The 54,521-nt window shown below is 72.7% G+C and carries 48 protein-coding genes and 2 pseudogenes; 30 read left to right on the top strand and 20 right to left on the bottom strand.

Annotation, left to right across the window (positions count from 1 at the left end):
* A partial coding sequence (locus ABZ117_RS31280; RefSeq protein ID WP_356825717.1) for a PH domain-containing protein occupies positions 1-937 on the bottom strand: 937 nt, incomplete at its 3' end.
* 122 nt (positions 938-1,059) lie between these two features.
* Positions 1,060-1,563, bottom strand: coding sequence for a PH domain-containing protein (locus tag ABZ117_RS31285; RefSeq protein WP_356825630.1), 504 nt, complete (start codon positions 1,561-1,563; stop codon positions 1,060-1,062).
* Between the two features lie 31 nt (positions 1,564-1,594).
* On the opposite strand from ABZ117_RS31285, the gene ABZ117_RS31290 reads away from it, so the two are divergent.
* The gene (locus ABZ117_RS31290) at positions 1,595-2,746 is read left to right on the top strand and encodes an NADH-quinone oxidoreductase subunit D (protein ID WP_356825632.1); all 1,152 of its coding nucleotides are present in this window, start codon (positions 1,595-1,597) and stop codon (positions 2,744-2,746) included.
* Positions 2,747-2,765: 19 nt separating this feature from the next.
* Here ABZ117_RS31290 and ABZ117_RS31295 read toward each other — a convergent pair whose 3' ends face one another.
* Positions 2,766-3,875: an SAM-dependent methyltransferase gene (locus tag ABZ117_RS31295; RefSeq protein ID WP_356825634.1), complete on the bottom strand. Its 1,110-nt coding sequence runs from the start codon at positions 3,873-3,875 to the stop codon at positions 2,766-2,768.
* A gap of 118 nt (positions 3,876-3,993) precedes the next feature.
* Between ABZ117_RS31295 and ABZ117_RS31300 the strand changes: the two genes are divergently transcribed.
* Together ABZ117_RS31300 and ABZ117_RS31305 are read left to right on the top strand one after the other, a co-directional pair.
* Positions 3,994-5,199, top strand: a complete 1,206-nt coding sequence (locus ABZ117_RS31300) for a sensor histidine kinase (protein WP_356825636.1) — start codon at positions 3,994-3,996, stop codon at positions 5,197-5,199.
* A gap of 19 nt (positions 5,200-5,218) precedes the next feature.
* Complete coding sequence (locus ABZ117_RS31305) at positions 5,219-5,890, top strand: response regulator transcription factor (protein WP_356825638.1); 672 nt, start codon at positions 5,219-5,221, stop codon at positions 5,888-5,890.
* Between the two features lie 22 nt (positions 5,891-5,912).
* Here ABZ117_RS31305 and ABZ117_RS31310 read toward each other — a convergent pair whose 3' ends face one another.
* Positions 5,913-7,055, bottom strand: a complete 1,143-nt coding sequence (locus tag ABZ117_RS31310; RefSeq protein ID WP_356825640.1) for a DUF5937 family protein — start codon at positions 7,053-7,055, stop codon at positions 5,913-5,915.
* Between the two features lie 213 nt (positions 7,056-7,268).
* Between ABZ117_RS31310 and ABZ117_RS31315 the strand changes: the two genes are divergently transcribed.
* Positions 7,269-7,475, top strand: coding sequence for a hypothetical protein (locus tag ABZ117_RS31315; protein ID WP_356825642.1), 207 nt, complete (start codon positions 7,269-7,271; stop codon positions 7,473-7,475).
* 30 nt (positions 7,476-7,505) lie between these two features.
* Here the strand turns inward: ABZ117_RS31315 and ABZ117_RS31320 are convergent, their stop codons facing one another.
* A complete protein-coding gene (locus ABZ117_RS31320) occupies positions 7,506-8,654 on the bottom strand; it encodes a beta-eliminating lyase-related protein (RefSeq protein WP_356825644.1) in 1,149 nt (382 codons plus the stop codon).
* A 181-nt stretch (positions 8,655-8,835) separates the two neighbouring features.
* Between ABZ117_RS31320 and ABZ117_RS31325 the strand changes: the two genes are divergently transcribed.
* The 10 genes from ABZ117_RS31325 to ABZ117_RS31370 all read left to right on the top strand — a co-directional run bounded on the left by ABZ117_RS31325 (position 8,836) and on the right by ABZ117_RS31370 (position 17,371).
* Positions 8,836-10,035 (top strand): DUF2520 domain-containing protein, encoded by a 1,200-nt coding sequence (locus ABZ117_RS31325; protein WP_356825646.1) that lies wholly within the window; start codon positions 8,836-8,838, stop codon positions 10,033-10,035.
* On the top strand, positions 10,032-11,024 hold the full coding sequence (gene panC / locus ABZ117_RS31330; protein WP_356825648.1) for a pantoate--beta-alanine ligase: 993 nt from the start codon (positions 10,032-10,034) through the stop codon (positions 11,022-11,024). Before ABZ117_RS31325 ends, panC begins: the two co-directional genes overlap by 4 nt.
* A complete protein-coding gene (locus tag ABZ117_RS31335; RefSeq protein WP_356825650.1) occupies positions 11,021-12,742 on the top strand; it encodes an L-aspartate oxidase in 1,722 nt (573 codons plus the stop codon). The genes panC and ABZ117_RS31335 overlap by 4 nt, the downstream gene beginning before the upstream one ends.
* Before the next feature lie 5 nt (positions 12,743-12,747).
* Entirely contained in the window at positions 12,748-13,725 is a 978-nt protein-coding gene (gene nadC / locus ABZ117_RS31340) for a carboxylating nicotinate-nucleotide diphosphorylase (RefSeq protein ID WP_356825652.1), read from the top strand.
* A gap of 5 nt (positions 13,726-13,730) precedes the next feature.
* Positions 13,731-14,528: a type III pantothenate kinase gene (locus ABZ117_RS31345; RefSeq protein WP_356825654.1), complete on the top strand. Its 798-nt coding sequence runs from the start codon at positions 13,731-13,733 to the stop codon at positions 14,526-14,528.
* Between the two features lie 158 nt (positions 14,529-14,686).
* Positions 14,687-15,355: a hypothetical protein gene (locus ABZ117_RS31350; protein WP_356825719.1), complete on the top strand. Its 669-nt coding sequence runs from the start codon at positions 14,687-14,689 to the stop codon at positions 15,353-15,355.
* A gap of 94 nt (positions 15,356-15,449) precedes the next feature.
* Positions 15,450-15,629 carry a hypothetical protein gene (locus tag ABZ117_RS31355; protein ID WP_356825656.1) on the top strand — a complete coding sequence of 60 codons (180 nt, stop codon included), beginning with the start codon at positions 15,450-15,452 and terminating at the stop codon, positions 15,627-15,629.
* A 238-nt stretch (positions 15,630-15,867) separates the two neighbouring features.
* Positions 15,868-16,290, top strand: a complete 423-nt coding sequence (locus tag ABZ117_RS31360) for a BlaI/MecI/CopY family transcriptional regulator (protein WP_356825658.1) — start codon at positions 15,868-15,870, stop codon at positions 16,288-16,290.
* Positions 16,291-16,299: 9 nt separating this feature from the next.
* Positions 16,300-16,833: an amino-acid N-acetyltransferase gene (locus tag ABZ117_RS31365; protein ID WP_356825660.1), complete on the top strand. Its 534-nt coding sequence runs from the start codon at positions 16,300-16,302 to the stop codon at positions 16,831-16,833.
* A gap of 202 nt (positions 16,834-17,035) precedes the next feature.
* The gene (locus ABZ117_RS31370; RefSeq protein WP_030751806.1) at positions 17,036-17,371 is read left to right on the top strand and encodes an Lsr2 family protein; all 336 of its coding nucleotides are present in this window, start codon (positions 17,036-17,038) and stop codon (positions 17,369-17,371) included.
* Here ABZ117_RS31370 and ABZ117_RS31375 read toward each other — a convergent pair.
* Positions 17,350-18,029, bottom strand: a pseudogene (locus ABZ117_RS31375) (SCO3374 family protein). The gene ABZ117_RS31370 and the pseudogene ABZ117_RS31375 sit on opposite strands and share 22 nt — an antisense overlap.
* A gap of 376 nt (positions 18,030-18,405) precedes the next feature.
* Here ABZ117_RS31375 and ABZ117_RS31380 point away from each other — a divergent pair.
* The gene (locus ABZ117_RS31380; RefSeq protein WP_356825662.1) at positions 18,406-20,931 is read left to right on the top strand and encodes an ATP-dependent Clp protease ATP-binding subunit; all 2,526 of its coding nucleotides are present in this window, start codon (positions 18,406-18,408) and stop codon (positions 20,929-20,931) included.
* 69 nt (positions 20,932-21,000) lie between these two features.
* On the opposite strand, the gene ABZ117_RS31385 is transcribed toward ABZ117_RS31380, so the two are convergent.
* A complete protein-coding gene (locus tag ABZ117_RS31385; protein ID WP_356825664.1) occupies positions 21,001-23,943 on the bottom strand; it encodes an NACHT domain-containing protein in 2,943 nt (980 codons plus the stop codon).
* 59 nt (positions 23,944-24,002) lie between these two features.
* A complete protein-coding gene (locus ABZ117_RS31390) occupies positions 24,003-24,635 on the bottom strand; it encodes an HAD family acid phosphatase (RefSeq protein ID WP_356825666.1) in 633 nt (210 codons plus the stop codon).
* 455 nt (positions 24,636-25,090) lie between these two features.
* Between ABZ117_RS31390 and ABZ117_RS31395 the strand changes: the two genes are divergently transcribed.
* On the top strand, positions 25,091-25,642 hold the full coding sequence (locus tag ABZ117_RS31395) for a M23 family metallopeptidase (protein ID WP_356825668.1): 552 nt from the start codon (positions 25,091-25,093) through the stop codon (positions 25,640-25,642).
* 1 nt (position 25,643) lies between these two features.
* On the opposite strand, the gene ABZ117_RS31400 is transcribed toward ABZ117_RS31395, so the two are convergent.
* Positions 25,644-26,243 carry a TetR/AcrR family transcriptional regulator gene (locus ABZ117_RS31400; RefSeq protein ID WP_356825670.1) on the bottom strand — a complete coding sequence of 200 codons (600 nt, stop codon included), beginning with the start codon at positions 26,241-26,243 and terminating at the stop codon, positions 25,644-25,646.
* A gap of 124 nt (positions 26,244-26,367) precedes the next feature.
* Here ABZ117_RS31400 and ABZ117_RS31405 point away from each other — a divergent pair, with 124 nt between their 5' ends.
* The gene (locus tag ABZ117_RS31405) at positions 26,368-27,939 is read left to right on the top strand and encodes an MDR family MFS transporter (protein ID WP_356825672.1); all 1,572 of its coding nucleotides are present in this window, start codon (positions 26,368-26,370) and stop codon (positions 27,937-27,939) included.
* 228 nt (positions 27,940-28,167) lie between these two features.
* Here ABZ117_RS31405 and cseC read toward each other — a convergent pair whose 3' ends face one another.
* The 5 genes from cseC to ABZ117_RS31430 all read right to left on the bottom strand — a co-directional run bounded on the left by cseC (position 28,168) and on the right by ABZ117_RS31430 (position 32,600).
* A complete protein-coding gene (cseC, locus tag ABZ117_RS31410; RefSeq protein WP_356825674.1) occupies positions 28,168-29,517 on the bottom strand; it encodes a two-component system sensor histidine kinase CseC in 1,350 nt (449 codons plus the stop codon).
* 13 nt (positions 29,518-29,530) lie between these two features.
* Complete coding sequence (cseB, locus tag ABZ117_RS31415) at positions 29,531-30,232, bottom strand: two-component system response regulator CseB (protein ID WP_356825676.1); 702 nt, start codon at positions 30,230-30,232, stop codon at positions 29,531-29,533.
* 38 nt (positions 30,233-30,270) lie between these two features.
* Positions 30,271-30,870 carry a hypothetical protein gene (locus ABZ117_RS31420; RefSeq protein WP_356825678.1) on the bottom strand — a complete coding sequence of 200 codons (600 nt, stop codon included), beginning with the start codon at positions 30,868-30,870 and terminating at the stop codon, positions 30,271-30,273.
* Positions 30,871-30,911: 41 nt separating this feature from the next.
* On the bottom strand, positions 30,912-31,451 hold the full coding sequence (locus ABZ117_RS31425) for a SigE family RNA polymerase sigma factor (RefSeq protein WP_356825679.1): 540 nt from the start codon (positions 31,449-31,451) through the stop codon (positions 30,912-30,914).
* A gap of 273 nt (positions 31,452-31,724) precedes the next feature.
* On the bottom strand, positions 31,725-32,600 hold the full coding sequence (locus ABZ117_RS31430) for an A/G-specific adenine glycosylase (RefSeq protein ID WP_356825681.1): 876 nt from the start codon (positions 32,598-32,600) through the stop codon (positions 31,725-31,727).
* A 190-nt stretch (positions 32,601-32,790) separates the two neighbouring features.
* Here ABZ117_RS31430 and ABZ117_RS31435 point away from each other — a divergent pair, with 190 nt between their 5' ends.
* Together ABZ117_RS31435 and ABZ117_RS31440 are read left to right on the top strand one after the other, a co-directional pair.
* On the top strand, positions 32,791-33,621 hold the full coding sequence (locus ABZ117_RS31435; RefSeq protein ID WP_356825683.1) for a hypothetical protein: 831 nt from the start codon (positions 32,791-32,793) through the stop codon (positions 33,619-33,621).
* A 203-nt stretch (positions 33,622-33,824) separates the two neighbouring features.
* A complete protein-coding gene (locus tag ABZ117_RS31440) occupies positions 33,825-34,775 on the top strand; it encodes an SDR family NAD(P)-dependent oxidoreductase (protein ID WP_356825685.1) in 951 nt (316 codons plus the stop codon).
* 68 nt (positions 34,776-34,843) lie between these two features.
* Here the strand turns inward: ABZ117_RS31440 and ABZ117_RS31445 are convergent.
* From ABZ117_RS31445 to radA, 3 genes and pseudogenes are all read right to left on the bottom strand, one after another.
* Positions 34,844-35,191 (bottom strand): annotated as a pseudogene (locus tag ABZ117_RS31445) (transposase); the annotation flags it as partial.
* 640 nt (positions 35,192-35,831) lie between these two features.
* Positions 35,832-36,956: a DNA integrity scanning diadenylate cyclase DisA gene (disA, locus tag ABZ117_RS31450; RefSeq protein ID WP_356825687.1), complete on the bottom strand. Its 1,125-nt coding sequence runs from the start codon at positions 36,954-36,956 to the stop codon at positions 35,832-35,834.
* 80 nt (positions 36,957-37,036) lie between these two features.
* Entirely contained in the window at positions 37,037-38,446 is a 1,410-nt protein-coding gene (gene radA, locus ABZ117_RS31455; RefSeq protein WP_356825689.1) for a DNA repair protein RadA, read from the bottom strand.
* Between the two features lie 241 nt (positions 38,447-38,687).
* On the opposite strand from radA, the gene ABZ117_RS31460 reads away from it, so the two are divergent.
* Positions 38,688-40,430 carry a hypothetical protein gene (locus ABZ117_RS31460; RefSeq protein ID WP_356825691.1) on the top strand — a complete coding sequence of 581 codons (1,743 nt, stop codon included), beginning with the start codon at positions 38,688-38,690 and terminating at the stop codon, positions 40,428-40,430.
* Positions 40,431-40,529: 99 nt separating this feature from the next.
* Here the strand turns inward: ABZ117_RS31460 and ABZ117_RS31465 are convergent, their stop codons facing one another.
* On the bottom strand, positions 40,530-41,282 hold the full coding sequence (locus tag ABZ117_RS31465) for a hypothetical protein (protein WP_356825721.1): 753 nt from the start codon (positions 41,280-41,282) through the stop codon (positions 40,530-40,532).
* A gap of 159 nt (positions 41,283-41,441) precedes the next feature.
* On the opposite strand from ABZ117_RS31465, the gene ABZ117_RS31470 reads away from it, so the two are divergent.
* The 4 genes from ABZ117_RS31470 (at position 41,442) to ilvD (ending at position 45,913) form a co-directional block, all read left to right on the top strand.
* The gene (locus ABZ117_RS31470; protein WP_356825693.1) at positions 41,442-42,374 is read left to right on the top strand and encodes a Ppx/GppA phosphatase family protein; all 933 of its coding nucleotides are present in this window, start codon (positions 41,442-41,444) and stop codon (positions 42,372-42,374) included.
* A gap of 123 nt (positions 42,375-42,497) precedes the next feature.
* A complete protein-coding gene (locus tag ABZ117_RS31475; RefSeq protein WP_356825695.1) occupies positions 42,498-43,313 on the top strand; it encodes a sugar phosphate isomerase/epimerase in 816 nt (271 codons plus the stop codon).
* The gene (locus ABZ117_RS31480) at positions 43,310-43,915 is read left to right on the top strand and encodes a TetR family transcriptional regulator (protein WP_356825697.1); all 606 of its coding nucleotides are present in this window, start codon (positions 43,310-43,312) and stop codon (positions 43,913-43,915) included. Before ABZ117_RS31475 ends, ABZ117_RS31480 begins: the two co-directional genes overlap by 4 nt.
* 144 nt (positions 43,916-44,059) lie before the next feature.
* Complete coding sequence (gene ilvD / locus ABZ117_RS31485) at positions 44,060-45,913, top strand: dihydroxy-acid dehydratase (protein WP_356825699.1); 1,854 nt, start codon at positions 44,060-44,062, stop codon at positions 45,911-45,913.
* Positions 45,914-45,982: 69 nt separating this feature from the next.
* Here ilvD and ABZ117_RS31490 read toward each other — a convergent pair whose 3' ends face one another.
* Positions 45,983-48,118, bottom strand: a complete 2,136-nt coding sequence (locus ABZ117_RS31490) for a serine/threonine-protein kinase (RefSeq protein ID WP_356825701.1) — start codon at positions 48,116-48,118, stop codon at positions 45,983-45,985.
* Between the two features lie 169 nt (positions 48,119-48,287).
* Here ABZ117_RS31490 and ABZ117_RS31495 point away from each other — a divergent pair, with 169 nt between their 5' ends.
* The 6 genes from ABZ117_RS31495 to proC all read left to right on the top strand — a co-directional run bounded on the left by ABZ117_RS31495 (position 48,288) and on the right by proC (position 52,851).
* A complete protein-coding gene (locus ABZ117_RS31495) occupies positions 48,288-48,602 on the top strand; it encodes an SH3 domain-containing protein (RefSeq protein WP_356825703.1) in 315 nt (104 codons plus the stop codon).
* A gap of 82 nt (positions 48,603-48,684) precedes the next feature.
* Positions 48,685-49,227, top strand: a complete 543-nt coding sequence (locus tag ABZ117_RS31500) for an EamA/RhaT family transporter (RefSeq protein ID WP_356825705.1) — start codon at positions 48,685-48,687, stop codon at positions 49,225-49,227.
* 137 nt (positions 49,228-49,364) lie between these two features.
* The gene (locus ABZ117_RS31505) at positions 49,365-50,153 is read left to right on the top strand and encodes a class I SAM-dependent methyltransferase (protein ID WP_356825707.1); all 789 of its coding nucleotides are present in this window, start codon (positions 49,365-49,367) and stop codon (positions 50,151-50,153) included.
* Between the two features lie 179 nt (positions 50,154-50,332).
* Positions 50,333-51,154, top strand: coding sequence for an ABC transporter ATP-binding protein (locus ABZ117_RS31510; RefSeq protein WP_356825709.1), 822 nt, complete (start codon positions 50,333-50,335; stop codon positions 51,152-51,154).
* The gene (locus tag ABZ117_RS31515) at positions 51,151-51,960 is read left to right on the top strand and encodes an ABC transporter permease (protein WP_356825711.1); all 810 of its coding nucleotides are present in this window, start codon (positions 51,151-51,153) and stop codon (positions 51,958-51,960) included. Before ABZ117_RS31510 ends, ABZ117_RS31515 begins: the two co-directional genes overlap by 4 nt.
* A gap of 78 nt (positions 51,961-52,038) precedes the next feature.
* Complete coding sequence (gene proC / locus ABZ117_RS31520; protein ID WP_356825713.1) at positions 52,039-52,851, top strand: pyrroline-5-carboxylate reductase; 813 nt, start codon at positions 52,039-52,041, stop codon at positions 52,849-52,851.
* A gap of 74 nt (positions 52,852-52,925) precedes the next feature.
* On the opposite strand, the gene trpS is transcribed toward proC, so the two are convergent.
* Positions 52,926-53,948 (bottom strand): tryptophan--tRNA ligase, encoded by a 1,023-nt coding sequence (gene trpS, locus ABZ117_RS31525; RefSeq protein WP_356825715.1) that lies wholly within the window; start codon positions 53,946-53,948, stop codon positions 52,926-52,928.
* Positions 53,949-54,521 lie beyond the last annotated feature (573 nt).

Raw genomic sequence — 54,521 nt, forward strand, 5'->3', positions numbered from 1 at the left:
GTATCAGCACCGAGTTGGCGGAACCGGCCACGTCCAGTTCCACCCGCACCCAGCCCGGCCGGCGCCACAGCAGCGGCTCCACGATCCGCACGGTCTGCACGCGGCCGGGCGGCACCGTCTCGTGCGCGCGGTCGAGCAGCCCGTGGTCGATGCGCAGCCCGTCCGGCGACTCGCTCACCGTCCAGTCGAACTCGGTGACGAAGCGGCCCGCGCTGCGCGCGCCGGCCGCGCCGAGCAGGGGCAGGGCGGTGGCGAGGACCGTCCACACGTTGTGGGTGGCGAGCCACAGCACGGTGGGCACGACGAGCGCGCCGAGCAGCGAGACCCACGTGGCCCCCGTCAGCACCAGGGAGCCCGCGAGCGCCCCTGGGGGCACGTGCAGCAGTACGCGCGCGGGTGCCTCGCCCACCCCGGCCGCCGTCTCGGGCGTGAAACCCGCCGCGCGCGCGAGCAGCTCCGCGCGCAGGGCGCGCGCCTCCCGCTCGCCCAGGAACGCCAGCTCGTCCTTGTCGTCGGCGCCGACGACATCGATGCGCAGCTTCGCGACGCCCGCCACGCGCGCGAGGAGGGGACGGGAGACGTCCACGGCCTGGATGCGCTCCAGCCGGATGTGCGCGGTGCGCCGGAACAGCAGGCCCGTACGGATGCGCAGTTCGGTCCCGGTGACCGCGAAGTGCGTGAACCACCAGGACAGGAAGCCGTAGAGCCCGGCCACCGGCACCACCACGGCGGCTCCCAGCAGCAGCATGCCACCGGTCAGCCGGACCAGCTGCTCCTGCGCGCCGCCCGGGTCGTGCACCGCCCAGCCGGCCAGCACGGCGAGCGGCGCCCACGCCCGGCGGAAGGGCGTCACCGGATGCAGCCGGCGCTCGGCGACGGGCGGCTGCCGCGGTATGCCACCGTCCGGTATGCCTCCCTCTTGTAGCCCGCCGTCCAGGCTGTCGCTGTCCACCGGTATGTCGCTGTCTACCGGTATGCCGCCGTCCAAGCCGCCACCGTCCGCCGGTATGCCACCGTCCGCGCCGCCGCCGTCCGTGCCGCCGGCGTGGCCGCGGGGTGTCACAGGCCCGCCGATCGTGCCTCGCCCAGCTGGGTGAGCCGGTCGCGCAGGCGTTCCGCCTCGGCCGGGTCCAGGCCGGGGACGGTCGCGTCGGTCGCGGCGGCGGCCGTGTGCAGCTGCACGGTGGCCAGCCCGAAGCGCCGCTCCAGGGGCCCGGAGGTCACCTCCACCAGCTGCATCCGCCCGTACGGCACGACCGTCTCCTCGCGCCACAGGACACCGCGGCTGATCAGCAGGTCGTCGGCGCGCTCGGCGTACCGCCACGAGCGCCAGTTGCGCTCCAGCAGGCGCCAGCACCAGGCGGCGCACATCAGGGGCAGCAGTGCCCAGGCCGCCCACGAGGGCCCCACGAGCAGCCCCAGCAGCAGCCCCGTGGCGAGCGCCAGCACCCCTGCCCACACCGCCAGCAGCATCCGGCGCACGCGCAGCAGGCCGGGCCGCAGCCCCCGCCACACCGGCTCGCCCGCCGCCGTTCCCGCATCTTCCCGGCTCCCCGTTTCCATGGGGCCAGCGTACGTAAGGGAAACTGGGGTCATGACCCCTACGGCGGAGACCACGGTCGGGATCGGCGGCGCGGCGGAGAGCACCGACATGGTGCTCAACATCGGGCCCCAGCACCCGTCCACGCACGGTGTGCTGCGGCTCAGGCTGGTGCTGGACGGGGAGCGCATCGTGCGCGCGGAGCCGGTGATCGGCTACATGCACCGCGGCGCCGAGAAACTCTTCGAGGCCCGCGACTACCGGCAGATCATCATGCTCGCCAACCGCCACGACTGGCTGTCGGCGTTCTCCAACGAGCTGGGCGTGGTCCTCGCCGTGGAGCGGATGCTCGGCATGGAGGTCCCCGAACGGGCGGTGTGGACGCGCACCCTGCTCGCCGAGCTGAACCGGGTGCTGAACCACCTGATGTTCCTCGGCTCCTACCCGCTGGAGCTGGGCGGGATCACCCCGGTGTTCTACGCGTTCCGGGAGCGCGAGGTGATCCAGAACGTGATGGAGGAGGTCTCCGGCGGACGCGTGCACTACATGTTCAACCGCGTCGGCGGCCTCAAGGAGGACCTGCCCGCCGGATGGGCCGCACGCGCGCGTGCGGCCGTCGCCGCCGTGCGCTCGCGCATGGACGTCTTCGACGACCTGGTGCTCGGCAACGAGATCTTCCGGGGGCGCACGCGCGGGGTCGGGGCGCTGGCGCCCGAGACGGTGCACGCCTACGGCGTGAGCGGGCCCGTGGCGCGCGGCTCGGGCGTCGACTTCGACCTGCGCCGCGACGAGCCGTACCTGGCCTACGGCGACCTCCAGGACGTCCTGAAGGTCGTCACCCGCGCCGAGGGCGACTGCCTCGCCCGCTTCGAGGTCCTGCTGGAGCAGACCCACAACGCGCTGGACCTCGCCGACGCCTGCCTGGACCGGCTCGCGGAGCTGCCGCCCGGGCCGGTCAACCAGCGGCTGCCCAAGGTGCTGAAGGCACCCGAGGGGCACACGTACGCGTGGACGGAGAACCCGCTCGGCCTCAACGGCTACTACCTCGTCAGCAAGGGCGAGAAGACCCCGTACCGGCTGAAGCTGCGCTCCGCGTCGTACAACAACATCCAGGTGCTGACCGAGCTGCTGCCGGGGACGCTGGTGGCGGACATGGTGGCGATCCTGGGGTCGATGTTCTTCGTGGTCGGTGACATCGACAAGTAGGCCGCCCGGGGCCCACCGGTCAGCGGGGCCCGCCCGGGTCCAGGAGGTCCGGGATGCCGACCGGCTGGAGCAGCCACCCGAAGTCGCCGAGGCCGCCCGGGGCGGTCAGCTCGGCGGCCTCGCCGGCGCTCGCCAGGGCGCGCACGTAGGCGGCGGGGTCCGTGGAAGCCAGTGCGAGCGGGGGGCGTGCGCCGGTGATGTCCAGGGCGCGCAGCGCGGCGCGTTGCGTGAGCAGGCGCGCGTCGCCCGGCTCGCGCGCCGCTCCGCCGGTCCTCCGCGCCGTGCGGGGCAGCGCCCGCTCCGGCCGGGCGGACCCGGGCGCCGCCGCGCACGCGTCCAGGGCGACGTGTGCCGTGATGTCACAGGACCCGTCCGGCACGGGCGTCGTCCCGCGCCCCTCCCGGAAACCGGTGAGCGTCCCGAACGGGGGGCGCGTGCGCACGGTGTGCGCGTAGTCCACGGCCACCGCGAGCCCGGCGGCCACCCGGTCCACGGCCGACGCCCAGGCCCGGTCCCGGGGCAGCCCGATCTCCGCCCGCAGCCCCTCCTCGGCCGGCAGCGGCCACCAGCGTGCGAGCCAGTCGGCGTCCGGGCCCGTCACGGGCCCACCGAGCCGCTCGGAGCCGTCCGCCGCGACCAGCACCAGCCGGGGCACGCCGGCGCGGTCCACCTCGGCGACGTCCACGGGTACGTTGTCCAGCCACTCGTTGGCGAACAGCAGCCCGGTGACCGCCTCCGGGAGGTCGTGCCGCCAGGTGACACGGGGGTCCAGGCCGGCCGGGCGGCCGGCGATCTCGACGGCGTACGCACGCGCGCGGGCCGCCACCCCGGGCGGCAGGGCGGCGAGCACCCCGGTGACCAGTTCCCCCCGCCCTGCGCCCAGGTCGACGAAGTCCAGCACCGCGGGCCGCCCCAGGGCCTCGTCGACCCGGCACAGCAGCCGGGCCACGGCCCGCGCGAACAGCGGGGAGGCGTGCACGGACGTACGGAAGTGGCCCGCCGGGCCCTCGGGGCGCCGGTAGAAGCCCCCGGGCCCGTACAGCGCCGCCTCGGCCGCCGCGCGCCAGCCGCGCGGGCCGCGATCCTCGCGCGGGTCCTGTGCCGTCGTCCCGTCCGTCTCGTCCGCCACCGCAACAGACTAGGCGCACAGATGATCAGGTTCTCCACCTTGCGGAGTACACGCGCCGGGCCCGGATCGGCCCTCCGGTTGACCCCTGCGCACCTCCGGTTTACCTACTCTGGGTTACGTGCAGCGCCTCTATGACTTCCTCCGCCGCCACCCGACCTGGGTCGACGCCTTCTGGGCCGTCGCCCTGTTCGGGCTGTCCGGCGTAAGCGTGGTCAACCTCGACGGGGTGCAAGGTCACCACGGAACGCTCGTCGTGGGGATGGCCGTGTCCGCCGTCCTGTGTGCCGTCGTGGCGCTGCGCCGCCGTCTCCCGGAGCCCATGCTGCTGGTCGCCCTGGTGACCGGGCTGGCCCAGCTGGTGCTGGACGTCGAGACGACCGTCGCCGACTTCGCCCTGCTGGTGATCACCTACACGGTGGCGGCGGTCGGTGAGCGCTGGGCCTCCCGGCTCGCGCTCGTCGGCAGCCTCTGTGCGGCGGCCCTCGCCCAGATCCGCTGGCCGGCCCAGCACACCGGCTTCCTCGGGCAGATCGCCATAGTGGTCTTCCAGACGGTGCCCTTCGCCCTGGCCTGGGTGCTCGGCGACTCCATGCGCACCCGGCGCGCGTACTTCGCCCAGCTGGAGGAGCGCGCGACGCGGCTGGAGAAGGAGCGCGAGGCCCAGTCGAAGGTCGCGGTCGCCGCCGAGCGCGCCCGGATCGCGCGCGAGCTGCACGACGTCGTCGCCCACAACGTGTCCGTGATGGTGGTGCAGGCCGACGGCGCCGCGTACGTCATGGACGCCGCGCCCGACCAGGCCCGGAAGGCACTGGAGACGATCTCGTCCACCGGCCGCCAGGCCCTGGCCGAGATGCGCCGTCTGCTGGGCGTGCTGCGCACCGGGGAGCACCAGGAGAGCGGCGAGTACGTGCCGCAGCCCGACGTCGAGCAGATCGACGACCTGGTCGAGCAGTGCCGCACCTCCGGCCTGCCCGTCGATTTCCGGGTGGAGGGGACCCCGCGCCCGCTGCCCAGCGGGGTGGAGCTGACCGCGTACCGGATCGTGCAGGAGGCGCTCACCAACACCCGCAAGCACGGCGGGCCCCACGCGGGCGCGAGCGTCCGGCTGGTCTACTTCGACGACGGTCTCGGCCTGCTGGTCGAGGACGACGGCAAGGGCGCCCCGCACGAGCTGTACGAGGAGGGCGGTGCGGACGGGCAGGGACACGGCCTGATCGGCATGCGCGAGCGGGTCGGCATGGTCGGTGGCACGCTGGACGCCGGCCCGCGCCCGGGCGGAGGATTCCGGATCAGCGCCCTGCTGCCGCTGAAACCGGCGCACTGAAGACACGGAAGAGGACCCGATGACGATCCGCGTGATGCTCGTCGACGACCAGGTGCTGCTGCGCACCGGGTTCCGGATGGTGCTCGCCGCCCAGCCGGACATGGAGGTCGTCGCGGAGGCGGGCGACGGCGTGGAGGCCCTCCAGGTGCTGCGGTCCGCCGCCGTGGACGTCGTCCTGATGGACGTCCGCATGCCGAAGCTGGACGGTGTGGAGGCCACGCGGCGGATCTGCTCGGAGCCGGACGCGCCGAAGGTGCTCATCCTGACCACGTTCGACCTGGACGAGTACGCGTTCTCGGGCCTGAGGGCGGGCGCCTCCGGCTTCATGCTCAAGGACGTGCCGCCCGGCGACCTGCTGGCGGCCATCCGTGCCGTGCACAGCGGTGACGCGGTCGTGGCGCCCTCCACCACCAGGCGCCTGCTGGACCGCTTCGCGCCGCTGCTGCCCTCCGCCGGGAACGCCCCCCGGCACAAGGAGGTGGAGCGGCTCACCGAGCGGGAACGCGAGGTGATGCTGCTGGTCGCGCAGGGCCTGTCCAACGGTGAGATCGCGGCCCGGCTGGTGCTCAGCGAGGCGACGGTGAAGACCCACGTGGGCCGCATCCTGACCAAGCTCGGCCTGCGCGACCGCGTACAGGTGGTCGTCCTGGCGTACGAGACGGGCCTGGTGCGCGCGGGCGGCCACGGCTGACGCCGTCCCACCGGGCGGGGCCTCAGCGCAGGACGCCCTCGATGAAGTCGCTGCCCAGCCGGGCCACCGCCGACAGGTCCAGCTGGTGCTGGATGTACCGGCCGCGGCGGCAGCCGCTGATCAGGCCCGCCTTCTTGAGCACCGTCAGGTGCCGGGATATCTCGGGCGCCGACATGCCGTGCGCGTCGGCCAGCTCGCTCGTGGTGTGCGGGGCCCGCGCGAGATGCCGGCACAGCCGCATCCGCACCGGGTGGGCCAGCGCCTCCATGCGGCGGGTGAGCTGTTCCACCGAGGGGGCCTGCGCACGCGTGCCGCTCGCCGGGTAGGTGATCGAGGGCTGCCAGCCGTACCGGTGCAGGACCATCACGTGCGGCCAGCCGAGGCTGGTCGGCACCAGCACCAGGCGGCCGTCGCCGGTGGCGGCATGGCCCACCAGCAGCTTGTCGACCGTGATGAGCCCGGCCTCCTCGTCCAGCGAGATCGCCCCGGACAGGGACGCCAGGGCCTCCCCGAGCCCCTTGCGGCGCAGCAGGTCCGTCCTGTGCCGGGCGTCCGCGGCCAGCTGGGGACGGACGCGGGCCCAGGCCTCGGCGAAGAAGGCCTCGTCGCAGTCGAGCATCAGCTGCCGGAACCAGGCGCGGACGACCGGGGGATCGGTCAGCAGGCGGCGTGTGAACCGCTCCTGGACGGCGCCGCGCGCGGCGGCCAGCTCCAGGGAGCGCCGGCGCAGCCGCGGGTCGTCCAGCGGGCCCGGTTCCTTCAGGTCGTAGCGCAGCTGGCAGGTGAACTCCAGGGCGGCGTTGACGAACTGCTCGTCCGTCAGCGTGTCCAGCTGGTCCAGCTCCTCGGCGAGCGTCGCCCCGGGGAGCGCGTGGCCGCCCGGAATGCCGGCGAACGGCGCGAAGACGTCCGAGAAGGTCGTGCGCCACAGGAAGTCCGCCTCGCACAGCCGGTCCGCCAGGCAGGGGTCCAGCCGGGAGGAGACGGCGGTGGCCCAGCCCCGCAGGTCCGGGTGGTGGCCGGGTTCGCTGAGCGCGTGCAGCGCCATCCCCAGCTCGGCGAGGGGAGAGGGCACGACGCAGACCCTCGCCCACCTCTCGGCCGCGTTCGGGCCGAAGGCGTCCCCGTCGGTGGCCAGCCCGGTGATGTCGATGGTCACGCTCATGCCCCCATCGTGCACCGCGCCACTGACAGCGCCCCGTCGGATTGACGGCAACCGTCAATCCACGGGACATCGGTCCGGGGCCGGAGCAGTCTGACGACACCAGAGCAGCCGCGGAACCCGATCGGTCACCGAGCGGTCGACGACCGTCCGATGACCCGTCGGCGAGCAGTCGGTAATTGCCTCCACCCACGCATCCCGAGAAGGCGGTCCGCCATGAGCATCACCCAGCAGTACCTCCTGGACAGCTACCGCGCCCGTCTGCACGGCGAGCCCGGACCGCCCGCGCCGGGCCGCGGCGAACTCGGTCTGATCCGCGAACTGAGCGACCACCGGCGCTTCAGCGCGGTCGTCGCCGAGCGCCCGGCGCACGGACGGCTGCGCAGCGCCCTGGACCGCTGGCTGCGTCCGCGCGCGCTCTGACCCACGCGCCGCACCGGCTCTCCCCGCCCGCTACGGCAGCCGCGCCACGAACTCCGCGACCGCCGCTCGCACGTCCTGCGCCGTCCACCCCAGGCCGGCCTCGTCGACAGTGACCTCCGTGAACGCGAGCCCGGGACCGGCCGGTTCCCAGCCGCCGGCGAACAGCAGCACCGAGGTCTCCTCGGCCTGACGCACCGCCGTCTTTGCCGCTATGTCCGCGTCGTACGGCAGCCAGACCTGGAACTGGTGGATATGCGGGTCCTCCGGGTGGACGCGCGACCAGGGCAGCCCCGCGGCCGCGAACCCCTCGCGCAGCGCGGCGGCCACCACGCGCGCGTGGCGCACGTACTCGGGCAGCCGCGGCAGCTTCCGGTCGAGGCCGGCGAGCGCCGACAGCACGGTCGGGAACTGCTGCACGATCATCCCGCCGTACCGGTGCCGCCAGGCCCTGGCCTCCTCGATCAGTGTCCGCGGGCCGGCGACGGCGGCGCCGCCGAATGCGCCGAGGGACTTGTAGAACGACACGTAGACCGTGTCGGCGAGGCCGGCGATCTCCGCGAGCGGGCGGCCGAAGTGGACGGTGGACTCCCACAGGCGCGCGCCGTCGAAGTGCACCACCGCGTCGCGCTCCCGCGCCGCCTCGACGACCTGCGTCAGCTCCTCCCAGGTGGGCAGCACGAAGCCCGCATCCCTGAGGGGCAGTTCCAGCATGAGTGTGCCGAAGGGCTCTTCGAAGTCGCGTACCTCGTCGGCCGTGGGCAGCCGGGGCTCGGTGGTCACCTGGACCGGACGCAGACCGCTCACCTCGCGGAAGGCGTTCCGTTCGTGCCGTTCCGGATGGGCGAGCGGATGCAGGGCGACCGTGGGCGAACCGGTGCGGGCGGCCCAGCAGCGCAGGGCGACCTGCTGGGCCATCGTGCCGGTCGGGAAGAACGCGGCGGCCTCCGTGCCGAGCAGGGCGGCGACCCGCTCCTCCAGGTGCGTGACGATCCGGTCGCCGTAGACGTCGGCCGGCTCGTCCAGGTCGTAGACCTCGGGGGCCGTCTCCATCAGGTACGCCAGCCGTTCGCCGATCGTGTCCCGCAGGCCGGGACGCGACAGCACCCGTGCCGTCCGGTGGACGGCCGCCCGCCGCTGCCGCACCGACCGTTCCTCGCCCTGCTCCGCCGCATCGTCCATGCGCGCGATGATGCCGTGCCGCACGCGCGCGGGCACCCCGTTTTCACCGCCGCCGGCCGGCGCGGCGGCGTGGAGTGACCCACAGCCTGTGGACAACCGGCCGCCGTTCGCCGGATAGCGTTAACATGACGAGAAATCGTCCGGTACCCAGAGCGGACTGGAACGGGAAGGCCGCCGTCGCGTGAGTACAGTCCACCAGCCAGACCTCAGGGACCGCCCCGCGCGGCTCACCGTCGGCGTCGTCGGCGCCGGCCGCGTGGGCCCCGCGCTGGCCGCGTCCCTCCAGCTCGCCGGGCACCGCCCGGTGGCCGTCTCGGGAGTCTCCGACGCCTCCCGCAGACGCGCCGGGGCCCTGCTCCCGGACGTGCCCCTGGTGCCGCCCGCCGAGGTCCTCCGGCGCGCCGACCTGGTGCTGCTCACGGTCCCCGACGACGCCCTGCCCGGCCTGGTCGCGGGCCTGGCCGAGACCGGCGCGGTACGGCCGGGGCAGCTGCTCGTGCACACCTCCGGGCGGTACGGCGCGAAGGTGCTCGACCCGGCCCTGCGCGCGGGCGCCCTGCCGCTGGCCCTGCACCCGGCGATGACCTTCACCGGCACGCCCGTGGACGTCCAGCGCCTCGCGGGCTGTTCCTTCGGTGTCACCGCCCCCGAGCAGCTGCGGCTGGCCGCCGAGGCCCTGGTGATCGAGATGGGCGGCGAGCCGGAGTGGATCAGCGAGGAGAACCGCCCGCTCTACCACGCGGCCCTGGCCCTCGGCGCCAACCACCTGGTGACCCTGGTCGCGCAGTCCATGGAGCTGCTGCGCACCGCCGGCGTGGCGGCGCCCGACCGGATGCTCGGCCCGCTGCTCGGCGCCGCCCTGGACAACGCCCTGCGCTCCGGTGACGCGGCCCTGACCGGGCCCGTCGCGCGCGGGGACGCCGGCACGGTCGCCGCGCACGTCACCGAGCTGCGCAAGCACGCCCCGCAGGCGGTGGCGGGCTACCTGGCGATGGCCCGGGCGACGGCCGACCGGGCCCTGGCCCACGGTCTGCTCAAGCCGGAACTGGCAGAGGACCTCCTCGGGGTACTCGCAGACGGCAGCGCTGGAGCCCCTGGAGTCCCCGGAGCCCCCGCAGCGCCGGGGAGCCCCGGGCCGGGCGGCACCGGCGGCCCGGACGGCCCCAGAGATACTGACGGCGCCGACGGGACTGGCGGCTCCGACAGCTCCGGAGGCATAAGAGGCTCCGACGGGACTGACGGCACTGACGGCACTGACGGCACCGGAGGCTCCGACGGCTCCGGAGGCACTGACGGCACCGGAGGCCCGGACGGCACCGGAGGCTCCGGCGGGACGAACGGCTCCGACGGCTCGACCGGCATCGAGGGGAACGACCGATGACCACCGCCCTGCTCAGCACCGCCGGAGAGCTGCACGCGCGGGTGCGCCGCGGTCGTCGTGCCGTCGTGATGACCATGGGTGCCCTGCACGAGGGCCACGCGACCCTGATCCGCACCGCGCGCGAGATCGCCGGCCCGGACGGCGAGGTCGTCGTCACGGTGTTCGTGAACCCGTTGCAGTTCGGCGCCGGCGAGGACCTCGACCGCTACCCCCGCACCCTCGACGCCGACCTCGCGCTGGCCGGGCGGTCCGGCGCCGACGCCGTGTTCGCGCCCTCCGTGGACGAGGTCTACCCGGGCGGCGAACCCCAGGTGCGTGTCTCCGCCGGCCCCATGGGCGAGCGGCTGGAGGGCGGTTCGCGGCCCGGGCACTTCGACGGCATGCTCACCGTCGTCGCCAAGCTGCTGCACCTCACCCGCCCCGACGTCGCCCTGTTCGGGCAGAAGGACGCCCAGCAGCTGGCCCTGATCCGGCGCATGGTGCGCGACCTGAACTTCGGCGTCGACATCGTCGCCGTACCGACCGTGCGGGAGGAGGACGGGCTCGCCCTCTCCAGCCGCAACCGCTACCTCTCGCCGCCGGAGCGCCGTACCGCGCTCACGCTGTCCCGCGCCCTGTTCGCCGGCCGGGACCGGCACGCGGCGCAGGAGGCGCTGTGCGCGCGGGCCCGGGAAGTGCCCTCCACGCACGCGCGTGCCGAGGCGCTGAGCGCCCTGGGCGAGTCGCGTGCGGCGGCCGACGCCCACGCGGTGGCCACGGCCGCGCCCGGCGGCCCGGCGGCCGTCCGTGCCGCCGCCCGCCAGGTCCTGGACGACGCCGCGCGCCTCGAACCGCCGCTCCGGCTGGACTACCTCGCGCTGGTCGATCCCGCCGACTTCACGGAGATCGCCGACGACTTCACCGGCGAGGCCGTCCTCGCCGTCGCCGCCCGGGTCGGCACCACCCGGCTGATCGACAACCTCCCCCTCACCTTCGGAGCCGCCTCGTGACCAGCACAGGCATACGACTGCACGCACCCGCGCCCGGCTGGGCCGTCGCCGCGGACGTGGTCGTCGTCGGCTCCGGAGTGGCCGGCCTGACCGCGGCGCTGCGCTGCGAGGCCGCCGGGCTCAGCACGGTCGTCGTCACCAAGGCCCGCCTGGACGACGGCTCGACCCGCTGGGCGCAGGGCGGCATCGCCGCCGCCCTGGGCGAGGGCGACACCCCCGACCAGCACCTCCAGGACACCCTCGTGGCGGGCGCGGGCCTGTGCGACGAGGAGGCCGTACGGATCCTCGTCACCGAGGGCCCCGACGCGGTACGGCGGCTCATCGACACCGGCGCCCACTTCGACGAGTCCGCCGAGGGGAGGCTGGAACTCACCCGCGAGGGCGGCCACCACCGCCGCCGCATCGCGCACGCGGGCGGCGACGCGACCGGCGCGGAGATCTCCCGGGCGCTCGTGGAGGCCGTCCGCGCGCGCGGGCTGCGTACCGTCGAGAACGCGCTGGTACTGGACCTGCTGACCGACGCCGAGGGCCGCACGGCCGGCGTCACCCTGCACGTGATGGGCGAGGGCCAGCACGACGGCGTGGGCGCCGTGCACGCCCCCGCGGTGGTCCTCGCGACCGGCGGCATGGGCCAGGTGTTCTCCGCGACCACCAACCCGTCGGTGTCGACCGGTGACGGCGTGGCGCTGGCGCTGCGCGCGGGCGCGGAGGTCAGCGACCTGGAGTTCGTGCAGTTCCACCCGACCGTGCTGTTCCTCGGCACGGACGCCGAGGGCCAGCAGCCGCTGGTCTCCGAGGCGGTCCGCGGCGAGGGCGCCCACCTGGTCGACGGCGACGGCGTGCGCTTCATGGTGGGGCAGCACGAACTGGCCGAACTGGCCCCCCGGGACATCGTCGCCAAGGGCATCACGCGGCGGATGCAGGAGCAGGACGCCGAGCACATGTTCCTCGACGCCCGGCACTTCGGCGCCGAGATGTGGGAACACCGCTTCCCGACCATCCTGGCCGCCTGCCGGGCCAACGGCATCGACCCGGTCACCGAGCCCATCCCGATCGCCCCGGCCGCCCACTACGCCTCCGGAGGCGTCCGCACCGACGCCCACGGCCGGACGACCGTGCCCGGCCTGTACGCGTGCGGCGAGGTCGCGTGCACCGGCGTGCACGGCGCCAACCGGCTCGCCTCCAACTCGCTGCTCGAAGGGCTCGTGTACGCCGAGCGGATCGCCGCCGACATCGCCGCCGCACACGCGGACGACGGCCTGCGCGCCCGGCTGCCCGCACCGGTCCCGCACCCCGGCAGGCCCGCGCACCCGCTGCTCGCCCCGGAGAGCCGGTTCGCGATCCAGCGGATCATGACCGGCGGCGCCGGCGTGCTGCGCTCGCAGGAGTCCCTGGCCCGGGCCGCGGACCAGCTCCAGCACCTGCACAGCGAGGCCCGGGACGCCCTGGAGGAGAACGGCAAGACCGCCGAGCCCGGCGTGGACACCTGGGAGGCGACGAACCTTCTGTGCGTGGCCCGGGTCCTGGTCGCCGCGGCCCTGCTGCGCGAGGAGACCCGCGGCTGCCACTGGCGCGAGGACCGGCCCGAGCGCGACGACACCACCTGGCGGCGCCACATCGTCGTACGGCTCAATCCGGACCGGTCGCTGGCCGTACGCACCACCGCCACCGCAGACTTCCCCCCGATCCGGCCCGACCAGCGTCCACAGGAGCAGTGACAGACGTGAGCACCGACGACCTTCCCCTCGCCCCGACCGGCGGCTGCGGTGACGGCTGCGCCTGCGGCGCCGAGGGCGACGAGGAGTATCCGGAGTGCGGGCTCGACCCCGCGCTCGCCGAGCTGCTGGCCGCCGCCGGGCTCGACCCGGTCGAGGTCGAGGACATCGCCAACGTCGCCGTCCAGGAGGACCTGGACGGCGGCGTGGACGTGACGACCGTCGCGACCATCCCCGAGGAGGCGGTGGCCACCGCCGACTTCACCGCGCGTGAGCCCGGTGTCGTGGCCGGCCTGCGGGTCGCCGAGGCCGTGCTCTCCGTGGTGTGCACGGACGAGTTCGAGGTCGAGCGGCACGTGGAGGACGGCGACCGGATCGAGGCCGGGCAGAAGCTGCTGTCGGTCACCACGCGCACGCGTGACCTGCTCACCGGCGAGCGCAGCGCGCTGAACATCCTGTGCCGGCTGTCCGGCATCGCGACCGCCACGCGCGCGTGGGCGGACGCGCTGGAGGGCACCGGGGCGCGCGTGCGGGACACCCGCAAGACGACCCCGGGCCTGCGCTCGCTGGAGAAGTTCGCCGTCCGCTGCGGCGGGGGCCTCAACCACCGCATGTCGCTCTCGGACGCGGCCCTGGTGAAGGACAACCACGTGGTCGCCGCCGGCGGCGTCGCGCAGGCATTCGAGGCCGTACGGGAGATGTTCCCGGAGGTGCCCATCGAGGTCGAGGTCGACACCCTGCACCAGCTGCGCGAGGTCGTGGACGCGGGCGCCGACCTCATCCTGCTGGACAACTTCACGCCCGGCGAGTGCGAGGAGGCCGTCGCCATCGCCGGCGGCCGGGCGCTCCTGGAGGCCTCCGGCCGGCTGACGCTCGCCGACGCGCGCGCGTACGCCGAGACCGGCGTGGACTTCCTGGCGGTCGGCGCGCTCACCCACTCCTCGCCGATCCTGGACATCGGCCTGGACCTGCGCGAGGCGGAGTAACGGCCATGCTGCTCACGATCGACGTCGGCAACACGCACACCGTTCTCGGCCTGTTCGACGGCGAGGACATCGTCGAGCACTGGCGCATCTCCACGGACGCGCGCCGCACGGCGGACGAGCTGGCGGTGCTGCTCCAGGGCCTGATGGGCATGCACCCGCTGCTCGGCGACGAGCTGGGCGACGGCATCGACGGCATCGCGATCTGCGCGACCGTCCCGTCGGTCCTGCACGAGCTGCGCGAGGTCACCCGGCGGTACTACGGCGACGTTCCCGCCGTGCTGGTCGAGCCGGGCGTGAAGACGGGCGTGCCGATCCTCACCGACAACCCCAAGGAGGTCGGCGCGGACCGGATCATCAACGCGGTCGCGGCCGTCGAGCTGTACGGCGGCCCGGCGATCGTCGTCGACTTCGGTACGGCGACCACGTTCGACGCGGTCTCCGCCCGCGGGGAGTACGTCGGCGGCGTCATCGCGCCCGGTATCGAGATCTCCGTGGAGGCGCTCGGCGTCAAGGGCGCGCAGCTGCGCAAGATCGAGGTGGCCCGGCCGCGCAGCGTGATCGGCAAGAACACGGTCGAGGCCATGCAGTCGGGCATCGTCTACGGGTTCGCCGGGCAGGTCGACGGGGTGGTCGGCCGGATGGCGCGTGAGCTGGCCGACGACCCGGACGACGTCACGGTGATCGCCACGGGCGGGCTCGCGCCGATGGTGCTGGGGGAGTCCTCGGTGATCGACGAGCACCAGCCGTGGCTGACGCTGATCGGACTGCGGCTGGTGTACGAGCGGAACGTGTCGCGGCTGTGAGCCGGCGGCCGGTGCCCTGGGGGGTGCCGGCCCCGCGCGTGACCCCGGACGGGGGAAACCGGGAGCGACACGCGCCGAAACAACGTTCCGATAGGTCACTTTTGTCCGATTAGCGATAGCGTCGCCGCATGCCCACGCCATACGGATCCCGCGGCGGCATGGCGTTCGGCGCGGAGGAGCTGCGTGTGCTCCGTCGCGCCCTCGCCCTCGCCCTCCACCCCGGCCACGCCTCCGCCGAGGACGTGCAGGACTGCTTCCGCCTCGCCGAGTCGCTCGACGAGGCGATGCGCGAAGGGACCAGACTGCGCGCTTTCCTGGTGGCCGACCTGGGCCGGTACCGGGCCGCGCTGCCGGGCACCGCGGCCGGCTACCTCACCCTCCTGGAGGAGGTCCTCGGCGCCGGGTACCGTCCGGTGCCGGACGACCTCGCCGCGCTGCGGGCACTGCGCGGGAACCCGGCGGCGGCGGCGCTGCTGGACCGCTGCCGGACGCTGGCCGAGCAGGACGTGCGGGCCCGGTTCGCCCAGGGCGGACGCAAGGTGCCGGCGCCCGCGGTGCCCTCCGCGCGGACGCGTCTGCTGGCCCTCGCGGGCGGCGCGGGTTCCGGCGCGGGGGAGCCGGGCGCACGGAGCGCGGCGACGCGGGCCGACGACGAACCCGCCACGCCGGCCACGCCCGCCACGCCCGCGCCGGAACCCGCGCCGAAGCCCTCCCCCGCCCCCGGCGAGCGGCCCGCGCCCCAGACGCCGAAGCGGCCCGTCCCCACGCCGGGAGAGGTCTTCCCGCGCCGCAAGCCGGCGGAACCCCGGGAGCTGGCCGCGGGCTGACAGCGTCGTCCGGCCCCCGCCCGCCCGTGCCGCGGCGCGCTGAGGGGGCCCACCCCGCGCCGGTCCCGCCGGGATCCGTGGCTACCCTGGTGGCATGGACTACGTCTCCGCGCTCGTGCCCCCGGTCGTCATGGCCGCGTTCTTCGTCGGTGTGGTCAGGGTGATCGTGAAGACCCAGGGCGGGGCCGCCAAGGCCAAGGAGGACGCGGCCGTCGACGCCGCCCTCGCGCGCGTGGAGGGTGCGCGCCGGGCCCCCGCCGCCGGCGACGCCTGAGCGACGGGTTCCTCTGCGCCCGGAACGACGGCGGGCCGTCGCGCGCCCTGCCGCAGCCCTGCCGTACGTACGCCCGTGACCACCCCGCGCGGGCGTCCGCCCGTGCGCACGGGCATCCCCGCACCCCCCGTAGCCTTCCGGGCCCTACGCCCTTTTTGTGCGCGTTTGCCGGCCTAGCGCACGTCCGGCACGCCATTGCCGGGATCTCCCACTATTGTTCTGAGCTGTGCCTCGCCCATTGGGAGAACTCGAAGACGCGGTCATGACGCGGGTCTGGAAGTGGAACCGCCCGGTGACCGTTCGGGAAGTCCTGGAAGACCTACAGCAGGAACGGTCGATCGCGTACACCACCGTGATGACCGTTCTGGACAATCTCCATCAGAAGGGCTGGGTCCGCCGTGAGGCGGAAGGACGGGCCTATCGATATGAGGCCGTGTCGACACGAGCCGCCTACGCCGCCGCCCTCATGAACGACGCCTGGTCGCAGAGCGACAACCCGGCCGCCGCTCTCGTCGCCTTCTTCGGGATGATGAGTGATGAACAGCGCCAGGCACTCCGGGACGCCGTACGCATCGTCCAGGGACCGGAAGAAACCCGGCAGGCTTCCGAAGACCGCCGGCAGGAGAACCCCGGCTCGGCAGAGGGGACGGACGGGCGATAGCGTCCGTTCATGCCAGCAGAGCGTCCCGAAGTCCCCGCAAAAGCCCTGACCGTCCGGCGGGCCCGGACCAGCGATGTCCCCGCCCTGCGCCACCTCCTCGACGCCTACGTCCGTGACCGCATCCTGCTCGACAAAGCCATGGTCACCCTTTACGAGGACATCCAGGAGTTCTGGGTCGCCGAACGCGACGACAACGCCGAGGTGGTCGGCTGCGGAGCGCTGCACGTCATGTGGGAGGACCTCGCCGAAGTCCGCACTCTCGCGGTGAAGCCCGGCCTGAGGGGTTCCGGCGTCGGCCACCGGGTGCTGGAGAAGCTGCTCCAGACCGCACGCTGGCTCGGCGTCCGCCGGGTTTTCTGCCTGACCTTCGAAGTGGACTTCTTCGGGAAGCACGGCTTCGTCGAGATCGGGGAGACGCCGGTGGACACCGATGTCTACGCCGAGCTGTTGCGCTCCTATGACGAGGGCGTCGCGGAGTTCCTCGGTCTCGAACGAGTGAAGCCGAACACCTTGGGCAACAGCCGGATGCTTCTGCATCTGTGATCGTGTTTGCCCCGGGTCCTTTGTCCGAAACGCACATGTTTCCGTGCGGTGGCGGTCCGCTGAGGCACTCCCGGGGGTTTGTGTTTTTCCGGCAAAAGCGGTTTGCTTTCCGACGTAACGCAGTACTGCATATAACAGGGGCGGCGAAACGGCGGACGCCGCACACCCCTGGTCCTCAACGTTATCGATGAAAGGAAATGCGGTGGCACAGAAGGTTCAGGTCCTTCTTGTCGACGACCTCGACGGCGGCGAGGCGGACGAGACCGTCACGTTCGCGCTGGACGGCAAGACGTACGAGATCGATCTCACGACTGCCAATGCGGACAAGCTGCGCGGTCTTCTCGACCCCTATGTCAAGGGTGGCCGTCGTACCGGGGGCCGTGCCTCCGGTGGTCGTGGAAAGGCGCGCGCCGCTTCCGGCGGCAACCAGGACACCGCGGCGATCCGCGCCTGGGCGAAGGAGAACGGTTACGAGGTCAACGACCGCGGCCGGGTTCCGGCGTCCATCCGCGAGGCCTACGAGAAGGCCAACGGCTGATTCCGCCCGGAAAAGGCCGGCCCGGCGCACAAGCGCCGCAGCCGGACCCGGTGACACTGTGCTGCCACCGTGTCCAGCAGTCGTACGAGATCGGGGGCGCTTCCCCCGCGCCCGACCGCCGGCATGGCCGGCAGCAAGGCCTCGACCCCGCGTCCCGGCCCAGGGGGCCGCAGCCACACGGCGGCCCCCTGCACGGTTCCCGCCCGTCCCGACGTGACGGCTCCCGTGGGCGCCGGCGGGGCCTCCACCGTGCCGCCCGCGCCCAGCAGGCGCAGGTCCAGCCGCACGGCACCCCACTCCAGCCAGTCCAGCACCCCGGGCACCTCCTCCGCGCTGCCCGCGGCCAGCAGCAGCTCCATCCGGTCGCCCCGAACGGCCACCGGAGAGCCGGGCGCGAGCTGCCGGAGCGCCTGCGCGCCCGCCTCCGCCGGCACGTCCAGCACGTCGAACCGCACCCCCGTGCGCAGCCGCAGCGGCTCCCCGGGCACTGTCGGCCAGCCCAGATCGTTCTCGTACCAGTGCCGGGCCGGGGCGTCCGGCGCGGCCGGATCGAGGGGCCTACGGGGAAGGGGGACCGCGGAAGTGGTGAGGACCGAGCCAGCCATACCCGTGCAACCGCCCCGGGAGCCCCCGGGTTACGCTGGGTGCCCGGTCGGATGCGCCTGGTGCCGGGAACGGGGGCGCGTGGGGGTCCGGGGAGGCGCGAGGTTGTTCGCCCATAGCGGAGCGAACCGGTGCCCGCGGCATGGACTGACAGTGCCCGAGGGTAAGACATGCCTAGTGGGAGGGGGCGACACGCAGAACGGGCTGTCTCACGTTCGCCATCGGCGTACTGGCGACTGGGGTAACTGCCTGGCCTGCGGGAACATCGTCTCGCACCATCGGGTTGGAGCAGATGTCGGCGTTCGGGGTCAGGAGGCCATCGACGGTGTCGGCAGTTGGAATGAGCGGTCCCCGCTTGCGGGACTAAGCTGCGGAAGGACAGGGAGGGGAAGTTCCCCCCACTGCCTGACCGCTCTGAGGAGCGATTAACGATGTTCGAGAGGTTCACCGACCGCGCGCGGCGGGTTGTCGTCCTGGCTCAGGAAGAAGCCCGGATGCTCAACCACAACTACATCGGCACCGAGCACATCCTCCTGGGTCTCATCCACGAGGGCGAAGGTGTCGCCGCTAAGGCCCTGGAGAGCCTCGGCATTTCGCTTGAGGCGGTCCGCCAGCAGGTGGAGGAGATCATCGGGCAGGGTCAGCAGGCCCCGTCCGGGCACATCCCCTTCACTCCCCGTGCCAAGAAGGTCCTGGAGCTGTCGCTCCGCGAGGCGCTCCAGCTGGGTCACAACTACATCGGCACGGAGCACATCCTGCTCGGCCTGATCCGCGAGGGCGAGGGCGTCGCCGCCCAGGTCCTGGTCAAGCTGGGCGCAGACCTCAACCGGGTGCGGCAGCAGGTCATCCAGCTGCTCTCCGGTTACCAGGGCAAGGAGACCGCCACCGCCGGCGGCCCCGCCGAGGGCACCCCCTCGACCTCCCTCGTCCTGGACCAGTTCGGCCGGAACCTCACCCAGGCCGCTCGTGAGTCCAAGCTCGACCCGGTCATCGGGCGCGAGAAGGAGATCGAGCGGGTCATGCAGGTGCTGTCCCGCCGCACCAAGAACAACCCGGTGCTGATCGGTGAGCCCGGCGTCGGCAAGACCGCCGTCGTCGAGGGCCTGGCCCAGGCCATCGTCAAGGGCGAGGTGCCCGAGACCCTCAAGGACAAGCACCTCTACACCCTGGACCTCGGTGCCCTGGTCGCCGGCTCCCGCTACCGCGGTGACTTCGAGGAGCGCCTGAAGAAGGTCCTCAAGGAGATCCGCACCCGCGGCGACATCATCCTGTTCATCGACGAGCTGCACACGCTGGTCGGTGCGGGTGCCGCCGAGGGCGCCATCGACGCCGCCTCCATCCTGAAGCCGATGCTGGCCCGCGGTGAGCTCCAGACCATCGGTGCGACCACCCTGGACGAGTACCGCAAGCACCTGGAGAAGGACGCCGCCCTCGAGCGCCGCTTCCAGCCCATCCAGGTCGCCGAGCCGTCCCTGCCGCACACGATCGAGATCCTCAAGGGCCTGCGCGACCGGTACGAGGCGCACCACCGCGTCTCCATCACGGACGAGGCCCTGGTCCAGGCCGCCACCCTGGCCGACCGGTACATCTCGGACCGCTTCCTGCCCGACAAGGCGATCGACCTGATCGACGAGGCCGGCTCGCGGATGCGCATCCGCCGGATGACCGCGCCGCCGGACCTGCGCGAGTTCGACGAGAAGATCGCCGGCGTCCGCCGGGACAAGGAGTCCGCGATCGACTCGCAGGACTTCGAGAAGGCCGCCTCCCTGCGCGACAAGGAGAAGCAGCTCCTCGCCGCCAAGGCCAAGCGGGAGAAGGAGTGGAAGGCCGGCGACATGGACGTCGTCGCCGAGGTCGACGGCGAGCTGATCGCCGAGGTCCTCGCCACGGCCACCGGCATCCCGGTCTTCAAGCTGACCGAGGAGGAGTCCAGCCGCCTGCTCCGCATGGAGGACGAACTCCACAAGCGGGTCATCGGCCAGGTCGACGCCGTCAAGGCGCTGTCCAAGGCGATCCGCCGTACGCGTGCCGGTCTGAAGGACCCGAAGCGTCCGGGTGGCTCGTTCATCTTCGCCGGCCCGTCCGGTGTCGGTAAGACCGAGCTGTCCAAGGCGCTCGCCGAGTTCCTCTTCGGTGACGAGGACGCGCTGATCTCCCTCGACATGTCGGAGTTCAGTGAGAAGCACACGGTGTCGCGTCTCTTCGGTTCGCCCCCCGGCTACGTGGGCTACGAAGAGGGCGGCCAGCTGACCGAGAAGGTCCGCCGCAAGCCGTTCTCCGTCGTCCTCTTCGACGAGGTCGAGAAGGCCCACCCGGACATCTTCAACTCGCTGCTCCAGATCCTGGAGGACGGTCGCCTGACCGACTCCCAGGGCCGGGTCGTGGACTTCAAGAACACGGTCATCATCATGACGACCAACCTCGGCACCCGGGACATCTCCAAGGGCTTCAACCTGGGCTTCGCGGCCTCGGGTGACACGAAGACCAACTACGAGCGCATGAAGAACAAGGTCTCGGACGAGCTGAAGCAGCACTTCCGGCCCGAGTTCCTCAACCGTGTGGACGATGTCGTCGTCTTCCCGCAGCTCACGCAGGCCGACATCCTCCGGATCGTCGACCTGATGGTCGGCAAGGTCGACGAGCGCCTGAAGGACCGGGACATGGGCCTCGAGCTCTCCCAGGCCGCCAAGGAGCTGCTGGCCAAGAAGGGCTACGACCCGGTGCTGGGCGCGCGTCCGCTGCGCCGCACGATCCAGCGCGAGATCGAGGACACGCTGTCGGAGAAGATCCTCTTCGGCGAGCTGCGTCCCGGTCACATCGTGGTCGTGGGCACCGAGGGCGAGGGCGACACCCAGATCTTCACCTTCCGGGGTGAGGAGAAGTCGGCGCTGCCCGACGTCCCGCCGATCGAGCAGGCGGCCGGCGGTGCCGGACCGAACCTGAGCAAGGACGCGTAAGCGTCCGGCGGACAGACCGAGTGAAGGGGCCGGTGCCTGCGGGCACCGGCCCCTTCCGGCTTTCCCCGGTCAGCCCACCATGACTTTGGCCCGGGGGAAGAAACCGGCGTAACGGGCGGGGGACACCCCGGGTCCCGGGCGCGTGATCAGGACGACCGAGCGCACCTGCGGAAACCGTGCCGCCGCAGCGGCGAGTCCCACGGAGTCATCGATCCCGGACAGCACCAGCGCCTTGACGTGGGGCAGTTCGGGGACGAGATCGAAGCTGTCCGCGCTGCTCAGATCGAGGCTGAGCGTGTGCACGCCGGTCCAGTTCTCCAGCCCGCGAAGTCCCGTGCCCGTGATGCTTCCGCGGCCCAGGTGGAGGGATTCCAGGGGCGCGTCGACCGGCAGGCTGTCGGTCAGGGCGGTACCCGGCAGGCGGACGACCGCCACCGAGAGACTGGTGAGCGACCGCAGGGAACGCAGGCCCGTCACATCGCCGACGTCGGAGAGGACCAGGCCGGTCAGGGGCAGGGTGGCCAGGTGGTGCAGACCCGTCGCGGCCGGGCACGCGGCCAGGTGGAGGTCGCTCAGGGAGCCGAAGGCCGACAGAGCCGCGCAGTCCGTGAGGAGGCCGTTCGTCACCAGGCGCAGTGTCGTCACCTGCTCGGTGGCGGGCAGGGCGGCCACGATGTCCTCGACGAGGTGCGGGCCCGTGAAGTGGAGACGGTGCCAGGGGCGCATCCGTGCCAGGCAGTCCCGTTGGTCCACGCTTGCGCAGGTCAGCAACAGGTCCGTCCGGTCCAGACGGTCCAGAACCTCGTTCGCGTACTCGTCGGCGTCGAACCGCCCCCAGGTCCCGACCAGCTGCCGTCGCACACCCAGGTCCGGATGGTCCCGGAACCGCCGCAGGACCGCCAGCGCCGTCTCGGGCTCCTCCTCCGCGAGGAGAGAGGCGGTGACCGTCACCCCCCGCGCCTGCTCGGCGGTCAGCCCCGCCGGTCCCGGCAGCAGTTCCAGCACCAGGGGCCCGGCCTCCGCCAGCACCCTCGCCTCCTCCGTCGTACCCGGCGGGACCAGTACTCCCGCCCGTGCCTCCACCTCCGCCCGCGTCCCCGGATCCAGGGCCGCCGCGTGTTCCAGACACGCCAGTGCCAGCAACGTGAGCCGGGGAGTGTCCGCGGCCAGCAACTGCCGCAGCAAGGCCGACCGTTCCCGTGGCCGAGCGTGTGCGACCGCCATGCGGATGACGTCCTCCCACTGGGTGTCGTCCGCGTGGCTGACCAGGACGTCAAGGTGGCCTTCCGCCACGGCACACCGGGCGCCGAGGTAGTCCTGGAAGGTGCGGTGCACGAAGTCCACCACGCCGGGGGCGGGCTGACGCAGCAGACCGCTCCGCAGCAGCAGGTCACGCAGCACCGCCGCCGCGTCCCCGTGCGCCGAGGCGACCGAGGGCAGACAGCGCTCCACGATCCCCTCGGCCATGTCGGTGCCCATCTCCGTGCGGCCGCTCAGCACGAGCGCGTACGCCAGCCGCTGGAGCAGTTCCAGCTGTACTTCCTCGCTCAGCTCGGACTCCATCCCCCGCTCCCGGTCCCGGCGGGTGAGCAGCATCGCGAGGGCGGCGTCGTACAGGTCCTTGCGGCCGGTGGGGAGGTAGCCGCGGCGCTCCCGGTGCAGGGCGCAGATCAGGCCGCACATCAGGGGATTGGTGGCCAGCCGGGCCAGGTCCCGCTTGGTGCGCAGCGAGTCCAGCAGCGGACCCTCGTACTCCGGTGCCCGCGCCGCCTCGTGCCAGCGCCGGACGAAGGTCGCGACCTCCGGGCGGCGCATCGGGGCCAGGGTCATTTCCCCGAAGCCCTCCTGGGTCAGCCAGTCGGCTCGTACGGCGGTCGGCCGGGAGGTCAGCAGCCAGGCGTTGCCGGGGTAGGCGGTGAGCAGGGAGCGCAGCCAGTCGCGGGTGCGGTGGCGGTCGGCGGCCGGGATCTCGTCCAGGCCGTCCAGGAGGACCAGGCCCCGGCCGGCCGTCAGCACGCGGTCGGTCCAGCCCTCCGGCGGGGTCAGCGGGCAGCTCACCGCTCTGAGGAAGTCGGCCGGCGCGGGCAGCGGGCCGGTGCGGATCAGGGTGCGCAGCGGGAGGACGTACGGGACGCGGTCGGCCTCGCGGGCCGCGGTGACCGCGAGCCACTGCACCAGCGTGGTCTTGCCGGAGCCGGCGTCGCCGCGCAGCAGCACGCGGGAGCCGCCGGCCAGGGCCTCTTCGGCGGGCAGCCGGCCGGTGGCGAGGAGCGGGCGCCCGCTGGCCTCCCGCACGGTGTCCTGCGCCGCCGTCACCTCCAGGCTCAGGTAGGCGACCTCCAGCGGCCAGCGGTCCGGGGAGTCGCGCAGATCGATGCCGTAGATGGTGATGTGGTTGTGCCGCTCGGCGACGTAGGGCAGGTAGCGGCGTTCGAAGGCGAGGTCCCGCACGTCGGGGCGGGGCGTGCGGGTGATGAGTTCGTCGACCTTGGCGATCAGTTCCCGTTGGGTGTGGGTCTGCTCGACCAGGGTGCGGGCCACGAAGGTGGAGCGACGGGTGAAGAACTCCAGGATGTGCAGGCAGGCCCACTGGGTCGCCGAGTCGAGGAAGGCGGACGCGTCGGCGGACAGGCCGTCGGGCGGCGGAGCGTGGCGGTGCAGCTGCCGGGCGAGTTCCCGGCTGCCGAGGCGTACGGCCTGGACATCGTCCATGTCCAGGTCGCCCAGGGCGAGCAGCCGGCGGGTCAGCGTGTCGGTGACGGCCGGCTCCTCGTCGGCCGGGAAGGGCCGCTCGCCCGGTGAGGCCATGGCCTCCGCCGTCAGCCGGCCGGCCAGCTTGCGCACCTCCTTCTCGCCCAGGGTGCGCCTCTCGCCCCGGAAGGACACGAGCGCGGACAGGCGTACCGGCCTCTCGACCAGCCCCGCGCCCGGTCCGTCCGGGCGGAACAGCCTCTTCACCAGCGGGCCCATCAGGCTCGACGCCAGTTTCCCGCCCAGTACCGTCGGCTCCATCCGCCACCCCCGTCGCGTACGTCGTACGGAGGGAGCCTAGCCAGCGCGGTCGCCGCCTGTTACGACAACTGTCCGTCGTAGTCGGGGAGTTTGAAGGTCTTCTCGGCGTGGCCGCCGGAGAGGTCGGTGGCACTGTTGCCGATGTTCGCGATGATCGTGTAGCCGTCGTTCTCGATGGCCGTGCGCTGGGCGGTCTTGTACGCGGCGACGTCCTTGAAGAGGTCGAAGAGGCCGCGGACGTGGAGGCCGGCGACGTGGTAGCCGTCGTGTTCGAGGTTGTACTCGGTGGGCCAGTACAGGATGCCGGGGCGGGCGGTGACGAAGAACAGGGAGACGCCGTGGTCCTGGGCGTACCGGGCGACGTCCAGGACCGGCCTGTTGGCCGGCTGGGGGTAACTGAAGCCGAAGTCGGTCTCGAGCGCGGTGTTGTCGATGTCGAGGACGACGGCCTGCTTCTCGCCGGGCTCGGCGGCGGCGATGCGCTGCTCCAGGTACGGCAGGGCCTGGTCCATGACCGCCCGGCAGTCCTTCTGCCAGGTGGCGTGGTCGACCGCCGCCGCGGTGGCGGTGGCGGCGGAGCCGGCCGTGGTCTGCGCGGGGCCGGCGGCCTGGGCCGGGGCGGCGAGCGCGGCCAGTGCGGCCAGGGAGACGGCGGTCACGGAGACGGGGCGCGCCCAGGGGCGTCGGGTCATCGGTGGGGGTCCTCTCACGTCCGTACGCGTGTCTGTACGCGTCCTGAGTGTCAGGGGCATGATCTGATCCGGTGATGGCGCGAGGGGAACCGTAGGGTTACCGGACGGTAGGTGCCTAGAGGTCTGCGTCACATTTCCGTGTCCGCCGGTTCGGGTGGCCGGTGATAAGGCGCACAGGCGGTATACAGCCTACTAAGAGGGCTAGTAAACCTAAATATCAGGATAAAAGGGACATTCGTGGCTCGGTGTTTCGGCGTAAAAGTGCGTCGTCAGCGGGGGTGTCCAGCATTGGTGGGGTCTGTCAAGAAGTAGATGATTTTGCAGTGGTCTACTACCTGTCGCCGTAGGTAGGCGGTTTGGGGCCTTCCGCAGTGCTCGGTTACCAAGGGATGGCCCGCCCGGTCGGACGTCTGTACGCCGGGTGGACCAACCGTCCCCGACTCCACGAGGTACCGATGTTCCAGCGCGTCACGTCCCGCTCTTCCCGTACGTCCTCGCTCCGCACCCGCGTGGCCGTCCTGGCTGCCGGCATCGGCGCCACGGCCGTGCTGGGCACCGGGGTCGCGTCCGCCGCCACGCCGTCCGCCGCCTCCTGGATCGACCCGGTGAAGTCGTACACGCTCTCCGCGGGCTTCGCCCAGGCCGGCAGCCACTGGGTCGCCAAGCACAGCGGTCAGGACTTCGCCGTGCCGAGCGGCACCGAGGTCATGGCCGCGCACGGCGGCACCGTCGTCAAGGCCGGCCCCAACGGCGCCGGTGACGGCCCGGCGTACGGCAACGCCATCGTCATCAAGCACGGCAACGGCACGTACTCGCAGTACGCGCACCTGTCCCGGATCGACGTCAGGATCGGCCAGGTCGTCGCGACCGGCCAGCACATCGCCCTGTCGGGCTCCACCGGCAACTCCACCGGGCCGCACCTGCACTTCGAGATCCGTACGACCCCGAACTACGGCTCCGCCGTCGACCCGGTCTCCTTCCTGCGCGCCAAGGGCGTGTCCGTCTGAGCTACTCCGTCCCGTGGGCGCCCCGGTGCGCCTGCGTGACCAGGTCCAGGGCGACCTCGAGAACGGCCTCGCGCTTCTTCCCGGAGTCGCCTTCCAGGTCCTGCATCACGAACATCCCCGCGTGCAGCGTGAACATCGCGCTGACACAGCGGACCTGCTCCACGAGCGGTGCCTCGGGGTCGATGATGATGTCGCGGAGGCCGCGCAGCCGGTCCTTGAAGGTGTCGCCGATGCGCAGTTCGCGCACGGTCGCCTGGTTCTCCTGCATGAAGCGGAAGAGCGGTTCCGCGCCCGCCAGCGCCTCGCTGTAGCGCCGTACGATCTCCCGCTTGGTCACCAGCGTGTGCGGCTGCTGCCTGCCCCACTCGATAAGGTCCTCGATCGGATGCGTCAGGTCCTCGAAGAGGCTGACGATGATCTCTTCCTTCGTCTTGAAGTGGTAGTACAGAGCCGCCTTGGTGACGTCGAGGCGCTCGGCGATCTCGCGCAGGGAGGTCTTCTCGTATCCCTGCTCCGCGAAGAGTTCGAGCGCGACGTCCTGGATGCGCTGGCGGGTGTTGCCGCGGCGCTGCTGCTTGGTGCCGTCCATGGTGACGCCCATCCTCGTACTCCTCGCGCTCCCGCGGAAACTTACTTGACGACCGGCTAGTGACACGTCTACTTTTTCAGTGTACTGAACTAGCCGGGCGGCAAGTAAGTAGCCGCCGCAGGGGGAGTGGACGAGGATGGCGGACGCGGTCGGAAGTGTCACAGAGGGCAAACAGCCCCGAAGCGTGCGAGTGGTGCTGCTCGCACTGATGATCGCGATGATGCTCGCGATGCTGGACAACATGATCGTGGGCACGGCGATGCCTACGATCGTGGGTGATCTCGGCGGCCTGGAGCACCTGTCCTGGGTCGTCACCGGATACACGCTGGCCACCGCGGCCTCCACCCCGGTCTGGGGCAAGCTCGGTGACATGTACGGCCGCAAGGGCGCGTTCCTCAGCTCGATCGTGATCTTCCTGGTCGGCTCGGCGCTGAGCGGCATGGCCCAGGACATGGGCCAGCTGATCGGCTTCCGGGCCGTGCAGGGTCTCGGCGCCGGCGGCCTGATGGTCGGCGTCATGGCCATCATCGGTGACCTCGTGCCGCCGCGGGAGCGGGGCAAGTACCAGGGCATGATGGCCGGCGTCATGGCGCTCGCGATGATCGGCGGTCCGCTGGTCGGCGGCACCATCACCGACAACTGGGGCTGGCGCTGGGCCTTCTACATCAACCTGCCGCTCGGCGCGGTCGCCCTCGCGCTGGTCACCGCCGTGCTGCACCTGCCCAGGAAGCGGTCCAAGGCGGGCATCGACTACCTCGGTGTCGTCCTGCTGACCGTGGGCATCACCTCCATCGTGCTGGTCACCACCTGGGGCGGAAGCGAGTACGCCTGGACCTCCGCGCGGATCATGGAACTGATCGGCATCGGGGTGGCCACGCTGGTCGGGTTCGTGTTCTGGCAGACCAAGGCCGCCGAGCCGGTGGTGCCGCTGCACATCTTCCGGAGCCGCAACTTCACCCTGATGTCGCTGATCGGCTTCATCACCGGCTTCGTGATGTTCGGCGCCACCCTTTTCCTGCCGCTGTACCAGCAGGCGGTGCAGGGCGCCTCCGCGACCAACTCCGGTCTGCTGCTCCTGCCCATGCTCGGCGCGATGCTGGTGACCTCGATGGTCGCCGGACGGGTCACCACCGGCAGCGGCCGCTACAAGGTCTTCCCGATCGTCGGCGGCGCGCTGATGATCGTCGGGCTGTACCTGCTGTCCCTGATGGACACGGGCACCACCCGCCTCACCTCCGGCCTCTACATGGCGGTGCTCGGCGCCGGCATGGGCTGCCTGATGCAGATCACCATGCTGGTCGCGCAGAACAGCGTGGAGATGAAGGACATGGGCGTGGCCTCCTCCTCCACCACCCTGTTCCGCACCCTCGGCTCCTCCTTCGGCGTGGCCATCATGGGCGCGCTGTTCAACCACCGGGTCCAGGACGTCATGTCCGAGCGGGCCGGTGCGCTGGGCTCGAAGCTCACCGAGAAGTCGGCGCAGCTGGACGCGGCGAGCCTGGCCAAGCTGCCGGTGGACGCCCGCGAGGCCTACCAGCACGCGGTGTCCCAGGGAACGCACTCCGCGTTCCTGCTCGGCGCCGGGATCGCGGTGCTGGTGCTGGCCGCGGCCCTGTTCGTCAAGGAGGTCCCGCTCAAGGGCGGACCGCAGAAGCCCTCCGCCGACGGCGGGGACACGCTGGCGGCGGCCATGGCCGAGACCGTCTGACGTCCGCACGCACACGAAGGCCCCGGGGCGACCGCCTCCGGGGCCTTCGGCGCGTACGCCCACCCACCGGCCGGGGCGGCCGGCACCACCTACGCCGGGCCGCCGGGCGCGCGCCCGGCACACGGGCGCACCGAGCGGGCCAGGTCGGACACCGCGCGGGGCCCCCTGCCCCCGCCGCTCCCCGCCGGGCCGGCCGCCCCGCCACGCGGACGCGGCGGCCGACACGACCTAGCCGAGGGGGCGCGGCAGCATCGGGTAGCTTCCCGTGCTGGTCGGGGCGTGTTCGGGGAGCCAGAGGACGGCGACCGCGCCCTCCGAGGGAAGGCGGGCGGGGGCGCCCGCGGGCCGTACGTTGCGGAACGTCAGCCGGGCGCCGAGCACCCGTGCCTGGCCGGCCGCGATGGTCAGCCCCAGCCCGTGCCCCTGCCCGGCGCGGTCCTCGCTGCCGGTGCGGAACCGGCTCGGCCCCTCGGCGAGCAGTTCCTCGGGGAACCCGGGGCCGTGGTCGCGGACCCGGATGACCCGGCCCTCCACGGTGACCTCGATGGGCGGGCGGCCGTGCCGGGCGGCGTTGGCGAGCAGGTTGAACAGCACCCGCTCCAGGCGCCGCGGGTCGGTGGTGACCTCCGACTCGTGCACCACCCGTACGGTGATGTCCGGGTCCTTGGCGGCCACCCGGCGGGCGACGAACTCGCCCAGCATGAGGTCCTGGAGTTCCGCCCGCTCCGAGGCCCCGTCCAGGCGGGCCACCTCCAGGACGTCCTCCACCAGGGTGCGCATCGCCTTCGCCCGGTCCAGGACCAGCTCCGTGAGCCGGCCGGGCGGCAGCAGCTCGGCGGCCGTCAGCAAACCGGTGACCGGGGTGCGCAGTTCGTGCGCGATGTCCGCGGTGACCCGCCGTTCGGCCTCCAGGCGCTGCTGGAGCGCGTCCGCCATGGCGTCCACCGCGCGGGCGAGGTCGTCGGTCTCGTCCCGTACGACCCCGCCGATGGCCTCCCGCACCCGGACCTCGGTCTCGCCCTTGGCGACCCGGTTCGCGGCGGCCGCCGCCTTGCGCAGCCGGCGGGAGAGCTGGCCGCCGATCAGCACGCCCAGCGCGCTGCCGCCGAGCACGACCGCGACCGAGCCGATCACCAGGGCCTGGTCCAGGTCCTTCATGACGTTGCTGCTGCGGTCCGGCAGATGCAGGTGCACGGACAGCACGTGCCCGTTCTTCACCGGCACGGCCGCCCAGATGTCCGGCGACCCGCCGTGCTCGGAGACGTCGCTGGCCCGGCGGCCCCGCTCGACCTTCTCGCGCAGCGCGACCGGCAGCTCCGGGTCGTCGGTCTTGACGTGGGGGAAGATCGGCCCCCGGTTCAGCTCGTAGTTGCGCTGGGCCAGCAGGAGGCGCTCGTTGGCCAGTTCCCGCGCGTTGTCCAGCATCGAGACACGGGCCGCGTTGTGCACGACCAGGCTCAGCACGATCGCCACCAGGCCGGCCACCAGCGCGATCGCCGCGCTCAGCTTCCATCTGAGCCCGGTGCGCAGGCCCGCGCGCTCCATCCGCCGGACCGGGTACCGAAGAATCCCCCGCATACCGTCGCTCCGCTCAGGCCTTCAGCTTGTAACCGAAGCCGCGGACCGTTTCGATCCGGTCCTGGCCGATCTTCTGCCGCAGCCGCTGCACGTGCACGTCGACGACCCGGGTGTCCCCGCCCCAGCCGTACTCCCACACGCGTTCCAGCAGCTTGTCCCGGGAGAGCACGGTGCCCGGCGCGGAGGAGAACTCCAGCAGCAGCCGCATCTCGGTCGGGGTCAGCGCCACCGGCTGCCCGGCCCGGCGCACCTCCATGCCGTCGGTGTCGATGTACAGATCCCCGAAGGCCAGCGGGCCGCCCTCGACGGCGGCCCCCGGATCCCCGGCCTGGGCGCCGCCGGCGTGCCCGAAGCGCCGCAGCACCGCACGGATCCGGGCGACGAGGACGGCGCCGTCGAACGGCTTGGTCACGTAGTCGTCGGCGCCCGCCTCCAGGCCGAGAACGACGTCGATGGAGTCGGCACGCGCCGACAGCATGATCACCGGCACGGTCGACTCGTCGCGGATACGGCGGCACAGGCTGACGCCGTCCAGCCCCGGGACCATGACGTCAAGCAGCGCGATGTCGGGCCGGTCCGCCCGGAACGCGGCCAGGCCCGACAGGCCGTCGGGCATGGCGGTGACCGCGAAACCGTCCCGCTCCAGGGCGAGCTGGGTGGCCTCGCGGATGACGTCGTCGTCCTCGACGAACAGGACGTGGGTCTGGTCTGCCATCCCGGTGCTCTCAGTCCTCGTGGTGTGCGTGTGGGCGGTCAGTTGTCCGGCGCGGGCGTCGGGCCTCCGCCGGCGGACTTGCTGTACTCGTTGCGGGTGGGCTTGCCCTGGACGAACCGTCCCGCCCGCCACGTGTAGGGGGTCACGATCTCACCGGACGGGCTGGAGATCGGGTCGCCCTGCTCGTAGTACTGCCGGGTCACCGACAGGACGCCCTGGTCGATCTCCGCGTAGACCGGGGACTCCTCGCTCTTGAAGACGTTCGTGAACGCGCCGCCGTCCTCCCGGTACACGTACGAGCCGACACCGACCGCGTCGGTGCAGGTCAGCACGTTGACGACGACGTCGTCCACCGGGCCGCCGGTCAGGTTGCCGTAGGAGACGTCGACCGGGTACTCGTCGCCGTCGCACGGTTTCAGCTCCCGCTTGACCGCCCCCGACACCTCGGGATCGTGGGTGAGCAGCGCCACGGGATCCACCCGCCGGTACCTGCCGGACGGGCTGGGGGCGGGGGAGGCGACGGCTCCGGCCATCGCCGAGGCGTGCGCCGGGCCCTCGTCCCGCGCGCCCGTGCCCCCGCTGCCGCACGCGGCGGCGAAAAGGGCGAGGGCGGCGAGCACGGCCCCCACCGTGATCACCGCCTGTGTACTGCCTCGGACCCGGTCGGGTCCGGCCCCGGTCAGGCCGCGCAACGCTCCCGCTCCTCACGCTCCAGCGCGCGTGCGTCCAGATCGCGGGCCTCCAGCTCCTCACGGAGCCGGGCGAGCGCCCGGTGCAGCGTGCTCTTGACCGTACCGGCCGACATGCCGAGGGCAGCGGCCGTCTCCTCCGTGGACATCTGCTCCCAGTGTCGCAGCACCACGACACTGCGCTGCTTCGGAGCGAGCACCTTCATGACGTCCATCAGCAGGGCCCGGTCGGCGTGCTGCTCGGTGGCGTCCTCCACGGAGGCGTCCGGGAGCTGCTCGGTCGGGACCTCCTCCAGCTTGCGCGCACGCCACCACTCGGTCCGCGTGTTGATCATGACCCGGCGCAGATAGGCGTCGGCGAGCCGCTTGTCGGCGATGCCCTCCCAGCGGCCGTACGTCCGTACCAGCGCCGTCTGGAGCAGGTCCTGGGCGTCGACGGGGTCCGGCACCAGTCGCCGCGCACTGCGCAACAGTGCGTCCTGCCGGGTACGGACGTACTCCTCGAATTCGAGCACCTCGCCCTGCGCCATGATCAACCGCCTCCGTTCCCCGTCGTCCTCCGGGCCGCTGCCCGAAGTCCTGCCGTTCTTGTGTCCGGTGGTCCGCCGGGCACGGAGAAGAACCTACGGAGCGGTTGTCACGGGGCTGTGCGGTCCAGCCTGCGGCTGGCAATCGGCTATCCGTCGGTTGTGTAACGAAAGCCGGAACGGGGTAAAGACGGTGGCACACTTGCCCTTTTTGTAGGCGTTTGACCGATATGAAGTGTCGTAACAGACGCCCGCGGGCTGTGACATGCCTGTGCGTCAGCCCAGGGGCAGCCGGTACAGACCCCCCGCCAACGGCTCCACCAGACCGTCCGCGACCAGCCCGTCGAGCGCGCGGGCCCGTTGCACCGGCTCGTGCCACACCCGGTCGAGCGCCACCTGTGGCACCGGCGCGTGCGCCTCGCGCAGTACGGCCAGCAGCTTGCCGCGCACCTGCCGGTCGGTACCGGCGTACGTCTGCCCGCGGCGCGGCGGACCCGTGTGCTCCGGCTTGCCCGCGAGCCGCCAGGCGCACCGCTCGGCGATCGGACACCGCTGGCATCCCTCGTTCTTCGCCGTGCACACCAGCGCGCCCAGCTCCATGGAGGCGGCGGCCCACCGGGCGGCGGTCCGTTCGTCCTGCGGCAGCAGCTCCCGGGCCAGCCGCCGCTCGGCGGCCGTGGTGGCGTTGGGCGGGTACCGCACGCCCGTCACCGCTCGCGCCAGGACCCGGCGCACATTGGTGTCCAGCACGGCGTGCCGCTGCCCGTACGCGAACGACGCCACCGCGGCGGCCGTGTACTCCCCGATGCCGGGCAGGGCGAGCAGTTGCGCGTGGTCCGTCGGTACGTCCCCGCCGTGCCGTTCCGTTATGGCGACCGCGGCACCGTGCAGGCGCAGGGCGCGGCGCGGGTAGCCGAGCCGGCCCCAGGCGCGCACCGCCTCGCCCGGCGCCTCCTTGGCGAGGTCGGCGGGGCGCGGCCAGCGGGTCAGCCATTCCTCGTAGACGGGCAGTACCCGGTTCACCGGCGTCTGCTGGAGCATGAACTCGCTCACCATCACCCCCCACGGGCCCGCCTCGGGGCGGCGCCAGGGGAGGTCTCGGGCGTGGGCGTCGAACCAGGTGATCACGGGGGCGTGGAGCATCTCAGTCATGGCCTTCCGATCCTGCCACGGGTGGGCGGACATGGTGGGTGACGGCACGGTCACCGAGCGTGGCACACCGGGAAGAACCGTGCCGGTGGGGGCAGTTAGCGGCAGTTACCGGAATGATGATCCGGAAAAGTTCGCGGGCGCGCGGCGGGTGGCGCGAGCAAGCGCGGTGATCTCTCGTACAGTTTGGGCCGTGGGATCTCTGCGCAATCCGGTCGGGCCGCTCCCCTCCTCCATCTACTGGCGTCGGAGGGCCGTAATGCTGTCCGTGATCGCCCTGTTGGTGCTGGTGGTCACGTTGATCGTCACGCTCGGCGGCGGGGGCGGCAAGAAGGACACCGACGGGTCCGACGGCAAGAATCCCGCGCACACGATCACGCCCGGACCGTCCGACTCCGGTCCCGCCTACAGCCAACACCCCGGCGGGCGCGACGAGTCGGGGGGCGACTCCAGCGGCACCGGGTCCGGTTCCGGGTCCGGCGGCGGTTCCGGTACGGGTTCCGGCGGGGACGGCGGCTCGGGCGGGCCGGGTGACGGCTCCGCCGGGTCCGGCGGCGCGGGTCCCGGCTCGGCCGGCGGTCGCGTGGGAACGGGCGACGCCCTCCCGGCGTCCTCCCCGCTGCCCGACTGCACGGCCCGGGCGGTGCGGTTGAGCCTGCGCAGTGTGCACAACTCCTACTCGCCGGACCAGACGCCGACGTTCGAACTCACCGCGGACAACAGCTCGTCCGCCGACTGCAAGACCGATCTCGGCCCGAAGAACGCGGTGTTGACGATCACGCCGGCCGACAAGGGCGCCGCGTACTGGTCGTCGGCCGACTGCCCCGACGGCGCGGGAAGCTTGGTGTTCCGGGTGCCCGCGGGCAAGAGCGTGACGTACACCGTGAAGTGGGACCGCAAGCCGAGCGCCCCGCACTGCGCGACGCCCTCCGCGGGCTCGGCCAAGGCGGGCACGTACCTCCTGGAGGCGAAGGCCCCGGGGTTCGCGAAGGCGCAGGCCTCGTTCGTCCTGTCCGCGGACTAGGGCCTGTGTGTGGTTGTGATCAAGCAGTGTGACTGAGCGCCCGAGTTGACCGGCTTTCCTGCTCTCTGCCTTCTCCGGGGGGTGTCGGAAGTCTGTCAGCAGTGTCCGTGATCTGTCGGCGGTATGTCGGTGGAGGGTGCGACCTTGGGCGGGTTGGTGCTCCCCATGAGCACGCTGCCCCAGAGCGCTAGGAGCCTGTCATCGTGTCTTCCGCATCCCAGAGTCGACCGTGGGACGTTCACCGGCTGCCGTCTGCCGAGGGCAAAATCTTCCTGGTCACTGGGGGTAACGCCGGGATCGGCTACTTCGCCGCGGAGCAGCTCGCCGCCACCGGAGCCGTCGTCGTACTCGGCAGCCGGGACGCCGCGAAGGCCAACGCCGCCATGGCCTCAATCCGCTCGCGCGTCTCCGGCGCGCATGTGCGGCACCTTCAACTGGACCTCGCCGACCCGTCGGCCCTGAAGACCGCCGTGGACAGGCTGGACCTCGATCATCTCGACGCGGTGGTCTACAACGCAGGGGTCGCGCTCGACGACCTGCCGCGTCGAGAGACCAAGGACGGCCACGAGTTGATGTTCGGCACCAACCACCTCGGCCACTTCGTGCTCACCCAGTGGCTGGCCCCCCTGCTGTCCGCGGCGCAGGCGGGCCGCATCGTGACGGTGGGAAGCTTCGCGGCGCGGTCCGAGCGACTGGACCTGGGCGACCTGCAGTCGACCCGGGACTATCGGCCCAAGCGCACCTACGGACGATCGAAGCTGGCGCAGATGTGCTTCGGCTTCGAACTCGATCGCCGCCTACGTGCCGTCGGCAGCACGGTGCTCAGCGTGGTGGCCCACCCCGGCGGCGCACTGGACTCCCTCACCCCGTCCCGCCCGCCGGTACACGTGACAACCCCCGGTGAGCGGCTGCGAGCCTTGCCCGCCGGGCTCTTGGTGCAGGGCAAGGACGCCGGAGCATGGCCCGTCGTCCGTGCCGTCCTCGACTCGGAGGTGCAGGGAGGGCAGCTGTGGGGGCCGAGGGCCTTCGGCCTGCGTGGCATACCACGGCGTGAGCCCGTGCCCTCTCACATGGCCGACCCGGCCGTCGCCGCTCGCCTTTGGGCCGCCAGCGGTGAGCTGGCCGGCACCGATCCGAACCTCGGCTTTCGGTAGGCCGGAGCCGCACCCAGGGCGACCATCCGGTGGGCAACTGCCGTGTTCAGCCCGGCCAACCGGGACGCTCAGTCACAACCAGGTGCCTGCGGGAGGTCGTTGATCCAGATCATCGAGGCGCGGAGGGGGAGGCCGGCGAGGTAGCTCTCGGGCGTCTTGTCGTAGCGGCTCGCGATGCCTCGCCAGGCTTTCAGCTTGTTGATCAGGCGCTCGACGGTGTTTCGCTCCATGTGAAGATCGACGTCATGGCTTGCGGGTCGGCCGCCCCGGCTGCCCTTCCTCTTCCGGTTGGCGGCTTGGTCCTTCTTCTCCGGGATGACCACTTTGATGTTGCGTTTGCGCAGGTAGGCGCGGTTACCGCGGGACGAGTAGGCCTTGTCTGCGGCGACCGCGTCGGGCCGCGTGCGGGGACGGCCGATCACAACATCACACAAACTCTAGGCGCCGCGGACCGGGCGCCACCGGCCGGTGCCGGGCCCGTCGAAGCCGCCCCGACGGGGCGCGGGGCGCGCGGAGCGGGAACCACGGGAATCCATGCAGGCGCGCGGGCGGCCACGGGGCACCGGAGGCCGGTGCCGGGCCGGGCGGTGAGGGCCAGGCGGTCATGAGCCGGGGGGCGACGGTCCGGGTGGTGAGGGGAAGGCGGTCATGAGCCGGGCGCCGCGGACTGGGTGGTGACGGCCTGGGTGGCCGCGGACCGGCCGGTGATGGGCTGGGTGGTGAGGGCTGGGTGGCCACGGTCCGGGTGGTGAGGGACCGGGTGGCCGCGGGCCGGACGGCCACGGATCGGCCGGTGACGGCCTGGGTGGCCGCGGACCGGCCGGTGACGGGCTGGGTGGCCGCGGACTGCGTGGCGACGGGCCAGCCGGTGCCGGGCCGAGGGTGGCCGCGGGCCGGGCGGCGAAGGACCGGGTCGCCGTGGGCCGGCCGGTGAGGGACCGGTAGGCCATGGGCCGGGCGGTGACGGCCCGGCGGTGACGGCTGGCCGGCGACGGACCGGGCGGTGAGGACCGGGCGGCGAGAGGCCGGGTGGTGGGGGTCGGGGCGGGGTGGAACTCAGACGTAGCGTTCGAGGATCGAGGACTCCGCCAGGCGGGACAGACCCTCCCGCACGCTCCTCGCCCGGGCCTCACCGACGCCGTCGACCGTTTGCAGGTCGTCGACGCTCGCGGCCAGCAGCTTCTGGAGACCACCGAAGTGCTCCACCAGGCGGTCGATGATCGCCCCGGGCAGGCGCGGAACCTTGGCCAGCAGCCGGAAGCCGCGCGGCGACACCGCGGAGTCCAGGGTCTCGGGCGAGCCGGTGTAGCCCAGGGCCTTTGCCACGGTGCCCAGTTCGAGCAGTTCCGCGTGGCTGAGGGCGTCCAGCTCGGCCAGGGCCTCCGCGACGGTACGGGACCGCTTGGCCGTCGGCTCGGGCACGTAGTCCCGGACGACCAGCTCACGGTCGGGCTCGACCCCGGCGATCAACTCCTCCAGCTGGAGCGAGAGAAGACGGCCGTCCGTGCCCAGCTCGACCACGTACTCGGCGATCTCGGTGGCGATGCGGCGGACCATCTCCAGGCGCTGCGCGACGGCCGACACGTCCCGGACCGTCACCAGGTCCTCGATCTCCAGTGCCGACAGCGTGCCCGCGACCTCGTCCAGCCGGAGCTTGTACCGCTCCAGCGTGGCCAGCGCCTGGTTGGCGCGGGACAGGATCGCCGCCGAGTCCTCCAGGACGCGCCGCTGGCCGTCCACGTACAGGGCGATCAGGCGCATCGACTGGGAGACGGAGACCACGGGGAAACCGACCTGCTTGCTCACCCGGTCCGCCGTGCGGTGCCGGGTGCCCGTCTCCTCCGTGGGGATCGTCGGATCCGGGAGCAGCTGGACGCCCGCGCGCAGGATCTTCGACAGGTCCGAGGAGAGCACGATGCCGCCGTCGAGCTTGCACAGTTCCCGCAGCCGGGTCGCGGTGAACTCGACGTCCAGCACGAACCCGCCCGTGCACATCGACTCGACCGTCTTGTCGGAGCCGAGCAGGATGAGCCCGCCCGTGTTGCCGCGCAGGACGCGCTCGAGGCCGTCCCGCAAGGGGGTGCCGGGTGCCACGGCGCTCAACGAGGCGCGCATCAGGCCGTCGGAACCGGCACTCCCACCGGACTTGCCGGGAGCTGCTGCCCGGTCGTTGGCTGCCACTGCACTCCTCCGGTCGCGGGGTCTGAGGCGCTCCCGTCCCGGCACGCGGTTCGTACGGACGGGCGAGACCTGCGCAAAGTCTACCGGCGCTCCTCCGCCTCCCGTGGGGCCTCTCGGCGACGCGAGCGCGGCAGCACCCGCAGCGCGTCTCCCATGTCGGCGACTTCCACGACCTTCATGCCCGCCGGGACCTTGCCGGGATCGGTCGGTACGAGCGCGTGCGTGAAGCCCAGCCGGTGTGCCTCGGACAGCCTGCGCTGCACGCCCGTGACCCGTCTGACCTCGCCCGCGAGCCCGACCTCGCCGATGGCGACCAGGTTCTTCGGCAGCGGGGTGTCGATGGCCGCGGAGGCGAGGGCGAGGGCGATGGCCAGGTCGGCGGCCGGCTCCGACAGCTTCACGCCGCCGACCGTCGCCGAGTAGATGTCCCGCTTGCCGAGGGCGCTGATCCGGCCGCGCTGTTCGAGGACGGCCAGCATCATCGACACCCGCGAGGTCTCCAGACCGGATGTCGTCCGGCGCGGGGAGGGGATCTGGGAGTCGACGGTCAGAGCCTGCACCTCGGCCACCAGCGGGCGGCGACCCTCCAGGGTGACGGTCAGGCAGGTGCCGGGGACCGCCTCGGCCCGGCGGGTCAGGAACAGGCCGCTCGGGTCGGTGAGGCCCGTGATGCCCTCGTCGTGCAGCTCGAAGCAGCCCACCTCGTCCGTCGCTCCGTAGCGGTTCTTCACCCCGCGGACCAGGCGCAGGCGCGCGTGCCGGTCGCCCTCGAAGTGCAGGACCACGTCCACCAGGTGTTCCAGGAGGCGGGGGCCGGCGATGGCGCCGTCCTTGGTGACGTGTCCCACGAGCAGGGTGGACATCCCGCGCTCCTTGGAGGCGCGGATCAGGGCGCCGGCGACCTCCCGGACCTGGGCCATGCCGCCGGGCGCGCCCTCGATCTCCGGGGAGGCGATGGTCTGCACCGAGTCGAGGATCAGCAGGGACGGCTTCAGCTCGTCCAGGTGGCCGAGGACGGCGGACAGGTCGGTCTCCGCGGTCAGGTACAGGTCGTCGTCGAGCGCGCCGATGCGGTCCGCGCGCAGCCGCACCTGGCTCGCCGACTCCTCGCCGGTCACATAGAGGGTGCGGTGCTCGGGGCTCGCGGCCTTGGCGGCCACGTCCAGCAGCAGGGTGGACTTGCCGACGCCGGGCTCACCGGCGAGCAGCACGACCGCGCCGGGGACCAGGCCGCCGCCGAGCACCCGGTCAAGCTCGGGCACGCCGGTCGAGCGGGCGGTGGCCTGCCGGCCGTCGACCTGGCCGATGGGCAGCGCGGAGGTGGTGACGCGGCCCGGTGCGGTCGTCCGGACCGCGGGCGCGCCGTACTCCTCGACCGTGCCCCAGGTCTGGCACTCGGGGCAGCGGCCGAGCCACTTGGCCGTCTGCCAGCCGCACTCGGTGCAGCGGTAGGACGGGCGGTCCTTGGTGGTCTTGGTACGGGCAGCCATGCGGAAACCGTAGCCCGCGGCACTGACAACGGGACCACGGACGCAATCGCGGACCGGACGGAGGAGGGCGCACGCGCGACCGCGCACGGCGGTCGGACGGGCCGGTCCCGGCCGGCGCCCCGGGGGATCGAGCGGCGGAGCCAAGGGCTCTGTCCCCTTTTGAGGGATCGTTTCACCCGTACGAAGTAAAAGAGCTCAAGGTTCCGGAAGGGGCGCTCCGACGGCGCCTACGGTCGCACGGGTGATGAGCAGCAGTCCGGAGACCACCACCCGCACGACCGGCGCGCACCGGGCGCACCGACAGTCGCGTGAGTCACGTGAGTCGTATGAGGCGCAGGAAGCGCGTCGCGAGGCGCGAGAGGCGCGCGACCGCGCCGCGGCGCGCGTCCTCGCGCAGCGCATGCCGGAGTGCTACGAGCCGTACCTGGACGGTCTGTTCACCTACTGCCTGTCCGTCCTGTGCGACCACGACGCGGCCACCGCCGCCCTCGGCGACGTCCTCGCGCTGGCCGAACGGCGCGCGCACCGAGGCCCCGAGGCCGCCGGTGACCGCAGGGCCTGGCTGTACGCGCTGGCCCGCTGGGCGTGCCTGCGCAAGCTGGCCGAGGCCAGGCGCAACCGTCAGGCCACGCACGCGGCGGGCCGCGCCGGCGCCGGGAAGGGAGCGGGGAACGGCACCGAGCCGGCCGTCGCCCCGGAGGACCAGGAGCGGCGGCGCCGCGAACTGGCCCTGCTGGCCTGGCCGGAGGCGGCCGGCACCACTCCCGAGCAGCGCGAGGCCCTGGAACTCGCGGTCCGCCACCATCTCGCCGCCCACGAGGTGGCCGCCGTCCTCGGCATGGAACCGGCCGCCGCCCGGGAGCTGCTCGCCTCCGCGGCCTGCGAGGTCGAGCGCACCGGCGCGGCCCTGGCCGTGGTCCGGGCCGGTGACTGTCCGAGCGTCGCCCACCTCACCGGCGACAGCCAGATGGTGCTCAGTACGGCCGTACGCCGCGAGCTGGTCCGGCACGTCGACGACTGTCCGCGCTGCCGCCGCACCGCCGAGCGCACCGCCCCCGGCCGCTGGCCCGGCGCCACGGTCACCCCGGCCGAGCTGCCCGTCCTTCCGGCCCCGCGGGCGGATCTGCGCACGGCCCTCGCGCACCACCCACGCGCGCGGGGCGCGGCCCTGCCGCGCTTCGACCGGCGCGGCTTCCCCATGGACCCCAAGGACCGCGCGGCCCGCCGCGACCGTCTCCGCGCGCGTGCCGTCACCACGACGGTGGTCGCCACGGTCGTCGCCGCGCCCGTCCTCGCCCTCTGGGCCGCCTACCGGGGCGGGCCGGCCGGGGACGGCGACGGCCGATCCGCGACCGCGCACGGGGCCCAGGGCCCCGACGTGCTCGGCGGTGATCCGGCCGGCGGTCACGAGCAGGCGGGCCACGCCGGTGTGAAGCCGGGCGCCCGGCACGGCAAGGACGGCAAGTCGGACGTCTCCGTGGAGGTCGTCGGCGTCGGCGGAGCGGACGGCAGGGGCGCCGGCCGACTCTCGGTCGGCGCCGCCAACGACGGCGACACGACGCTGATCACCCTCACGGCCTCCGGCGCCTCCGAGGTCCGCTGGTCGGTGTCCACACCGGCCGCCTGGCTCTACTTCAGCCGGTCCACGGGAACCCTCCGGCCCGGCTCGACGTTCACGATCAAGGTGTACGTCGACCAGCTGCGCGAGCCGTCCGGGCACTGGCACGCGCGGGTGGCGGTGGCCCCGGCGGGCGCGGTGGTCTCCATCGACGGCTACGGCACGGCACCGAGCCGTCCGGCACCCCCGCCGTCCGCCACGCCCCCCTCGACGCCGCCGGCCACACCCCCCGCCGAACCCCCCACGACCCACTCCCCGCTCCCCACCGGCCCGGCTCCCACCCCGACCACGCCGCCCCCCACCGACCCCACGCCCACGTCCCCCGCCCCGACCGACACGGACCCCCCGAGCCCGACCGACACGTAGAACCGGGGCGCACGCTCACACCGTGCATGGCGCCCACGTGGGGTCACGGGTCCGAGCGGCCCCCTGGGATCACGGCTCCGAGCGACCCGAGGCCGTGCGTCAGCGGGGCGGGTCGGCCGGGTGCGGTGCCAGGAGGGGGAGCTGCGATGCCAGTCGCTGTTCGCACAGCTCGACCAGGCGGTCGTAACCGGCCCTGCCCATCAGCTCGGTCAGTTCGGCCCGGTAGGAGACGTACACCGGTTCGCCCGCGCCGTGGGCCGAGGTCGCCGAGGTGCACCACCAGTGCAGGTCATGGCCGCCCGGACCCCAGCCCCGGCGGTCGTACTCACCGATGGACACCTGGAGCACACGGGTGTCGTCCGGCCGGTCGATCCAGTCGTACGTCCGCCGGACCGGCAGCTGCCAGCACACGTCCGGCTTGGTCTCCAGCGGCTCCCGGCCCTCCTTCAGCGCGAGGATGTGCAGCGAGCACCCCATGCCGCCCGCGAACCCGGGCCGGTTCTGGAAGATGCACGAGCCCTGGAAGGGCCGCGTCTGCCGGGACCCCTCCTCGTCCTCGGAGACCCAGCCGCCGCTGTGACCCTCGGCGTGGTGCTGCCAGATGTCCGGGGTGAGCCGGGCCACATGCTCGGCGACCCGCTTCTCGTCGTCCTCGTCGGAGAAGTGCGCCCCGAGCGAGCAGCAGCCGTCGTCCGCGCGGCCCGCCTGGATGCCCTGGCAGCCGCTGCCGAAGATGCAGTTCCAGCGAGAGGTCAGCCAGGTCAGGTCGCAGCGGAAGATCTGCTCGTCGTCCGCGGGGTCGGGGAACTCCACCCAGGCGCGCGCGAAGTCGAGCCCCTTCTCGTCGCTCACCTTCGCGGCCTTGGGAGTTTTGCCGGCCTTGCGAACCTTGTCCGCCTTCTCCGGCTTCGCGGACTTCGCCTTGTTCGTCTTTGGCACCCGTCCAGGGTAAGTGGCCCGGGCCCGCTCCGGGGACCGAGGACCGGCGTTCTGGCAGTAGCGTTTCCGTCCATGAGACTCGGTGTCCTGGACGTGGGTTCGAACACGGTGCATCTGCTGGTGGTGGACGCCCACCCCGGCGCGCGCCCGCTGCCCGCGCATTCGCACAAGGCCGACCTCCGGCTCGCCCAGCTCCTCGACGGCAGCGGTGCCATCGGCGAGGAGGGCGTCGACCGGCTGATCGCCGTCGTACGGGACGCGCTCCAGGCCGCCGAGGACAAGGGCGTCGAGGACCTGCTGCCCTTCGCGACCTCCGCGGTCCGCGAGGCCACCAACGCCGACGACGTCCTCACGCGCGTGGCCGACGAGACCGGCGTACGCCTCCAGGTCCTCACCGGCGCGGAGGAGGCCCGGCTCACCTTCCTCGCCGTGCGCCGCTGGTTCGGCTGGTCCGCCGGGAAACTGCTGGTCCTGGACATCGGCGGCGGTTCCCTGGAGATCGCCTACGGCATGGACGAGGAGCCGGACACGGCCGTCTCCCTGCCGCTCGGCGCCGGCCGCCTCACCGCGGGCTGGCTGCCCGGCGACCCGCCCGCTCCGGAGGAGGTCCGCGTCCTGCGCCGGCACGTCCGCACGGAGATCGGCCGGCACGTCGGGGAATTCAGCCGCTTCGGCGCCCCCGACCACGTGGTCGCCACGTCCAAGACCTTCAAGCAGCTGGCCCGCATCGCCGGTGCCGCCCGCAGCGCCGACGGGCTCTACGTCCAGCGGGAGCTCAAGCGCGAGTCCCTGGAGGCCTGGGTCCCCCGCCTCGCCGGCATGACGACCGACCAGCGAGCGGAACTCCCCGGTGTCTCGGAGGGCAGGGCGGGCCAGCTGGTGGCGGGCGCACTGGTGGCCGAGGCCGTGATGGACCTGTTCGGTGTGGAGAGCCTTGAGGTCTGCCCCTGGGCCCTGCGGGAGGGCGTGATCCTCCGGCGCCTGGACCACATGGGCTCCGCCTGACGGCCCGAGGGGCGCGGGCCCCGGGGGTGATCGCGGCCCCGCCGCGCCCGCCCGCATGGCATACCTCACAACGGCGAACCGGCACCCAACACCCGGGTCCCCCCACGCCGTAAGGTGACGGACGTGGGTGAACCAACGGACGTGCGCATCGCGCTGTCGACCGCCTCCGTCTACCCGGAGTCGACGGCGACGGCCTTCGAGATCGCCGCACGCCTCGGCTACGACGGTGTCGAGGTCATGGTGTGGACCGATCCGGTCAGTCAGGACATCGAGGCGCTGCGCCGCCTGTCGGACTACCACGGCATCCCGGTCCTGGCCGTCCACGCCCCCTGTCTGCTGATCACCCAGCGGGTCTGGTCGACCGACCCCTGGACCAAGCTCCAGCGGGCCCGGGCGGCGGCGGAGAAGCTGGGGGCGTCCACGGTCGTCGTCCACCCGCCGTTCCGCTGGCAGCGGCAGTACGCCCGGGACTTCGTCGACGGAATCTGGCGAATGGCGAACGAGACGGACGTCCGGTTCGCCGTCGAGAACATGTACCCGTGGCGCTACCGCGACCGCGAGATGCTCGCCTACGCCCCCGACTGGGACGTCACCAAAGACGACTACCGGCACTTCACGATCGACCTCAGCCACACGGCGACGGCCCGTACCGACGCCCTGGACATGGTCGACCGCATGGGAGACCGGCTCGGGCACGTGCACCTCGCCGACGGCCGCGGCTCCGCCAAGGACGAGCACCTGGTGCCCGGCCGCGGCACCCAGCCCTGCGCCGAGCTGCTGGAGCGCCTCGCGTTCACCGGCTTCGACGGGCACGTCGTGATCGAGGTCAACACCCGGCGTGCGATGTCCGGCGCCGAGCGCGAGGCCGACCTCGCCGAGGCCCTGGAGTTCACGCGCAAGCACCTCGCCTCGGCGGCCGTAAGGGTGCCCCGGGGATGAGCGGGACCACCCCCCGCCGCCGCGGCCGCCCCCCGCGCACCGAGTCCGCCGGTACCCGCGACCGCATCCTCACCGCCGCCCGCGAGGTGTTCTCCGCGCGCGGCTACGAGAAGACGTCGGTCCGCGCCATCGCCAAGGCGGCCGAGGTGGACCCGGCGCTCGTGCACCACTACTTCGGCAGCAAGGAGGAGGTGTTCGAGGCGGCCGTCGAGGTCGCCTTCGCCCCCGCCCTGATCGCGTCCGACGCGGTGGCCGACGGCCCGCTGGACGGCGTCGGGGAGCGGCTGACCCGCTTCGTCCTCGGTGTCTGGGAGAACCCCGCGACCCGTACCCCGCTGCTGGCGATCGTGCGCTCCGCCGTCGACAACGACACCGCCGCCGCTGTCTTCCGCCGCCTGATCGCCGCCCAGCTGATGCGCCGCATCGCCGCCGCGCTGGACCTGCCCGACGCCGAGCTGCGCGCCGAGCTGGCGGCGGCGCAGCTGGTGGGAACGGCGATGATGCGGTACGTGATCAGGCTGGAGCCCCTGGCCTCCGCGGACCTGGAGCAGCTCGTCGTGCGGCTGGCACCGGTCGTACAGCACCATCTGACGGCCGCCTGACCCCCGTACGCGCGGTACGACACTGGAACGCCCGTCCCGCATTCCGGACACTTCTGTCCACGGTTCGGAGGGGGAGCGTACGCTCGGAGAGAGTCAGAACTCTCTGGACTCTTCTCCAGAAGGTCTTCGAAGGAGCGAGCGACGATGCCCGAGCTGAGGTCCCGCACAGTCACCCACGGACGCAACATGGCGGGCGCCCGCGCCCTTATGCGTGCCTCGGGTGTACCCGGTGCGGACATCGGCCGGAAGCCGATCATCGCCGTGGCCAACTCCTTCACCGAGTTCGTGCCGGGCCACACCCACCTCCAGCCGGTCGGCCGGATCGTCAGCGAGGCGATCACGCAGGCCGGCGGCATCCCGCGCGAGTTCAACACGATCGCCGTGGACGACGGCATCGCCATGGGCCACGGCGGCATGCTCTACTCGCTGCCCTCCCGCGACCTGATCGCCGACTCAGTCGAGTACATGGTCGAGGCCCACTGCGCCGACGCCCTGGTCTGCATCTCCAACTGCGACAAGATCACCCCGGGCATGCTCATGGCGGCGCTGCGCCTGAACATCCCGACCGTCTTCGTCTCCGGCGGGCCGATGGAGTCCGGGCGCGCCACCCTCGTGGACGGCACGGTCCGCACGCTCGACCTGGTCGACGCGATCTCCGACGCCGTCAACGACAAGATCTCCGACGAGGACATCCTCCGCATCGAGGAGAACGCCTGCCCGACCTGCGGCAGCTGTTCCGGCATGTTCACCGCCAACTCGATGAACTGCCTGACGGAGGCCATCGGCCTCTCCCTGCCCGGCAACGGCTCGGTCCTCGCCACCCACACCGCCAGGCGCCGCCTCTACGAGGACGCGGCCCGCACGGTCATGGACATCACCCGCCGCTACTACGAGCAGGACGACGACACGGTCCTGCCCCGCAACGTCGCCACCTTCCAGGCCTTCGAGAACGCCATGGCCCTGGACATCGCGATGGGCGGCTCCACCAACACGATCCTGCACCTGCTGGCCGCCGCCCAGGAGGCGGGCGTGCCCTTCGGCCTGGAGCAGATCGACGCCGTCTCGCGCCGCGTCCCCTGCCTGGCGAAGGTGGCCCCCAACGTCGGGAAGAACCGCACGTACTACATGGAGGACGTGCACCGCGCCGGCGGCATCCCCGCCCTGCTCGGCGAACTGCACCGCGCCGGCCTGCTCAACGAGGACGTCCACGCCGTCCACAGCCCCTCCCTCGCCGACTGGCTCAAGACCTGGGACGTCCGCGGCGGCTCCCCGGCCGCCGAGGCGGTCGAGCTGTGGCACGCGGCCCCCGGCTGCGTCCGCTCCGCGGAGGCGTTCTCCCAGTCCGAGCGCTGGGAGGCCCTGGACGACGACGCCGAGAACGGCTGCATCCGCTCCGCCGAGCACGCGTACTCCAAGGACGGCGGCCTCGCGGTCCTGCGGGGCAACCTCGCCGTCGACGGCTGCGTGGTCAAGACCGCCGGCGTCGACGAGTCGATCTGGACGTTCGAGGGCCCGGCGGTCGTCTGCGAGTCCCAGGAAGAGGCCGTCCAGCGGATCCTCACCCAGGAGGTCAAGGAGGGCGACGTCGTCGTCATCCGCTACGAGGGCCCCAGGGGCGGCCCCGGCATGCAGGAGATGCTCTACCCGACCTCGTACCTGAAGGGCCGCGGCCTCGGCAAGAGCTGCGCCCTGATCACCGACGGCCGTTTCTCCGGCGGCACCTCCGGCCTGTCCATCGGCCACGCCTCCCCGGAGGCGGCCTCCGGCGGCACGATCGCCCTCGTCCAGGACGGCGACCGCATCCGCATCGACATCCCGGGCCGCACCATCGAACTGCTGGTGGACGACGCGGAGCTGGCCCGCCGGGAGCAGGCGCTGAACGGCGTCTACGCCCCTAGGAACCGCGACCGCAAGGTCTCCGTCGCCCTGCGCGCCTACGCCGCGATGGCGACGAGCGCGGACAAGGGCGCGGTGCGGGACGTGTCCCGGCTGGGCTGACCGGCCGGGCAGGTGTGACAGGGGGCCGCTCCCCGGTGGGGGCGGCCCTTCGCCGTACCCGTCCGTACGTCACCAGCCCCCGGGGGAGCGGCCGTCCACGGTGAAGACGGTGCCGTCGGGCGCGGTGGCGCAGACCCGCCCGTCCCCGCCGACGATCACCGGGGCGGGCGGCGTGGCCATGACCCCGGCGGAGTGCCCGACCAGCCGTGCGGGTGTCTGCCCGGTCAGCATGCCCGTGCGGGCGTCGACCGCGAGCAGCCGGCCGTCGCTGCCGGTGACGTACACCGACCCGCCCCGCGCGACGGGCACCGAACCGCGGCTCACCGACGTCTCCAGATGCCACAGCTGCCGGCCCGACCCCATGTCCACGGCGTCGAGGGAACCGCCGGTGGCCAGCACATGGACCACGTCCCCCCGCACGCTCGCGTGCGCGCCGGCGAGCACGGCGGGCAGGGCCACGCGCCGCGTCGACCCGCTCCCGGGGGCGTAACGGACGATCTCCCGGGCGCCGTAACCGCTGTCGACGCCCAGGAAGTACACCGAGCCGTCGGCCTGGGCGGCGAACGGTTTCAGCCAGCCCTTCAGCCGGACGTCCCACCGCACCCGCCCCGTGTCCGGGTCGACGGCGGTCACCTGCGTACTCGCGCCGTCGGCGGACGTCCGCGTCGCGTACGCCGGTTCGCTCCGCGCACCGGATCCGCCCGGGAACGCCACGAAGGACGGCACGCCCCGGCCGGGAACCGCACCGCGCCAGCGCGTGGCACCGGTCGCGCCGTTCACCCCGGTGACCGCGCCGTCGGCGCCGGTGAGCAGGGCGGTGTCGCCGGCGTACCGCACCGTCGTGCCCGCCGGCAGGCGCCGCTGCCAGACCTCCTTGCCCGTGGCCGGATCGAGCCCGGCGAGCCGCGAGCCGCCGTCCGTGTACGGCTGCACCAGGCCACCGGAGACGACCGGAGGTCCGCTGGTGGACCGCGTGTCGACGGACCGCCGCCACAGCAATCGGCCGTCGGCCGGGGAGAGCGCGAAGACGACACCCGGCCGCGCGCAGAGCAACTTCCCCGCCTCGTACGCGCATTGCGGCATGCCCTCTCCGGCGGGCACCGGCCGGGCCGTCCAGGCTCGGGAGCCGGCCGGCGGGGCCGCCGCGCCGGCGGCCCCCGGCCTCTCGTCGCCCCCGCCTGATCCCCACACCGCGGCGAGAGCACCCACCAGCACCAGTCCGAGGGCGCCGGCCCCCAGCACCGCACGCCGGCCCGGTCGCCGCACCGGTCCCCGCGCCGGTCGCTGTTCGGCCCGCTCCGGACGGGCAGCCGCCACCGGGCCGGGCCCGTCCTCGCTCACGCGCTGCGCCGGTATGAACGCCTGGGTGTCGTACGAGGCCGCCACCGAGCGCAGTTCCCGCATCAGCTCGTCCGGCGTGGGCCGGTCCGCGGGCTCCTTGGCGAGGCAACGCCGCACCAGCGGCGCCAGAGTGGCCGGTACGCCCGTCAGGTCGGGCTCGTCGTGCACCACCTGGTAGGCGACGACGTACGGACTGTCCGAGTCGAACGGCCCACGCCCGGTGGCCGCGTGCACCAGCAGCGATCCGAGCGCGAAGACGTCGGCCGCCGGCCCCACCTCCCGGGGGCGCCGGAACTGCTCGGGCGCCATGAACGGCGGCGTGCCGATCAACTTCCCCGTCTCGGTGCGCAGCTCGCTGTCGGCCGGCCGGGAGATGCCGAAGTCGATGACCTTCGGCCCGTCCTCCGCGAGCAGGACGTTGCTGGGTTTCAGGTCCCGGTGCACGACCCCCACCCGGTGGATGTCCCGTAGCGCCTCCGCGAGCCCGGCCATCAGCCGGCGCAGCTGCGGAGCGGTCATCGGACCGTTCCGCTTCACCTGTTCGGACAGGGTCGGTCCCGGAATGAACAGCGTGGCCATCCACGGCCGCGCGGCCTGTGGATCGGCGTCCACGACGGGCGCGGTGAAGGCACCGCTGACCTTCCGGGCTGCGGCCACCTCCTGCCGGAAGCGGCCTCTGAACTCGGGGTCCCGCGCGAACTCGGCGTGTACGACCTTCACCGCGAGCGTCATCCCCGAGGTGCTGCGGGCGAGGTGCACCACGCCCATGCCGCCGGAGCCCAGACGGGACTCCAGACGGTAGTGACCGGCGTATTCGGGAAGTTCCGCTTCCGCGCCCGCCCCGATGTTGCGCTGTGGCGCCATGGACCACCCCCGTGCTCTTCGTCCGCGCGCGCGACGCACGGAGCCTAATCGATGGTTCGTGCGAGACGGAGGCGGCTTGCTAGCGTCTGCGTGCGCGTCGCGCAGACGCGTTCCGCGCCGGGCTCTCAGCTCGGCGACACGGGAACAGCAACGGGGGAGGAGCACGAACATGTCAGTCGACCGTGCGCAGGAGACCGGGGGCATCGACGACCGACCGGCGGTGGAGGCGGCAGCCGTCCGCACCTACGCCGTCGCACCCGGCGTCCGGCTGAACGTCCGCAGCGGCCCCGGCCCCGGCTACAACCTCGTGCGCGTCCTGCCCGAGGGCGTCCGGGTCCCGGTCTACTGCCAGACACCCGGTACGACCGTGTCGGGCACCTACGGCACCACGGACCTCTGGGACCTCATCGACAGCGGCGAGTACGTCTCGGACGCGTACGTACACACAGGCAGCGACGGCTACATCGCCGCCCGCTGCGGCTGACCCGCGGTCCCGGCCGGCACCGGCCCGGCGGGGGGCCCGCCCCCGCCGGGAGCCCGCAGGCGGACGGAGCCATAATCGTCCCGTGAGCGACGAAACCGGCACCACGGACACCTCGGCGGCCCCCACCGGCGGCGCACCCCAGGGCGACGGCGTGGCTCCCGGCCACGCACCCCGCCCCGAGCCCCTGCGCTTCTTCGGCACCACCTGGGTGCACCACGACCACGGCTACGCGGCCCGCCGCGCCGGCGCCGCCGTCGGCTCCCTCGCCGCCGCGGCCGTCTCCTGCCTGGTGCTGCGCTTCGCGTACGAGGGCATCCGCATCGCCGGCACCGGTTCCTTCGTGACCATGCTGGTCATCGTCATGTTCGGCATCTGCACGGCGCTCGCCTTCCGCAACACCTGGGACGGTTTCGGCGTCCGGCACGACCCGCAGCGTCAGGCCTCCCTGCGCGGCCTGCTCGCCATCGGCTTCGTCGGCTCCCTCCTCGCCTACTCGCTCCGCTCCCTCACCGAGGCCCCGGGCGAGAAGTTGCACCGCGAGGAGTACGAGAAGGCCCGCCAGGAGCACGAACGCCGCGCCACCCGCCGCACCGGCGACCCGTCGAGGAAGAAGCGGCGCCGGTAGCACGCCGGCAGTCACGGGCCGCGCGGTCCGCACCGACGCCCGGCCGTAGGCCGCGCCCGCCCGAGGAGCGCCCCGCGCAGGCGCCACCCCGCCGAAAAACACTGTGCCTTCCGCCCCTTCCCGCCCACCATGACCCCATGGCAACCCCTGAGTCACCCACCACCCCGCACGCCGCCCGGGCCCACTCCTTCAACTCCGCCGCCGCCCAGTACGCCGCGAACCGCCCCTCCTACCCACCGGCCCTCCTCGACGCCGTCGAGGAACTGGCGGGCCGTTCCCTGTCCGGTGCCGGCACCGTGGACGTCGGCGCCGGCACCGGGATCGCCAGCGCCCTCCTGCACGCCCGCGGCGCCGACGTCCTCGCCGTCGAACCCGGCGAGGGCATGGCCGCCGAGTTCCGCCGCGCGCTGCCGCACATCCCGCTCGTCCGGGGCGACGGCAACGCGCTTCCCGTCGCCGACGCCCAAGCCGACCTCCTCACCTACGCCCAGGCCTGGCACTGGACCGACCCGGCCCGATCGGTGCCGGAGGCACTGCGCGTGCTGCGGCCCGGCGGTGCGCTGGCCCTGTGGTGGAACACGGAGGCGCTGGACGTCGAGTGGATCGCCGAGGCCGCCGAACGCACGGGCCGTCTCCTCGGCCCGGGCTTCACCACCGCCGAGCGGCGCAGGAACATCGAGCGCACCGAGCGGGCCGACCCCAGCGGGCGTCTGGACTTCGCCCGCCGCACGGTCCGCTGGAGCCGGCGCGTCCCGGTCGACGTCCACCTCGCCAACCTGGGCAGCCACTCGGCCCTCCTCGTCGAGTCCGAGGAGCGCAGGACCGCCTTCATGGAAGAGGAGCGCGCCCACCTGCTCCGGGCCTTCCCGGACGGCACCGTCGAGGAGACGTACGACGTCCGCCTCCTGGTCGCCCTCAAACCCTGACCCGGACCCGGATCCCACCCCGGATCGTCCCCGTTCCTTCCCCGCTCGCGGCGGCGGCCCACCCAGGCCGCCGCTGTCGCGTACGTGCCCCTCTCGCCGGCCGCGAACAAGCACGCCGGCGCTCTCCGGTGCCCCCTGCCCCCTTGACGCCGCACCCCCGCGGGCGGACTATTCATCACGTGATGAATTATGAACCGGGCGACCCTCCGCCCCACCCAGCCACCCCCGCCGTCGCCGCCACCCCCGCCGTCCACGCCGAGGACCTCACCGTCGTCCGCGGCTCCCGCACCGTCCTGCACGACCTCCGCTTCACCGTCCCCCGCGGCCGGATCACCGGGCTGCTCGGCCCCTCCGGCTGCGGCAAGTCCACCCTCATGCGCTCGATCGTCGGCACCCAGGCCGGGATCACCGGCAGCCTCGACGTCCTCGGCCACCCCGCCGGCCATCCCGCCCTGCGCAGCCGCATCGGCTACGTCACCCAGGCCCCCTCCGTCTACGACGACCTCACCGTCCGCCAGAACCTCGAGTACTTCGCCGCGATACTCGACCCCGGCCGCGCCGCCGCCGAACGACGCCACCACCACGTCACCCGGGCCATCACCGACGTCGACCTCACCAGCCACGCCGACGCCCTCGCCGGCAACCTCTCCGGCGGCCAGCGCAACCGCGTCTCCCTGGCCGTCGCCCTCCTCGGCACCCCCGAACTCCTCGTCCTGGACGAGCCCACCGTCGGACTCGACCCCGTCCTCCGCCGGGACCTGTGGAACCTCTTCCACGACCTCGCCGCCACCCGCGGCGCCACCCTCCTCGTCTCCTCCCACGTCATGGACGAGGCCGAGCGGTGCCACCGCCTCCTCCTCATGCGCGAGGGCGGGATCCTCGCCGACGACACCCCGGACGCCCTGCGCACCCGGACCGGCACCGACACCGTGGAGGCCGCCTTCCTGCACCTCGTCGACGCGGCGGCCACCGCCGACCGCACGAAGGAGAGCACCCGATGAACCCCGCCGCCCCCATCCGTCCGACCGGCCCCGCGGCTACGGCGGCCACCACCCCGGCCACCGGCGCGTTCACCCCCTCCCGTGCCACCGCCACCGCGGCCCGGGTCCTGCGCCAGCTCCGCCACGACCCGCGCACCATCGCGCTGATGATCCTCGTCCCATGCCTGATGCTGGTCCTGCTGCGCTACGTCTTCGACGCCAGCCCCCGCACCTTCGACAACATCGGCGCCTCACTGCTCGGCGTCTTCCCGCTGATCACGATGTTCCTGGTCACCTCCATCGCCACCCTGCGCGAACGCACCTCAGGCACCCTCGAACGCCTCCTCGCCCTGCCCCTCGGCAAGACCGACCTCATCGCCGGCTACGCCCTGGCCTTCGGCGCCGTCGCCGTCGTCCAGTCCGCCCTCGCCACCGGACTCGCCGTCTGGCTCCTCGGCCTGGACGTCACCGGCTCCCCCTGGCTGCTCCTGCTCGTCGCACTCCTCGACGCGCTGCTCGGCACCGCCCTCGGTCTCTTCGTCTCCGCCTTCGCGGCCTCGGAGTTCCAGGCCGTCCAGTTCATGCCCGCCGTGATCTTTCCTCAGCTCCTCCTCTGCGGCCTGTTCACACCCCGCCCGGACATGCACCCCGTCCTGGAGGCCGTCTCCGACGTCCTGCCGATGTCGTACGCCGTCGACGCCATGAACGAGGTCCTCCGCCACACCGACATGACCGCGGTCTTCGTCCGCGACGCGCTGATCGTGGCCGGCTGCGCCCTGCTGGTCCTGGGCCTGGGAGCGGCGACCCTGCGCCGCCGCACCGTCTGAACCCGCTCCGCCGCGGCGGACGTCCGCCCACCGGACACCCCACCCGCCCCCCTCCTCACCGGTGCGAAACTGAACCGCATGAGCCAGAAAGTCGCAGTCCTCGGCACCGGCAAGATCGGCGAAGCCCTGCTCAGCGGAATGCTCCGGGCCGGCTGGGCCCCCGCCGATCTCCTGGTCACCGCCCGCCGTCCCGAACGCGCCGAAGAACTCCGCACCCGCTACGGAGTCAGCCCGGTCGGCAACACCGAGGCCGCCAAGACCGCCGACACCCTGATCCTCACGGTCAAGCCGCAGGACATGGGCACCCTCCTGGACGAACTGGCCCCGCACATCCCCGCCGACCGCCTCGTCATCAGCGGGGCCGCCGGCATCCCCACCTCCTTCTTCGAGGAGCGCCTGGCCGCCGGCACCCCCGTCGTCCGGGTCATGACCAACACCCCCGCCCTCGTCGACGAGGCCATGTCGGTCATCTCCGCCGGCAGCCACGCCACCGAACAGCACCTGGCGCACGCCGAGGAGATCTTCGGCGGTGTCGGCAAGACCCTCCGTGTCCCCGAGAGCCAGCAGGACGCCTGCACCGCCCTGTCCGGCTCCGGCCCGGCGTACTTCTTCTACCTGGTCGAAGCCATGACGGACGCCGGCATCCTGCTCGGCCTGCCCCGCGACAAGGCCCACGACCTCATCGTCCAGTCGGCGATCGGCGCCGCCGTGATGCTCCGCGACAGCGGCGAACATCCCGTCAAGCTGCGGGAGAACGTCACCTCCCCCGCGGGCACGACGATCAACGCCATCCGCGAACTGGAGAACCACGGCGTACGCGCCGCCCTCATCGCCGCGCTGGAGGCAGCCCGCGACCGCAGCCGCGAACTCGCCTCCGGCAAGAAGGACTGACCCCCCGCGACGCGGGGCCGACCCGACGCCCCGCGCGGGCGGCGGACACCCGCCGCCCGCACGACGCCGCCCGGCTACCGCGCGGCGCTCAGCGAGGGATCCGCCACGGGCGGCAGCAGCCCGATCGCCCGGTAGGCCGTATCAACGGTCGGACGAGCCAACGCCCTGGCCTTCTCCGCACCATCCCGCAGCACCCCCTCCACATAGGCCGGATCGGCGCACAGCTCCCGGTGCCGGGCCTGCACCGGCCGCAACACCTCCACCACCGCCTCCGCGGTGTCCTTCTTCAAAGAGCCGTACGAGTCGTGAACGTCCGCCAGTGACTCAGGGTTCCCACCCGTGCACGCAGCGAGAATCTCCAGCAGGTTCGCGACTCCCGGCCGCTCCACCGGGTCGTACCCGACCTCCCGGCCGCTGTCGGTCACCGCCCGCATGATCTTCTTCCGCACCACGTCCGGCTCGTCCAGCAGATACACGACCCCCTGCCCCGCGTCCGACTTCCCCATCTTCGACGTCGGGTCCTGAAGGTTCATCACCCGGGCCGCCACCCCCGGAACCGTCGCCTTCGGCACCACGAAGGTGTGGCCGTACCGCTGGTTGAACCGCACCGCGAGATCCCGTGCCAGCTCCACGTGCTGCACCTGGTCGTCCCCGACCGGCACCTCGTCCGTGCCGTAGGCCAGGATGTCCGCCGCCATCAGCACCGGATACGTCAGCAGCGACAGCCTGACGCTCCCACCGCGCTCCCGCTCCCGCGCGGCCTTCTCCTTGTACTGGATCATCCGCCGCATCTCGCCGTCGCTCGCCACGCACTCCAGCAGGTACGACAGCCGGGTGTGCTCGTCGACATGGCTCTGCACGTACAGGGTGCACAACTCGGGGTCGAGCCCGGCCGCCAGCAGGAGCGTCGCCGCCTGCCTGCTGAGCCTGCGCACCCGCGCCGGATCGTGGTCCACGGTCAGCGCGTGCAGATCCACGATGCAGAACAGCGCGTCCGCCCGGTGCTGATCGACCTCGGCCCAGCGCCGCATGGCTCCCAGGTAGTTCCCCAGGGTCACGTGCCCGGTCGGCTGGATCCCGCTGAAGACCCGCTTCATCTCACTCCACCTTCGGTCCGGGCCGCCGCTCCCGCGGCCGGCCCCCGAAGTCCCGGAGGGAGATACACGAACGGCCGCCGAAGCGGCGGCCGTTGAGTGCATACGTGCGTACGGCCGCCGTCAGGCGGCCCACCAGAGCTGGGGACACGTACGCGTGGTCACGACCCCCACCGTACGCCTCCGGAAGGCCTCAGGGGCGAGAGTTGACACTCCCCACGCCCGTCCGTAAGGTACTCCGAGTTGTCCGACGTGAGCACCGGCCCCGGTCGGTCCCCGGACAGCCATTCCGTGAGCACCACCCAATCGATCGCCACCTCGGTGACGACTGCATTGGCGTGCGTATTTGCGAAATGAGGAATCCGCGTTCGAAAGGACGGCGGCCCCCGATTAGCTCGGGAGCCGGGAATCCGCTAAAGTCTCACTCGTCGGAACGGCCGAACGGCCGGGAAGACAAGCCCCTCTGACTGGGAGTCAGGCACCGAAAGGGTCTGATAGAGTCGGAACCGCCGGAAAGGGAAACGCGGAAGCGGGAACCTGGAAAGCACCGAGGAAATCGGGTCGAGAAAAGATCTG

This window comes from Streptomyces sp. NPDC006309, assembly GCF_040613095.1.
Lineage (GTDB): Bacteria > Actinomycetota > Actinomycetes > Streptomycetales > Streptomycetaceae > Streptomyces.

Coding starts and splice junctions, on each gene's coding strand:
- ABZ117_RS31285 (WP_356825630.1), bottom strand. CDS start 1,563: ATGGAAACGGGGAGCCGGGAAGATGCGGGAACGGCGGCGGGCGAGCCG.
- ABZ117_RS31290 (WP_356825632.1), top strand. CDS start 1,595: ATGACCCCTACGGCGGAGACCACGGTCGGGATCGGCGGCGCGGCGGAG.
- ABZ117_RS31305 (WP_356825638.1), top strand. CDS start 5,219: ATGACGATCCGCGTGATGCTCGTCGACGACCAGGTGCTGCTGCGCACC.
- ABZ117_RS31310 (WP_356825640.1), bottom strand. CDS start 7,055: ATGAGCGTGACCATCGACATCACCGGGCTGGCCACCGACGGGGACGCC.
- ABZ117_RS31315 (WP_356825642.1), top strand. CDS start 7,269: ATGAGCATCACCCAGCAGTACCTCCTGGACAGCTACCGCGCCCGTCTG.
- ABZ117_RS31320 (WP_356825644.1), bottom strand. CDS start 8,654: ATGGACGATGCGGCGGAGCAGGGCGAGGAACGGTCGGTGCGGCAGCGG.
- panC (WP_356825648.1), top strand. CDS start 10,032: ATGACCACCGCCCTGCTCAGCACCGCCGGAGAGCTGCACGCGCGGGTG.
- ABZ117_RS31345 (WP_356825654.1), top strand. CDS start 13,731: ATGCTGCTCACGATCGACGTCGGCAACACGCACACCGTTCTCGGCCTG.
- ABZ117_RS31350 (WP_356825719.1), top strand. CDS start 14,687: ATGGCGTTCGGCGCGGAGGAGCTGCGTGTGCTCCGTCGCGCCCTCGCC.
- ABZ117_RS31355 (WP_356825656.1), top strand. CDS start 15,450: ATGGACTACGTCTCCGCGCTCGTGCCCCCGGTCGTCATGGCCGCGTTC.
- ABZ117_RS31365 (WP_356825660.1), top strand. CDS start 16,300: ATGCCAGCAGAGCGTCCCGAAGTCCCCGCAAAAGCCCTGACCGTCCGG.
- ABZ117_RS31380 (WP_356825662.1), top strand. CDS start 18,406: ATGTTCGAGAGGTTCACCGACCGCGCGCGGCGGGTTGTCGTCCTGGCT.
- ABZ117_RS31385 (WP_356825664.1), bottom strand. CDS start 23,943: ATGGAGCCGACGGTACTGGGCGGGAAACTGGCGTCGAGCCTGATGGGC.
- ABZ117_RS31390 (WP_356825666.1), bottom strand. CDS start 24,635: ATGACCCGACGCCCCTGGGCGCGCCCCGTCTCCGTGACCGCCGTCTCC.
- ABZ117_RS31395 (WP_356825668.1), top strand. CDS start 25,091: ATGTTCCAGCGCGTCACGTCCCGCTCTTCCCGTACGTCCTCGCTCCGC.
- ABZ117_RS31400 (WP_356825670.1), bottom strand. CDS start 26,243: ATGGGCGTCACCATGGACGGCACCAAGCAGCAGCGCCGCGGCAACACC.
- ABZ117_RS31405 (WP_356825672.1), top strand. CDS start 26,368: ATGGCGGACGCGGTCGGAAGTGTCACAGAGGGCAAACAGCCCCGAAGC.
- cseC (WP_356825674.1), bottom strand. CDS start 29,517: ATGCGGGGGATTCTTCGGTACCCGGTCCGGCGGATGGAGCGCGCGGGC.
- cseB (WP_356825676.1), bottom strand. CDS start 30,232: ATGGCAGACCAGACCCACGTCCTGTTCGTCGAGGACGACGACGTCATC.
- ABZ117_RS31425 (WP_356825679.1), bottom strand. CDS start 31,451: ATGGCGCAGGGCGAGGTGCTCGAATTCGAGGAGTACGTCCGTACCCGG.
- ABZ117_RS31430 (WP_356825681.1), bottom strand. CDS start 32,600: ATGACTGAGATGCTCCACGCCCCCGTGATCACCTGGTTCGACGCCCAC.
- radA (WP_356825689.1), bottom strand. CDS start 38,446: ATGGCTGCCCGTACCAAGACCACCAAGGACCGCCCGTCCTACCGCTGC.
- ABZ117_RS31470 (WP_356825693.1), top strand. CDS start 41,442: ATGAGACTCGGTGTCCTGGACGTGGGTTCGAACACGGTGCATCTGCTG.
- ABZ117_RS31480 (WP_356825697.1), top strand. CDS start 43,310: ATGAGCGGGACCACCCCCCGCCGCCGCGGCCGCCCCCCGCGCACCGAG.
- ilvD (WP_356825699.1), top strand. CDS start 44,060: ATGCCCGAGCTGAGGTCCCGCACAGTCACCCACGGACGCAACATGGCG.
- ABZ117_RS31490 (WP_356825701.1), bottom strand. CDS start 48,118: ATGGCGCCACAGCGCAACATCGGGGCGGGCGCGGAAGCGGAACTTCCC.
- ABZ117_RS31495 (WP_356825703.1), top strand. CDS start 48,288: ATGTCAGTCGACCGTGCGCAGGAGACCGGGGGCATCGACGACCGACCG.
- ABZ117_RS31505 (WP_356825707.1), top strand. CDS start 49,365: ATGGCAACCCCTGAGTCACCCACCACCCCGCACGCCGCCCGGGCCCAC.
- ABZ117_RS31515 (WP_356825711.1), top strand. CDS start 51,151: ATGAACCCCGCCGCCCCCATCCGTCCGACCGGCCCCGCGGCTACGGCG.
- proC (WP_356825713.1), top strand. CDS start 52,039: ATGAGCCAGAAAGTCGCAGTCCTCGGCACCGGCAAGATCGGCGAAGCC.
- trpS (WP_356825715.1), bottom strand. CDS start 53,948: ATGAAGCGGGTCTTCAGCGGGATCCAGCCGACCGGGCACGTGACCCTG.